Source organism: Promicromonospora sp. NPDC110617 (assembly GCF_055598465.1).
This window is the reverse complement of record NZ_JBVKBM010000001.1, coordinates 1537528-1595198: the sequence shown is the minus strand read 5'-3', so window position 1 is coordinate 1595198 and position 57671 is coordinate 1537528. Positions and strand designations below refer to the sequence as shown.

Here is a 57671-nt window from a genome sequence, read left to right as displayed (position 1 = left end):
CTCGTGCTCGAGGATCCGCGCCCCCTCATCGCCCATGAGCGGCAACGCTAGATCCAAACGTTCATCTTCGCAGGCCACCCTGTGGATAACTTTCCCCAGAAGCCGGAGTTATCCACCTAATCCACAGACTTGTCCACAAAGGTGCAGGTAAAGCGGGTTGTCGGAGATGCCCGGAGATGAACCCGCGGTGGACGAGCGGTGGATATCGTCTAGCCCATGAACGCCCATCCTTCATCCGGCCACGACCCCGAACGCGACTCCGAGCACGACTCCGCCCGCGGCACGGACCGCTGGCAGGCCACCGCGAGCGCCGCCGGGCTGCTGGCCGAGGACGGCAGCGTCGCCGTCACGATCTTCGCCGAGATGTCGGCGCTGGCCGTCCGGACAGGGGCGATCAACCTCGGCCAGGGGTTCCCCGACGTCGACGGCCCGGAGTACGTCAAGCAGGCGGCGATCCAGGCGATCGAGGCGGGCCGCAACCAGTACGCCCCCGGCGACGGCGTGCCGGAGCTGCGGCAGGCCGTCGCCGAGCATCAGAAGCGGCACTACGGGCTGGACGTCGATCCCGACACGGAGGTGCTGGTCACCACGGGTGCCACCGAGGCGCTGACGGCCTCCGTGCTGGCCCTGACCCGGCCGGGCGACGAGGTGCTGACGCTGGAGCCGTTCTACGACTCGCACGCGGCGGCGATCGGCATGTCGGGCGCCACGCACGTCACCGCCCCGCTGGTCCCAGGGCCGGACGGGTTCCGGCTCGACGTCGAGGCCCTGCGGGCCGCGGCGACCGACCGTCTGCGGATGATCCTGCTCAACTCCCCGCACAACCCGACCGGGACGGTGCTCACGCGCGACGAGCTGGAGGCGGTCGCGGCGGTCGCCCGGGAGCACGACGCGATCGTGGTGACCGACGAGGTCTACGAGCACCTGACGTTCGGCGCCGAGCACGTGCCGGTCGCGACGCTGCCGGGGATGGCCGAGCGCACGCTGACGATCTCGTCGTCGGGCAAGACGTTCTCGTTCACGGGCTGGAAGGTGGGCTGGGTGCACGGGCCGGCTGACCTGGTCACAGCCGTGCGGACGGTCAAGCAGTACCTGACGTACACGTCGGGCGCGCCGTTCCAGCCGGCGATCGCGCAGGCCCTGGCCGACGACGACACACCGCGCGCCCTGGCCGCCTCGCTGGCCGACCGCCGGGACCTCCTGTGCGCGGGCCTGGAGGCCGCCGGCTTCGTGGTCACGCGCCCAGCGGGCACGTACTTCGTGATGGCCGACACGTCGGCCGTGCTCGCGCGGCTCGGCCTGCGCGACGGCGTCGAGCTGTGCCGCCGCCTGCCCGAGCTGGCGGGGGTCGTGGCGATCCCCGCGTCGGCGTTCTGCCGCGCGGGCTCCCCGACGGCGCGAGCCCTGGCGAACCACGTGCGGTTCACCTTTGTGAAGAGCGAGAGCGTGCTGCGCGACGCCGCGACGCGTCTCGCGGGCCTGGGCGTGCCGTTGAGCTGACCGCGCGCACGACGCCGGCCCCCGGGACGGCCCGGCGTCAGCCCGTGACCAGCGAGATCGCCACGGCCAGCATGATCAGCGCGATCACGCCGTCGAGCACGCGCCACGCGTTCGGGCGCCGCAGCACGGGGGCGAGCAGCCGCGCGCCGTACCCGAGGGCGGCGAACCAGGCGACGCTGGACACCATCGCGCCCGCGGTGAACCACCAGCGGGTGTCGCCGTAGGTGGCGGCAACGGAGCCCTGCAGCACCACGGTGTCGAGGTACACGTGCGGGTTGAGCCACGTGAGCGCGAGCGCCGTCAGGACCACGGGGCGCAGGCGGCGGCCCGGGCTGTCGCCGAGGGCGCCGTCGTCGGCCGCGGCGAGCGTCGTGTCGCCCTTGACCGCCCGCCAGGCGGCCATGGCCCCGTAGCCGAGCACGACGGCGGCACCCAGCCAGCGCACCACCACCACGGCGTCCGGCCAGCGCTCGACCAGCGGCCCGAACCCGGCGGCGCCGGCCGCGTAGAGCGCGACGTCGGACGCCGCGCAGATCGCCGCCACGACGCCCACGTGCTCGCGGCGCAACCCCTGGCGCAGCACGAAGGCGTTCTGGGCTCCGATGGCGACGATGAGCGAGAGGCCGAATCCGAGTCCGGCGAGCAGTGCGAGCATGCCTCCACGCTAGGCAGTGGACCACCTGAAGACCAGTTCACGTTTCTCAGCCCGCGTAAGCAGAACTGAAGATGCGTCAGACTGGCCCCATGCGATGGGACTCCCGCCAGCTCGAGGCGCTGGCCGCCGTGGTCGCCGAGGGCTCGTTCGACGCCGCGGCACGCGCCCTGCACGTGACCCCGTCGGCGGTGAGCCAGCGCATCCGCGCGCTGGAGAACGCGGCGGGCAGCGTGCTCGTGCGGCGCGCCCGGCCGGTCGTCGCCACGCCGTCGGGCCAGGCGCTGCTGCGCCTCGCCCGGCAGACCGAGCTGCTCGGCGCGGAGGTCGCCGCGGAGCTGGGCGCACACGGTGCCGACGACCCGCCCGAGGAGGCGGACGACGGCACGCCCGGCCGCCTCGTCACGGTGCCCCTGGCCGTGAGCGCCGACTCCCTCGCGACGTGGGTGCTGCCCGCCCTCGCCCAGGTCGAGGGCATCACGTTCGACCTGCACCGGGCCGACGACAGCCGCACCGCCGACCTGCTGCGCGAGGGCGTGGTCATGGCGGCGGTCACCTCGCAGACCGCGCAGGTGCAGGGCTGCCGCAGCACCCCGCTCGGGATCATGCGCTACCGCCCGGCCTGCACGCGCGCCTTCGCGGAGCGCTGGTTCCCCCACGGCCCGACGCCGGAGGCCCTCGCCGTCGCGCCCGTCGTCGTCTTCGACCGGACCGACGACCTGCAGGACGTCTACCTGCGCGCCCGGGCGCCGCACGCTCGCCCGCCGCGGTTCCACGTGCCGAGCACCGTCGAGTACGAGGACACCATCCGTCTGGGCCTGGGCTGGGGCATGCTCCTGGAGCGGCCCGCCATCGGCGGTCTGCACGCCGGCACGGGCGGCGGCATCACGCTGCTGGAGCCCGGCTACGTGCTCGACATCCCGCTCCTCCTGCAGCAGTGGAAGCTCCGCTCCGCGGTGCTGGACCGGGTCACGGCAGCACTGCGAAAAGAAGCAACACGCAAGCTGCTGCCGGCGTGAAATCTGGACGTACCCCCATCATTAACCCTGTTCCAGTCCTACCGCACTTCCGAATCATGAACCGGACATCCCGTGTCCGACTTCCTACGGTTCACACATGCTCTCAGCGCTCGCCGGGATGGCCTTCGGCCTCTCCCTCATCGTCGCCGTCGGTGCGCAGAACATCTTCGTCCTCCGCCAGGGCCTGCGGCGGGAGCACGTGGGCCTCGTCGCGGGCATCTGCGCCGTCAGCGACTTCGTGCTCATCTCGGCCGGGGTCGGCGGGCTCGGCACCCTGATCCAGAGCGCACCCCTGGTGGTCGAGGTCGCGCGGTGGGCGGGCGCCGTCGTCGTGCTGGCCTACGGGGGCATGGCCGCCCGCCGCGCCTGGAAGGGCCAGCAGGTCGTCATGGGGCGGCACAGCATGACGTCGCGGACCATGGGCGCCGCCGTCGCCACCACCCTCGCGCTGACCTGGCTCAACCCGCACGTCTACCTCGACACCGTGGTGCTCGTGGGCGGCCTGGCGGCCACGCACGGCGACGACCGCTGGTGGTTCGGGCTCGGCGCCTGCCTGGCCAGCACGGCGTGGTTCGTCGCGCTGGGCTACGGCGCCCGCTACCTCGCGCCGCTGCTGGAGAAGCCGGGCGCCTGGCGCGTCCTGGACACCGTGGTCGCGGTGACCATGGTGGTCGTCGCGGCCACGCTGATCCTCGGCACCTGATCCCCCGTGTCAGATGTACAGGTCACCCGGGTGACCTGTACGTCTGACATGTCAGGCGCAGACGCCGTCGAGCAGCACCTCGGGGCTCGGGCTCGGCTTCGGGGTGGCCGGCTCGCTCGCGGTGCCGTCGGCCTCGCCCGTGTCACCGGTCTCGGCGTCGCCACCACCCTCGGTGTCGCCCGTGCCCGCATCCGCGCCCTCCTCGGTGTCGCCACCGGCGTCACCGGCCGTGTCGCCCTCCGCCGGCTCCCCGCTCGGGCTGCCCGAGGCGGCCGGCTCCGGGGCGTCCAGCACGGCCTCCTCCGGCGGCTGGTCGGCGGCGAGGCGGGCGAAGATCTCCGCGGCCTCCGGCCCCCAGCCCAGCCCGCCGACGCCGTTCTCCTCCGTGTCGTAGACCGGGATCTTGGTCATCACGATGTTGCGCTTCTCGATCTCGCGCAGCGACCACGCGAGACCGGCCACGCTGCCCGGGTTGGCGATCGCCGGGTCGGCGCTCAGCGAGCCGAGGGCCGCGTTGATCAGGCGGAACGTCTTGGTCGGGTCCGCGAGCGTCTCGGCGGACAGGATCTGCCGGAACGTCGCGTTGATGAACGCCTGCTGACGCTCGATGCGCGTCAGGTCGCTGCCCATCTCCAGGCCCATGCCCGTGCCCTTGCGCACGCGCAGGAACTGGATCGCCGTCTTGCCGTCGAGCAGGTTCTCGCCCGCGGGCAGGTCGATGCGGGCGGACTTCGGGTTGCCGTGCAGCGCCTCCGGCAGGCACATCTTGACGCCGCCGATCGCGTCGACGACGTCGATCACGCCGTTCATCTTCACCACGGCGTGGTTGGTCACCGTGACGCCGGTGATCGCGTTGACCGTGTTGATCGTGCACGCGGCCGCGTACTTCATGTCCGTGCCGCCGCTGCCGACGGTGAACGAGGCGTTGAACTTGTCCCGGTACGGCTGCGACTGGCTCCCGTCGGGCAGCTTGCAGGACGGGATGTCCACGAACGTGTCGCGGGGCAGCGACACGATCTCGATCCACTGCCGGTCCGCCGAGATGTGCACCAGCATCGTGGTGTCCGACCGCATGCCGGAGACCGTGCCGCCGATCGCGGCGTTCGTCCCGTCCCGGATGTCCGTGCCCATGAGGAGCAGGTTGACGGGCTGGTCCTTGAACGGGTCGGACGGGTCCTTCGGCTCGACCACCTCGGTCACCAGGCCGTCGAGGTCCTGGACCTCGATCTGCGAGATCGCGTTGTGGTACGCCGTCGCGGCGGCCGCGGAACCGAAGGCCATCACCCCGACCACGCCCATCGTGACGCTGCGGAACACGAGCGCCCTGCGCCAGCTGCGCACGTGGCGCGGCTGACGATCACCCGTGCGCGCATGTCGGGGAACCCCGGGAATTATCTCGCCGACAGGTCGGACTGCCGTCCAGAAGTCACTCGCCACGCATCGGAGACTAGGGCCTCAGTGCAACAATCGTGTAAATAAGTCGCGCCGTTCCCAGGCAGCATCCAGGCCGCGTCAGGGATCCGGCCCGCGGTCAGTCCGCGCAGACGCCCGGCAGCAGCGAGGGCGAGGGCGACGGGCTGGGGGTGTCCGACGGCGCGGTGGTGCCGTCGTCCGGCCCGGGCTCCGTGGTCGCGTCGGTGGACCCGTCCGAGGTGCCGCCCGACGGCTTGCCCGACGCCCCACCGGACCCCGGCGCCGCGCTCTCGTGGCCGGGCGGCGGCTCGTCGGCCGCGAGGCGCTCCCAGATCGCCGTGGCGTCCTCGGTCCAGACCACCCGGTTGGGGTCCGTCGGCGCAGCCACCACCGGCAGCTCGGTGAACACGATCTCGGCCGGGTCGATGTCCCGGATGCTGAACGCCAGGCCCGCGAGCGCGGCCGGGTCGGCCAGGCCGGGGTCGGCCGAGATGGCGCGCAGCACCGCCTCGATGGTGCGGTACAGCTTCGGCGAGTTGGTCACGATGTTCTGGGCCAGGATCTGGCGCACCAGCGCGTCGACGAACGCCTGCTGGCGGTCGATGCGGGTCAGGTCGCTGCCCTGCTCCAGGCCCAGGCCGGTGCCGTGCCGCGCCCGGAGGAACCCGATCGACTGGCGGCCGTCGAGGCTCTGCTCGCCGGCGGGCAGCTCGAACCGGCCGTACGCGGGGTTCTGGACGAGCGGCTCGGGCAGGCACATGCGCACCCCGCCGAGGGCGTCGACGACGTCGACCACGCCGTCCATCTTCACCACCATGTGGTTGGTGACGGGCACCCCCGTGAGGGTCTGCACGGTCGAGATGGTGCAGGCGGCGGCGTAGGTGAGGTCCTCGGCCGCACCGCCGCCGATCGTGAACGCGCTGTTGAACATGCCGTACGTCGCGCCGGACTCGCCGCCCTCGGGCAGCTTGCACGACGGGATGTCGACCAGCGAGTCGCGCGGGATCGAGACCACCTCGATACGGGACCGGTCGCCGGAGACGTGCACCAGCATGGTGGTGTCCGACCGCATGCCGCCGTCGCCCGCACCGGCGATCTCGGTGTTCTCGCCGCCGCGCAGGTCGGTGCCCAGCACGAGGATGTTCAGACTGCGTCCGGTGAACGGGTCGTCGGGGTCCACGGACGGCGTCGGGCCCTTGACGAGACCCGAGACGTCGCTGACGCCGATCTGCTGCTTGAAGTCGAGATAGGCGGCCGCACCGCCCGCGACCACGAGGGCGAGCGCGCCGACGACGACGAGCGCCGCGGCGCGCGCGACGCGATGACTGCGCTGGTGACGGAGGTGCCGGGGCACATGCGGAGCATAAGCACGTACCCCGGCACGGGGCCTGTTAAGTCACCCGGAGATCACCTGACCGCGGCGGCGCCGAGGTCCGGGTTGTCCGAGAAGAACCCGTCCAGACCGGCGTCCAGGAAGACGCGGATCTCGCCGACGAGGTCACCGATCCCGTTCGGGTCGGCCGACGAGCGGAACTCCGCCGGCAGGAACTGGTTCTCCCGGCGGAAGGTCCAGGTGTGCACCTCGAGGCCCGCGCGGTGGGCGTCGCGGATCACGCTGCTCGGCGCGCCGAGGGTGCCGTCGGCCGTGCGCGGGATCAGCACGTTCTTCTCGGCGCCGATGCCGTCGGCGTACGTCGCGATCTCGCGGAGCCCCTGGCGGGTGACGAGGTCCGCATAGGTGCGCGGGTCGCCGGCGGCCACGAGGTCGTAGGGCGCGCCGCTGCTGCTGACGAGCTGGCCCAGGGGGACGTCGGTGAGCTCGTCGAGCTCCTGCAGGTTGCCGACCTCGAAGGACTGCACGATCACCGGCGCGGCCTCGTAGTCGAACCCGTTGCGGCGCAGCTCGGCCACCAGCGGCTCCTCCAGGGACAGGCCCACCGAGTCGAAGTAGGTGGGGTGCTTGGTCTCCGGGTAGACGCCGACGGGCGCGCCGTCGCAGGTGCGGCTGTTGCGGGCCAGGTCGAGCACCTCGTCGAGCGTCGGGATCAGGTACAGCCCGTCGAAGGCGGTGTTCTGCGGCCGGACCTGCGGCAGGCGCTCCTTGGCGCGCAGGGTGCGCAGCTCGGCGAGCGTGAAGTCCTCGGTGAACCAGCCGGTGATGCGCGTGCCGTCGATCGTCTTGGTGGTGCGGCGGCCAGCGAACTCGGCGTGCGCGGCGACGTCGGTGGTGCCGCTGATCTCGTTCTCGTGCCGGGCGACGAGCACACCGTCCTTCGTGGAGACCACGTCGGGCTCGATGTAGTCGGCGCACTGGTTGATCGCGGTCTCGTAGGCGGCGAGCGTGTGCTCGGGCCGGTAGCCCGAAGCGCCACGGTGCCCGACGACGGTGACGCCGTCGTCCGTGACGCGCTTCGTCCGCAGGTCGACCAGGGCCATCTCGGTGTCGTCCGGGGTGCCGGTGACGCGCGCGTCGTTGCCCGGGTAGTTGTTGTCGTTGCCGATCAGGAGCGTGTCCTTGTCGACGAACAGGACGGTCTCGAAGGACTGCACGGGCAGCGCGAACGTGTCGCCCAGACCGTAGCCCTCCCCCGCGTCGATGCCGCGCGGGTTGTCGATCCGCAGGGCGTCCACCACGAGCTCCTTGCGGACGAACCCGTCGCGGCCCTTCGCGCCCAGGTCGATCTCGTAGACGCGCTTGGTGACCGCCTGGTCGCCCTCGAAGTCGTCGCGCTCGATGAGCAGCATCGTGTCGCGGCCCGTGGCGAAGGCGTCACCGATGACGTCGGCGGGCTGGTCGGTCTGGTAGGCCCAGCGCTTGCCCGTGTACTCGCCGCGGCGGGTGTCGAACTGGTAGATCCAGCGGCGGCGCGGGTCGGTGTCGTTCGCCAGGGCGCCCTCGACCACCGGGTAGAGGTAGCGGCCGATGCCCGCCATGGCCTCGAAGCCGCGGCTGCTGCCCACGTTGGGCGTCTCGCCGGGCTCCAGGTACGGGTTGCCGGGCGACTTGCCGTCGGGGAACGCGTACGGGGCCTCCAGCAGGGTGCCGTCGGCGTCGAAGTGCAGCAGGAACGGGCCGAACTCCTCGCCCACCCACAGCGTGCCGTCGGCGGCGCGCACGAGGGACTCGATGTCGAAGTCGGCACCCGTGAGCAGCCGCTCGTCGGTGTCCTCGTTGACGATGTCGAAGTCGAGCACGTCATTGCGGTCGTTGTACTCGATGAAGTCGAGCACCTCGATCTCGCCGTCGCCCGAACCGCGGCGGTTCGTGTCCCACTGGGGGCGCACCAGGTAGTTGCGCAGCAGGAAGTCGGCGGAGTTGCCCTTGGCGCCGAACCCGTTGTCGGGCTGGGCCCAGAAGGTGCCGTCGTGGTTGTCGACCATGGCGGAGAAGCCGGGGATCACCTGGCCGTCCCAGGGTCCCTGGCGCCCGTTGCCGGGGCTCGCGGCGGCGCCCGACGGCGGACCGTCGGCCAGGTAGTCGGCGGACAGCGTGGCGCGGCCCGCCAGGGACGCGGCGAGGTGGGTCCCGCCGTGGTGCTCGGACGCGGGTCCGGGACGAGGGCCGGCGACGGCGGAGGCCGCCGGCAGCAGCAACGATGCCGCCGCCGCGGCGGCCACCACGCGCGTGGCGCGGGTACGCAGGGGTGTGCTCATGCGGCCGAGCCAAGTGGGCGCACCCCACATCCCGGTGAACCTGGCGCTACCTCCTGGTGAACTCTCCCGGCGACCTCTCGGGCGGTGCTCAGACCGGCATGTGCCAGCCGCCGCGCCGGAAGGCCGGGGTGGCGATCGCCAGGACGCCGATCGCGAGCACCACCGCGGCGAGCATCACCAGGGCCATGGCCGCGGCGTCCCCGCCCAGGAACCCGCCGAGCGAGCTCACCGACCCGGCGATCAGGGACTGGACGGCGCCGATCATCGCCGCAGCGGTGCCGGCGATCTCGCCGTGCCGAGACAGCGCCAGCGCGGACGCGTTGGCCGGGACGAGTCCCTGGAACGCGAGGACGCACCACAGGGCCACCAGCAGGCCGATCAGCCCGCCCGCCCCGGTCAGGACCACCACGAGGAGGACGACGACGAGGATCGCCTGGGCGACCACGCCGAACCGGAGCAGCCGGACCGGCGCGACCTTGCGCACCAGAGCCGCGTTGACCTGCGCGGACAGCACGAGGCCCACGCCGTTGACGGCGAAGAGCAGGGCGAACTGCCCCTCGCTGAGCCCGTACTCCTGCTGGAAGATGATGGGCGACCCCACCACGTAGCTCATCAGGACGCCGAAGCCCAGGCCGGGGATCACCGCGAGGGCCATGAAGTGCCGGTCCCTGAGCAGCTTGCCGTAGCCGCCGGCGACCATGCGGACGCCGCCGGTGAGCCGCTTGACCGGCGGGTGGGTCTCGGGCATCACCCGGAGCACCACGAGGGCGAGCGCGGCGCCCATCACGGCCAGGACCACGAACACCCAGCGCCAGGGGCCGTGCGCCAGGACAAAGGTGCCCAGGGTGGGGGCGAACATCGGCGCGACGCCGATCACGAGCATGAGGCGCGACAGGATGCGGGCGGCCTCGGCACCCACGAAGCGGTCACGCACGATGGCGACCGAGGCCACGCCGGCCGCGGCGTTGAAGAAGCCCTGCGCGAGGCGAAGGCCGATCAGCAGCGGCATGCTCGTGACCACGGCGCACAGCAGCGAGATGACGACATGCAGCGCGAGGCCGACGAGCAACGGGGTGCGCCGGCCGAAGCGGTCCGAGAGCGGGCCGATGACGAGCTGGCCCACGCCGCCGCCGATGAGCATGCAGGACACCGTGAGCTGGGCCAGCGCCTCGCTCGAGCCCAGGTCCAGGGCGACCTGCGGCAGCGCGGGCAGGTACATGTCGACGGTGAAGGCAGGCAGGGCCGACAGGGCCCCGAGCATGAGGACCCACTTGACGGTGGACCGGGAGGACGCTCGGCGCGCGGGCACGACTGGGGAGACGCCCGACGGCGCAGAGGTTGGCATGGGTCCGATGCTATCGAATCGATACGACGATGAGAAGAGTGATCTCGCTCTCCGGTCATGTGTTCGCCGGCAGTTCACCACCAGGAGTCGTGCTCCCGCGAGTGTCAGTGGCTCGGGGCATGCTGGTCCCATGTGCGGACGCTTCGCCTCCTTCACCCAGACCCAGGACCTCGCCGACGAGCTCGCCATCGCCGAGATCGCCGAGGACGCGCGGCTGCTGCCGCCGTCCTGGAACGTGGCACCGACCGACCCGGTGCGGATCGTCGTCGAGCGGGCGGCCAAGGGCTCCGACGAGGTGACGCGCTCGGCGCGGCTCGCCCGCTGGGGGCTCGTGCCGTCCTGGTCCAAGGACCCGAGCGGCGGAGCGCGCATGATCAACGCGCGGTCCGAGTCGCTCCTGGACAAGCCGGCGTTCGCCAAGCCCTTCAAGGTGCGGCGCTGCATCGTGCTGGCCGACGGCTACTACGAATGGCGCAAGCTGGCGCTGCCCGCGACGGGCTCGAAGAAGGTCCCGAAGCAGCCCTACTGGATCCACCCGGCCGAGGCGGACGTCGCGGCGTTCGCCGGCCTGTACGAGTTCTGGCGCAACCCGGCGGCGAGCGAGTCCGACCCCGACCGGTGGTTGGTCTCCACCACCGTGATCACCCGGCCGGCGTCCGAGAGCATGGCCCCGATCCACGACCGCATGCCGTTCGTGCTGCCAGCCAGCGCCTGGGACCAGTGGCTCGACCCCACGGTCGGCGACGCGTCCGAGCTGCTGAAGCTGGACAACGCGCCGCTCACCACGCTGCCGGTGGGCGACGCGGTGGGTTCGGTGCAGAACGACGGGCCGTCGCTGATCGAGGAGGACCCGGAGCCGAGGGACCCGGAGCCGGTCCGGGTCTGACGCTCGGCCAAGACCGGTGGAGCCGGTGGTGTCCCGCTCGACAGCACGCGATCAGGTCGCGGCGAGGCCACGCACCGCGCGTTCGATCGCGGGACGCGGGTCAAGTGTCGGGTCGACCGTGAGCCGGTGCAGGAGCAGCCCGTCGCCGAGCGCCATGAGCGCCCGCGCCGCCGGTACGGGGTCGGGGATGCCGACGGCGGTCACGATCTGTTCCGTCCACCGCTCGAACTCGCGCCGTTCCCGCAGCAACGGCTCGCCGAGCTCAGGATCGCCCGAGAGTTCGAGGAAGAGGGCGTAGCGCGCGCGGGTGCGCGCGGCGAACGGCCCGGTCTGCACCTCGGCCATGCCGCACAGGCCCTCGATCAACTCGTCGACCCCTGAGATCGCGGGCGTCGTGTCCGCCTCGAAGTCGGCGCGCTCGCGCTGGGCGATCCAGTCGACCACACCGGCGAGCAGAGCCCGGCGAGTGCGGAACCAGTTCGAGGTCGATCCGGGCGGCAGGCCCGCTCGTTCATCGACCCGCGCATGGGTCAACGCTCGTACGCCGTCCGCGCCGAGCAGTGCCACGGCTGCATCGAGCGCGCGCTCACGGGTCGCTGCCGCCATGGACACCTCTCTCGGGACAGGTCTACTATGAACATAGTAATCCTCAGGGAAGGTGGTCGCCATGTCCACGCCCCCGCCCCGCATCACGTCCATCGACGACTCGGCGTGGTCGCCGCCGCTGCCGGACGCGGCCGGCTTCGACCACCTCGTCGTCGAGACGCCCGGCCTGCGCAGTCACGTCGCGACCATCGGCGAGGGCGAACCGGTTGTGCTGCTGCACGGGTTCCCTCAGCACTGGTGGCAGTGGCACGCCGTCGCTCCCGCCCTCGCCGCGGGCGGCTATCGCGTCTTCTGCCCCGACCTGCGCGGGGCCGGCTGGAGCGTGGCCGACGATCCGCGGGTCGAACGCGAGACCCGGCTGCACGACCTGCTCGCCCTCTTCGACGTCCTCCGCATCGGACGCGCCCATCTCGTCGCCCACGACATGGGCGCCATCACCGCGATGCAGCTGGCCTACGACCACCCTGAGCGAGTGCGGACGGCGGTACAGCTCTCCGTGCCGCCCGGCTTCATGACGTTCAGCCCGAAACTCCTCCCGGGCTTTCGGCACCTGCCCCGGTTCATCTGGCATCACCCGGGCGACTCACTGCGTGGCATCTTCTCCGAGGCCTACGTCGCCCACCCGATGTCGGAGGCGACCATCGAAGCCCACCTCGCCCCGATGCGCCGACCCGACATCGACGGCGCGGTACGCCCGCTCACCCGCGGCATGATCGTTCCCGAAGCCCTGCATCTGATGCGCGGCGACTACCGCCGCCGACGGCTCACCGTGCCGGCACTCTTCGTGTTCGGCCGCCGCGACCGCCCTTGGACCGAAGAGATCCTGCAACACGTCTGTCGCGACCCGGAACGGCACGCCGATCACGCCGAGCTCGCCTATGTCGACGATGCGGCGCACTTCATCACCGACGACGCACCCGCCGAGGTCGCAGCGCTCACGCTCGACTGGTTCGAACGAGCCGCGTGACGCCGCACGGGCCCGGTGACTCGTCCAGCACCTCGTCCAGCGTCCGGATGCGGTCCTCGACGTCCGGGTACCGGTCGTACCGGTCCAGCAGCACCGCGCCCAGCCCGGCGTCGAGCGGCCCCTGGTAGTCCTTCTCGACGTCGTTGCCCACCATCAGCACGTCGCCGGGCGCCACCCCGAGCACCTCGCACGTCGCGGCGTAGGCGCGCGGGTCCGGCTTGCCCGCGGGCAGGTCGTCCGAGGCGACGACGACGTCGACGTGCGCGGCCAGACCGGTGCGGTCGAGCTTGAGGCGCTGGTGGAGGGAGTCGCCGTTGGTGAGCAGCGCGGCGACGAGGCCGGCGTCCCGCACCCGGCGCAGGGCTGGGACGGCGTCGTCGAACGCCGTCCAGGCCTGTTCGTAGCGCGACAGGTAGCCGGAGAACAGCTCGTCGGCCTCGTCATCGGTGGCGTCCGCCCCCAGGAACTCGCGCACGCGCACGCGCCGCTGCTCCTGGAAGGTGATCTCGCGCCGCTGGTACCGGCCGTAGGCCTCCTCGGCGATGCCACCCCACGCCGTGACCAGCTCCTCGGGGTCGTCGTGGTCCAGACCCAGCTCGGGAAGCCAGTCCAGGAGCGCCGTCCGAGAGGCGCCCTCCTGGTCCACGAGTGTGTCGTCGAGATCGAAGAGAACGACTTTCAGCACGCTCGCATCGTGTCACACGCCGCTCCGCGCCCCGCCCGGCACCTCGACGACCGGACGCTCGCCGGGGTGCTCGCTCCTGAGCCGGCCTTGCACCGCAGGCCCTCTGACCTGCCCGGACAACTTCACCGGGTGAATTCGGCGCGCCCGCCAACGAACTGGGTCTCTCGTGCGTCCCTAGCGGTGACAGGTTCCTGTCCTCACCGATCTGGGGGATCCATGACCGCACTACGTTTGTCCCGGCCGTCGCCGCGCCTGCTCACCATGGGCGTCGCCGTCGTGCTGGCCCTGGGCCTGCTCGGCGAGGGCGGAGCGACCAACGCCGCCGCCTCCGCCGCACCGATCGCGACGGCACCGGCGGACGCCGCGCCCACCGCCGCGCAGCGCGGCCTGCGCTTCGCCCCGGCGGCGAGCACCGTCGAGGCCTACAACTACGACGGCTGGGTGTACTTCGACTCGGGCGTCTGGATGGCTGCCTACGGCGAGGGCTACGAGTTCTGGGCCAAGAAGGCCAAGCCCTCCGCCCGCGCGACGCTCACCAAGACGGTGATCCGCGGCGACGAGCGCACCACCACGAAGGCCCCCGCCGCGATCGTCGACGGGCTGAACGGCTTCAAGAAGGGCCTCACGGTCCAGGTCACGGACTCGACGGGCAAGGTGCTCGTCAAGAAGTCGCGCAGCCTGTGCCTCAGCGGCATGGAGCGCCAGCGCGTCGAGCCGACCGGCAACACCGAGCCGATCTACCCCATGTTCTGCGGCGGCGACTGGTTCACCAAGTCCACCGTCTCCGGGATCGAGCAGGGCTGGGCGACCAAGCTCGACACGTACTTCGAGCTCAAGACCACGCGCAAGAACCTCCGGATGACCGTGACCATCAGCGACCCCGTCGCAGACTTCCTGGGCCTCCCCGCCACGGGCCGCTCGGTGTCCCAGCGCGTCAAGGTGATCGACGAGTGCAGCGTCGTGGACTGCGGCGAGGTCGGGGACGCGCTCCTCGGGGCGCCCTCCGAGGGCTTCAGCACCCTGGCCGAGGGTGACGCCGCGTCCACCCACGCCGACCAGGTGCGGGCGATGGCCAGCGGCGCCCACGGGACCCACGGTGCCGGCGACGGCGCAGGTTCCTCGCACCGCGCGAACCTCTTCACCCTCCAGGGCGGGAGCCAGGAGCACGGCGGCGACCACCCCGCGCTCGGCCAGCCGGGGTCCAAGCCGTCGAACAAGGCCCCCGCCGAGGACACGCTCCCCGACCTGCTCTCCCTGCCGGCGTGGCAGATCGGCGTCGAGCGCGCTTCCGGCACCGACCGGCTCACCTTCAACGCCAACGAGTGGAACGCCGGCCCGGCGCCCCTCGTGGTCGAGGGCTACCGCAAGGGCGCCGCCGAGGTCATGGACGCCTACCAGTTCTTCTACCGGGACGGCAAGGAGGTGGGCAGCACCAAGACCGGCAAGATGAAGTACCACGCCGCCCCCGAGCACGACCACTGGCACTTCCTGGACTTCGCGAGCTACGAGCTGGTCAAGCCCGACGGCTCCCTGGTGACCACGAGCGGCAAGCAGTCGTGGTGCCTCGCGCCCACCAACGCCGTCGACCTGTCGGTGCCCGGCGCGACCTGGCGGCCGGAGGCGACCGGCCTCGACAGCACCTGCGGCGACCGGTCCGCGCTGTGGCTGCGCGAGGTCCTGCCCGTCGGCTGGGGCGACACCTACAACCAGACCCAGACGCAGGCGTTCAACCTGACGGGCGTCAAGAACGGGACCTACCAGATCAAGATCACCGTGAACCCGAACGGCGCCCTGCACGAGCTGACGACGGACAACAACGTCAGCTACCGGACCGTGGTGCTGGGCGGCAAGCCCGGCAAGCGCACCGTGACGGTGCCGCCGTACGAGGGCGTCGACACGGAGGTCGTGAACTAGCACGGAGGTCGTGCACGAGCACCAGGCTCGTGCGTCGAACCGTAGGCTGCGCGTCATGAACGCCAGCAGCACGACCGGCATCCCGTCCGGGAGCGGTGTCTCCTGCACCCTCTCGGACGGGATCGCCGACGTCCGCCTCGACCGGCCCGACAAGCTCAACGCACTGTCGCTGGGCATGCTGGGCGAGCTGAGGGCCACCGCACGCCGCCTGGGGCGCGAACCCGGGCTGCGTGCGGTCGTCGTCTCCGGCAACGGCCGCTCGTTCTGCGCGGGGCTCGACCTCGGCTCGGCGGCGCGGAACCCGGCGGCGGTCGCCCGGGCCTTCGTGCCGACGCCGCGGGGCACCAACCTGTTCCAGGAGGCCTGCTGGGCCTGGCGCCGCCTGCCGGTGCCGGTCGTCGCGGCCGTGCACGGGCACGTCATCGGGGCGGGCGTGCAGATCGCGCTGGCCGCCGACCTGCGCCTGACCACGCCCGACGCCCGCTGGTCCGTCAAGGAGGTCGAGCGCGGCCTGGTCCCCGACATGTCCGGGATCCGCGCGCTGACACAGCTCGTGGGCATCGAGACGGCGAAGCGCCTCACCTTCACCGCCGAGGAGTTCACGGGGGCCGACGCCGGGCGGCTCGGCCTGGCCGGCACCGTCACCGACACGCCCCTGGACGAGGCGTTCGCGCTCGCCGGCCGCATCGCGGAGCGGCGGCCCGAGGCCGTGGCGGCGGCCAAGCGGCTCTTCGACCGGCGCTGGTCGTCGGGCGACCGCCGCACGTTCGCGGCCGAACGCCGCGAGCAGCTCCGGCTGCTGCCCGGCGCGATGCGGGCGCTGCAGCGGATGAAGGGCGGCCGGGAGGGCTGACGCCGGCCGCGCGCCCGGCGGCCACACCCAGTGGCCACACACCCGGCGGCCGCGACCGGCGAACCGATTCCGCGTCAGCCCTGGTACGCCCGCTGCAGCCGCACCGGCGCCAGCGGGCCGATGCCCGGGACCTCACGCTCGGGCTGGGCGGTGAGCGCGTAGTGCGAACTCGTGGCGAGCAGCGCGGCGGTCTCCTTGTCGACCAGCACGGTCGACGGGTCGGACTGCTCGGTCAGGCGCGACGCGAGGTTCACCGTGGGACCGAAGATGTCGCCGAACCGCGACAGCACCCGCCCCCAGACGAACCCGACGCGCACGGGGATCTCGGGGTCGCCCGGCGCGGCGGTGCCGAGCTGCGCCCCGGAGGTCTCGGCCAGGCCGAGGGCCACCTCCGCCCCCGTGACCACGTCGTCGGTGACGAACAGGACGGCGTCGCCGATCGTCTTCACCACGCGGCCGCCTGCGTTCACGATGACGTCCCGCGCGCCGGCCTCGAACCGCTGCACGAACTCCGCCAGCTCCTCCGAACCGAGCCCCGCCGTCCGCTTGGTGAACGAGACGATGTCGGCGAACCCGACCGCCCGTAGCAGCGGGAGCTGGTGGCCGTCGTTGCTCTCGTCGCCGCGTGCCCCGGCGAACTCGATGGCGGTGCGCCCCGTGAGCGCCGCGAGCTGACGCCGCCAGGCGTGCTCGAGCTGGCGGCTCAGCATCTCGGACATCTCCGGGAGCTTGTCCAGCGCGAGCAGCCGGGCGGACGTCTCGTCCAGCTCGTACCGCCGGGCGAGGTGCTCGACGAGGGCCTCGACCTGCCACAGCGCGAGCCGCTCGGTCGTGTGGCCCACCGACCGGATGAAGGTCATCTGGGCGCGCTCGTCCATCTGCTCCGCCTCGAACAGCCCGGCGGCGTCCTTGAGCGCCTCGACGTCGGCGTCGGTGAACCAGGTCTCGGTGGGGTGCGTGACGGGCAGGCCGATCCAGCGCCAGTACCGGGTCACGAACTGCTTGTCGAGCCCGGTGAGCTCCACGACCTGCGACAGGGTGTAGCGGCGGGCGCCGCCCAGCAGGGTCTCGTCGAGCCGGGCCGCGGTGTCGGCGCCGGGGGTCTCGTGGTTCGTGGGGGACGTCTCGGAGTTGTGGAGCACGTCACCACTGTAGGCGGGCGTACCTCATGCACCCGCATACATCGGTGCCGCTCAGCTCCAGAACGTCAGCACGAGGGGGATCCCCGTGAGCACCAGGAGCATGCCGACCACGGTCACCACGTTCCACAGGCCCAGCCGCACGCCCGGGACGCCGTCGTCCCGGTAGAGCAGCACCCAGACCACCAGCAGCCAGGAGATCCCGGCCGCGACGAGGCCCGCCGTCGGCGTCCCCTCGCTCTGGACGATGCCACGGTCCAGCCGGACCGTGCTGATCAGGTAGACCGCGACCACCGCCGCGGCGCACACGATTCCCTTGGCCACCACGACCGTGGCTCGACCTGCCTCCATGGCGTCTCCTGACCGTCACCCGCCCGTGCTGTCCGTCGTCGCTTGTGGCGGAGATTACCGCAGGTCAGGGGCCCCGCGGCAGGGGCTGCCGTCGAGTTCACCCGGCGCCGCGCGCGAGTTCACCCGGGCCGGCCCGCGGCGCCGCTCCGGGTCGGGAGACGCCGCCGCGCGGGCCAGGAGACCGCGTTACCGCAGGTGCCAGACGTCGCCCGCGGTCACCGTGCGCTCCTCGCCCGCGTCCGTGCGGATCGTCAGCGCGCCCGTGCCGTCGAGGCCCACGGCCTCGCCCTCCAGCACGCCGGCGTCCCCGGCGAGCTCGGCCCGCACGCGGGTGCCCAGCGTCGCGGACACGGCCGTGTACTCCGCCAGCAGGCCGGCCGCCACCACGTCGCCGCGCGCCTCCTCCCAGCGCCGGACGACGGCGTGCACCTCGCCGAGCATCCGCACCAGCACGTCGGTACGGTCGGGCCGGGGATGGCCCGCGAGCGCCAGCGACGTCGCCGTCGGGACGGGGAGCTCCTCGGCGGACTGGGACACGTTGAGGCCGATCCCGAGCACGACGGCGGGCGCGGCGTCCGGGGCATCCCGGACGGCGCGGGCGGCGTCCGGCCCCTCCGGCACCACCTCGGCGAGGATCCCGGCGACCTTGCGGTACCGGCCCAGCCCGGCGACGGTGTCGACGGCGGGCAGCAGCACGTCGTTGGGCCACTTCACGGCGGCGGTGACCCCGCCGTCGGACACCGCGCGGACCACCGCGAGGCCCGCGAGCAGCGGGAGCCAGCCCAGGCTCGCCGCGGGGACGCGGGGCCGGAGCAGCACGGAGACGGTCAGGCTCGCGCGCGGCGGCGTCTCCCAGGACCGCCCGGCGCGCCCCCGGCCGGCAGTCTGCTCCTCGGCGACCAGGGCCGACGGCGCGGGCCAGGCGGCCGGGTCGTCCCGGACGGCGGCGACGAGCTCGGCGTTGGTGGAGGGCGAGGTCTCGACCACCTCGACCCGGGCGAACCCGGGGACGGTGAGGCGGTCGCGGTACAGGGAGGCGCGCACCTCTTCATCCTCTCTCCTGGGCCGCGCGACCGCCCTTGGAGGAAACCCACAAGTCGGCGGCGCGACCCGCTGGACCCTCCCGCATCGAGCGGGAGGCATCCGACAACTACGCTCGGAGATGTGAACGACTCCACGACGACCCTCGCCGGCACGCGCGCCAAGCTCGACGACCTCGACGCACGCCGGGCAGCCGCCATCGACGAGCCGGAGGTGACGGCCCAGGAGAAGCAGCACAAGCGGGGCAAGAAGACCGCCCGGGAGCGCATCGAGGCGCTCCTCGACGAGGGGAGCTTCACCGAGCTGGACGCGCTGGCCAAGCACCGCAGCCGCAACTTCGGCCTGGACAGGAAGCGCATCGCGGGCGACGGCGTCGTGACCGGCTACGGCACGATCGACGGCCGCCAGGTGTGCATCTACTCCCAGGACTTCACGGTGTTCGGCGGGAGCCTCGGCGAGGTGCACGGCCAGAAGATCACCAAGGTGCAGGACCTCGCGCTGCGCACGGGCGTGCCGCTGATCGGCATCAGCGACGGCGGCGGCGCGCGCATCCAGGAGGGTGTCGCGGCCCTGACGCAGTTCGCGGAGATGTTCCGGCGCAACGTCGCGGCGTCGGGCGTGATCCCGCAGATCTCCCTGATCCTCGGCCCGAGCGCGGGCGGTGCGGTGTACTCCCCCGCCCTGACCGACTTCATCGTCATGGCCGACCAGACCTCCAACATGTTCATCACCGGCCCGGACGTGATCCGCACGGTGACGGGCGAGGACGTCGACTTCGAGACGCTGGGCGGCGCCCGCACGCACAACTCGAAGTCGGGCGTGGCGCACTACATGGGCAGCGACGAGGACGACGCGCTCGACTACGTGCGCCACCTCGTGAGCTACCTGCCGCAGAACAACCTCTCGGACGCGCCGGCGTTCCCGCCCGAGGACGAGACGGTCCTGGAGGTCACGGCCGAGGACGAGGCGCTCGACACGCTGATCCCGGACAGCGACAACCAGCCGTACGACATGCGCGACGCCGTCGAGGCGGTGCTGGACCCGGAGTCGTTCCTAGAGGTCCAGCCGATGTTCGCGACCAACGTCCTGATCGGGTTCGGGCACGTGGAGGGCCAGTCGGTCGGCATCATCGCCAACCAGCCGCAGTCCATGGCGGGCACGCTCGACATCGACGCCGCCGAGAAGGCCGCGCGGTTCGTGCGCACCTGCGACGCGTTCAACATCCCCGTGCTGACGTTCGTGGACGTGCCGGGCTTCCTCCCCGGCGTCGGCCAGGAGCACCAGGGCATCATCCGCCGCGGCGCCAAGCTGATCTACGCGTACGCCGAGGCCACGGTGCCGCTGGTCACGATCATCACCCGCAAGGCGTACGGCGGCGCGTACATCGTCATGGGCTCCAAGCAGCTCGGGGCCGACGTGAACCTGGCCTGGCCGACCGCCCAGATCGCCGTGATGGGCGCGAGCGGCGCCGTGAACATCCTGCAGCGCGGCGCGCTGAAGACGGTCCAGGAGGCGGGCGGCGACGTCGAGGCCGAGCGCGCCCGGCTGACCGCCGAGTACGAGGACGCCATCGTCAACCCGTGGGACGCCGCCGAGCGCGGGTACGTGGACGCGGTCATCCGCCCGTCCGAGACCCGCGTGCAGGTCGTGCGTGCCCTGCGCGCGCTGCGCACCAAGCGATCTACGCTTCCTCCGAAGAAGCACGGCAACATCCCGCTCTGAGCGGGATGTCGAGCCGGTCCAGACCTGGAGGAGACCGCATGAGCCACGAAGACGCCACCCACGGCCCGGCGCCGATGGGCCGCGTCGACACGGAGCCGATGCACCGCGCCGTCGACGCCCTGGCGGCCGCGCTGCACGACTACGTGGGGACCGCCGTGGGCGTACGCGCCGAGTTCGGCGCCGCCGAGGCCGACGAGGACCCGCGCGTGCTGGCCCTCGAGTCGAAGGTGGGGCACCTGAACGCCGCGCTGTTCGACGTGCTGCACGGCGCGCTGGGCATGCACCCCGACCTCACCTCGTCGGTGTGGGAGCCGGAGCACGAGGGCGAGGAGGACGAGATCCTCGAGTCCGAGACGCCGGAGGAGGGCGAGTCGTTCTACCTCGGCTTCGTCGTGGGCGCGCGCGGCGGGGACGCCTCGCTGGACGGTGTGATCGACCTGCTCGACGCCGCGGGCGAGTCCGTCGCCACGCAGCTCACCGAGGGCGGCTACGACATCGCCGAGTGGGCCGCCTCGCGCGGCGAGGCCCCCGGCTTCGGCTTCTACGAGGAGGACGACGAGTGAGCGCCCAGGTCCGGGTGGTCCGCGGCGAGCCGGACGACGTCGAGGTGGCCGCCCTGGTCGCCGGCCTCGCCGCGGTCGCGGCGGCCGGCGCGGAGCCCGACGACGCCGCGCCGCTCGACGAGTGGACCAACCACGCGCGCTCGCTGCGCGGGAACGGTGCCGCGACCGCCAAGAACTTCGGCGGACGCTCGGGGCGGCACAACGCCGACGCCTGGCGCTGGAGCCTCCGCTCATGAGCAAGGCTCCCCGCCCCGGGGACACCGATGTCGTCCTGTTCGTCCGTTCGCTCGGCCAGCGCATCGCGGGCGGCACCCGCGCCGTCCTGGCCCGCGCCAACCTCTACGCCGGCCTCGGGTACCGCACCACCCTCGTGGTGACGGGCCTGCTGGACGACGACGGCGCCTGGGTCCGCGAGCACGGTCTCCTGCGGTCCGACGTGCGCCTGCTGGTCCTGTGGCGCGACGGGCCCGACGCCGTCGACCACGCGCGCGCCCGGGAGGTGGAGCCCGTCACGGTGCCGCGGATCGCCGACGGGCCGGGCGTGAAGCGCCGTCGGCGGACCGTGGGCGACGCGCTCCAGGTGCGCACCCTGGTGGACGACAAGCTGCGCACCATCGAGCTGCTCGACCAGGACACCGAGGCCACGCGCCAGCTCGTCGTGCTGCGCGAGGACGGCACGCGGGAGTCGCTGTGGCACTTCGCGCACGACGCGCTCGTCGCGATCGACCACCTCCCGCCGGGCGGCGGACGCCGGCGCGAGCTCGTGGTCGACGGGCGCGCCGTCTGGCTGGAGGCCGAGGTCGACGGACACGTCGGCGCCGGCGAGGCGCACCTGCGCCTGCGCGAGGACGAGGTCGGGGACTATGCGGGGGCGATCGCCCGCTGGCTCGACACCACCTTCGCCGCCTCCGAGCACCTCGTGGTCTTCGCCGACGGCGAGAACGTCTGGCAGCGCAGCCTGCGCCTCATGCGCCACCCGCACCTGCGGGGCGTGTCGGTGCTGCACAACTCGCACCTCGCGGCGCCCTACGACGCCGCGGCGCCCACCAAGCCGCACTGGGCCGGCTTCTTCTCGGACACGACCAACGTGGACGCCATGGTCTGCCTCACCGAACGGCAGCGCACCGACCTCCTGCAGCGGTACCCGGGGCTGCCGCTGCACGTGCTGCGGCACGCCGCGCCCAAACCCAAGGTCCGCGGCGTGCGGCGGGACGGCGACTCCGTGGTCTTCGTGGGCCGGCTCGCGCCGCAGAAGCAGCTCGACCACCTGCTGCGGGCGTTCGTGCTGGTGCACGAGCGCGTCCCGGGCGCGCACCTCGACGTGTACGGGCACGGCGTCGAGGAGGAGTCCCTCAAGAAGCTCACCACCGAGCTCGGCCTGGACCTCGGCACCACCGTACGGTTCCACGGCGCGACGTCGCAGGCCCTGCACGCGTTCGCCGGCTCCCGGGTCGCGGCCATGACGTCCTTCCACGAGGGGCTGCCGCTCACCCTCACCGAGGCCATGTCGGTGGGCACGCCCTTCGTGGCGTACGACTGCAACTACGGCCCGGCCGAGGTGATCCGGGACGGCGAGAACGGGTTCCTGGTGGCCCGGGACGACGTGTCGGCGCTGGCCGACCGGCTGGTTCAGGTGCTCCAGGACGACCGGCTGGCCCGCCGGCTCGGCCGGGAGGCGAAGCGCGTCACCACGAGCTTCTCGCCGCGCCGGTACAGGGACGCCTGGCGGGACCTGCTCGGCCAGGTGGCGAGCCGTGAGTCGAGCAGCTCGCACACCGTCGCCAGCAGCTGACGCCGGTCGATCCGGAGGTTGTCCAGGTGGGGGCGGGCGTCGTCGTGCCGACGGCGCTCGCCCTCACCGACGGGCTCGCCCAGCAGGGTCACGGGTACCGGCCGCCCCTCCGCCTCGCGCGCGCCCGGCCGCAGCTCCGGCAGGACGTCGCCCAGGCTGGGCGGCGCGTAGACCACGCCCGGGGCGTCGCTGAACCAGCCCACCTTGTGCTGGCTGGTGCCGTTCGGCGCGACGTACACGTCGGTGGCCTCGGCCCACAGCACGGCCTCCCGCAGCGTGCTGCCGACCAGGTCGACCACCTGGTCCGGGCGCCGGACGTCGGCCCTGATCGCGCGCGCCACCGCGTGCAGCTCCTCGATGCTGGCGCGCCACCGGTCCGAGACGAGGTCGGTGCCGACCGGGTACGAGTAGCCGTCCAGGAGCACCAGCGCCCGCGGGTAGCGCCGGTGCAGCGCGTCGACGAACCGGGCGGCCTCGCGCTCCTGGTCCGCCCACGCGCGGCTGCGCACGCGCAGCCCGATCCAGACCACCGGGGCGTCCCTGGCCGGCGGCGGCTGCGGGTACCCGGGCGCCGGCTCGGCCTGGACCATCCGGTGCCGGATCCGGTCCACGAGGGAACGCCGGATGAAGTACCCGCCGACCGAGAGCACCAGGTGCTCGCGGGAAAAGGGGTAGGGGTCACGGAGCAGCCGGCGCGGCTCGTCGACGACGCGCGCCGCCGAGAACTCCGGGAACAGCTCCTCGAACGCCCCGAAGAACCCGGTCCCTGCCGTGCGCACCTCGGCCACGTTGCCGGCCAGCCCGTGGTCGATCAGCCGCTCGACGCCGGGGTAGAAGTTCCAGACGTGGTGCGCGAAGTTCTCCGCGACCGTCATCTGGAGCACCACCCGGCGCCGCGCGCGCGGGTCCGGGCGGGTGGCGACCGCCCGGGCGTACTGGTCGCGCCGGGCCACGACCCGGCGGAGTAGGTCCGCCGACAGGTTGGTGATCTTGCGCGGCGCGAGCACCGCCCCGGTGAACGCGCCGAGGTTCAGCACGAGCCCCCGGGCGGGGAGGAACAGGTAGGCGGCCTTGAAGCCGCCCAGGACGCTCACGAGCATGGTGTGCTCGGCATCCCCGAAGGAGTAGACGGCCTTGCCGACCGTCACCACCGCGTCGAACGGCGCGCACTCGGCGCCGGTCACCGGGTCGCGGAGCACCAGCCGCCGGTCGCGCACCGCCCGCGACTGGTGGCCCAGGTACGGGTCCGCGGTCTCGTGGATCCGCCGCTGGGCCGGCGTGACGAACTCGCGGTCGTGCGCCCGCGGCACGTCCGGGCTGAGGAACTCCTCCTGCCACCACGCGACCGCGTCGGCGGACAACGGCTCCCCCGCCTCGGCCGCCTCCTCGAACGTCAGCACCCGGGGCCGTGTGGCGGCGAAGTAGAGCTTGATCACGGCGGGCTGCAGCGTGCCGACGTGCGCGGCGTCGGCCTCGGGCAGCGGGCCGAGGGCGGAGTAGGCGGCCCAGACGCGGGCGCACGCGGCGGCGTCATCGGACGCGAGGAACGCCGCGAGGTGCTCGGCATGCTCGCGCCGCGCGGTGTCCGCCGCGGGCCCGCCGAGGAGGGCGAGCAGCACCACGGGGAGCGGCCGCGGCGAGCGCGCCTGGAGCGCGGAGAGCCGGTCGGGGAGCGGCACGTCGTCCGCCCCGCGGGGCGCGTCCCGCCACTCGGCCCATGCCTGGGCGCTCGTCGGGTCGAGGAGCAGCACCTGGCCGAAGGCGTCGTCCACCTCGGGCGCGGGCGCGCCCGCCGCCACGAGATCGCGCGCCCGGCGCTTCGCCGCCCGCAGTTCGGCGTCGCCGCCGGGAGCGCGAAAGGCCCGGACGGGGTGCCGCACCTCGCGGTGCGGTACCCCGTCCGGGCCCCTGGTCATCAGGTCAGGCCGCGGCGCGCCGCGACTCGACGAATGCGCTGCCCTTGTCCCAGAGCTCGCGGTACTTGACGTACAGCTCCTGGTTCCAGGGCTTGAGCCAGCCCGCCCAGTGGACGATGCTCGGGTCGGTCACCGTCTCCTGCGTCGGCCAGTTGTTCCAGGCCGGCGCGATCTTGCGGTACCGGGAGCCGGCGTAGCAGTTCAGGATCTCCTGGTCGTTGAGACCGTAGGTCTCCACGTACGCCACGTAGTCGGCGGTGAAGCCCTCCGACCGCATCTGCGCGAGGTCCATGAGCAGGATGCCCGCGTTGAAGCCGTCGAAGTCGTTCGGGTGCCGCTGGTACATCGCACGGAAGAACTCGTTGGCGACCACGGGCTCCTCCGTCAGACGGCGGCCCTGCTTCAGGATGTTGCCGAGGCCGCTGCGCACCCCGTGCCCGACGGACGGACGGGCGGCGAGCGGGGCGCCGCCGAGGTCGACGTCGTGCAGCGTCGCGATGTCCTTGACGGTCAGCGCGTCGATGTCGTGGTAGACCACGCGGTCGAGGTCCGGGAGCAGCTCCGGCAGCAGCAGGCGGTCCATCGTGGAGACCGTGATGTGCTTGAGCATGCCGAGCACGGGCCCGTAGTCGATGTCGTCGCAGGCGATCCACTCGAAGCTGACCTCGGGGAACAGGCCGGCGAGCCGGTCGTGGTCCGCGGTGGTGTGGTCACGCGTGAGGGCGACGACGTGCAGCGGCCGGTCCGAGTGCTGGACCAGACCGCCGATGACGATCTCCATCTCCTGCTTGAGGTTGCCGTCCAGCGCGACCGCCACGTTGACGACCTCGCCGGTGCGCGGCGCGGTGGCCGGCGCCAGCACGCGCGACGCGCGCGCCGTCCGGCACGCCTCGTCGACGTCGAAGGACGCCGTCAGCTTCATGATCGGGGCGGCGAACCGCTCCTCGGCCAGGGCGACCTCCGGCGCGACGGTCTTGCGCCACTCGGCGTAGACCTCCTCGCGCGACTTGCCCTGGAGCACGAGGGCCATCGACGGCGCGAGCAGACGACGGATGCGCTCGCGCATCGCGTTCAGGTCGTTCTCGTCGGCGTCGAGCAGGCCGGCGAACCGCACGTCGGCCCGGTTCTTCGGGGTGAACTGCACGTTCGCGCCGATCGACCACGACGGCAGGTAGCAGTGCAGGCGCGAGGTGACGACCTGGCCGAACTCCGAGCGGTAGCTCTCCAGGAGCCCCAGCGCCTCACGGACGTTCGGGCCCATCGACGTCCAGCGGACGTCCTCGTGCACCTGCGTGATCTGGATGGCGTCGTCCGTCGGCGCCGGGGTGTCCACGTAGGCCGTGGGGCCACCGACCGGGACCGGCGCGGCGGCGTCCGGGAACACCGTGCTGATGGTCGTGGTGAGGCAGCCCGAGAAGAAGGCCGGCACGCCGCGGGCGAGCAGCAGGTAGACCGTGTTCCAGTCGCGGCAGCCGATCGGGCCGTGCGCCTTGAGGTACTCGATCGCCTCGGGCGTGAGCATGTTCGGACGGTTCACGTGGAACGAGATGAACAGCGGGTTCACGTTCGGGTTGAACGGGAAGTCGTAGGCCAGCCCGAAGATGTCCTGCATGTACCAGCCGAAGGCGATGGCCCACGTGTTCTCCGGGACGGCGTCGAAGGTCGACGAGTCGCGGTTGAGGGCCATGAGCTGGACGTCGGCACCCGGGCCGTCGATCGCCAGCTCGGGGCGCACCCGGCCCTGGAGCTCGGAGACCACCTCGACGAGCTCGTCGTCGCCGTGCAGGCGCAGGTTCGCGTGGCGGACCAGGTGGCCGAGGCTCGCGATGGTCTGGACGTAGTCGCCCACGTTGGACGACGTCGTGCCCTCGTCCGGCTGCTTGTAGTCGATGACGCCGAACGACACGTGCCCCTGCGGGACGGTGGCGGTCCGCGGCGTGATGGCGCGCGCCGTGAAGTCGGCAAGCAGCTCGATACGCCGGGTCAGCGCCTCGTCGGCGTCACCGGCCTCGCGGGCCGCGTCGATCGCGCGGGACGCGGCCGTGTACTCCTTCACGGCGAAGAAGATGGACGCCATGTTGTAGAGGGGCTTGGCGCCCTGCACCACGCCCTGGTCGATCCACTTGACGACCTCGTCCACCACGCCGAGCTGGCCCACCTGGGCGGCGGTGCGGAGGAACTCGACCGGCGCATTCCGGGCCACGGCGTCGCGCGGCACCTCGGAGAACAGGTCCCAGGCGAGGTCGTAGGTGCCGGCGTGGCGGGCGACGAGCGCCCCACCGAGCGCGCCGGCGACGCGGGTCTCGGGCTGGCTGTGCAGCGAGTGGCACAGCGCGCGGGCGCCCACGAGGACCTCGGCGTTCAGCTTGCGTGTGAACCGGCCGCGGATCAGCTTGACCACGGCGTCCGTCAGCGGGACGCCGGACCGCAGGCTGCGCGTGAGCTCGGCGTCGGCGGCCAGGCGCTTGGCGGCGTGGACGTACTGGCGCTTCGCCCGCACCTCCTCCTCGGGCAGGCTGCCGGGCTCGAGGCCGAGCACGACCTCGGTCATCTGGCGGTACGAGCCGCGCAGGCGCGCGGCGGCCTTCTCGTTGACCGTCGGCTTGACCGACGACCCCGAGGACGGTGCCTTCGCAGCTGCCTCGGCGGACTTCTTGGGTTGCGGCGCGCTGGTGCCGGCCCAGCGATCAGCCGTCCTGGCGATTTTGCGAAGTGCGCGACGGCGCAGGCTCCGGCCTCGAACGTTCATCCATATACCTTTCTCGGGGTCGGCGAGCTGGGCGCTCAAGCCGGGGACGATCGTACCGTCCAGGCCGATCCAGGGGCCCCACGAGCGCCACATAGCACGTTAACTTCTCGTTTGTCACCGGCGAGGCACGTAGGCTCGGCCGACATGACCAGCCCTGTGCGCACGTCCACGCAGATCGACGTCATCGCCGATGACTACGTCAAGCGTCTCACTGAACTCGCCCCTTTGTCCGCCACAGCCATGGGCCTGCCCGGACACGACCACGAGATCGGCGATCTCTCGCCCGCCGGCCACGAGGAGCTGGCCCGGGCCGGACGGGACGTCCTGGCCCGGCTCGACGGCGTGCAGCCCGCCGACGACGTCGACCGCGTCACGCTGTCCGCCATGCGCGAGCGGGTCGGGCTCGACCTGGAGCTCCACGAGGCCGGCGAGGGACTGCGCAACCTGAACAACATCGAGTCCCCCGTGCAGGGCCTGCGCGACGTCTTCGACATCATGGCCACGGACTCGGTCGAGGCCTGGGAAAACATCGCCTCCCGCCTCAACGGCCTGCCGGACGCCGTCGACGGCTACATCGAGTCGCTGACGGCGGCGGCCGCACAGGGGAACGTCGCCGCGATCCGGCAGGTGCGCGAGTGTGTCGACCAGGCGCGCGAGCTGGCCGGGGACGACTCGTTCTTCACGTCGTTCACGCGCGGCGCCGCCGTCGACGCGGTGCTGGACGAGTCAGCCGCGTGCAGCCTGGTCCGCAAGGAGCTGGAGCACGGCGCGACCGCCGCCCGCGAGGCCTACGGGAAGCTCGCCGAGTTCCTGGAGCGCCACCTCGCGCCGCAGGCCCCCGAGGCGGACGCCGTCGGCCGCGAGCGCTACACCCTGTTCTCGCGGTACTTCCTGGGCGCGAAGGTGGACCTCGACGAGACCTATCAGTGGGGCCTCGACGAGCTGGCTCGCGTCGTCGCGGAGCAGGAGCAGGTCGCCGCGCAGATCGCCGGGCCGGGCGCCACGGTCGAGCAGGCGGTGGCGGCGCTCGACGCCGACCCCGCCCGCAAGCTCCTCGGCACCGACGCCCTCAAGGCCTGGATGCAGGAGACGTCGGACGCCGCGATCACCGCGCTGAACGGCACCCACTTCGACGTCCCGGAGCCCGTGCTCGACCTGGAGTGCATGATCGCGCCGACCCAGTCGGGCGGCATCTACTACACCCCGCCGAGCGACGACTGGTCCCGGCCCGGCCGCATGTGGTGGGCCGTGCCGGCCGGCGTCACGGAGTTCAACACCTGGCGCGAGAAGACGACCGTCTACCACGAGGGCGTCCCGGGTCACCACCTCCAGTGCGGCCAGGCCGTGTTCGCGCGCGAGACGCTGAACACCTGGCGTCGGCTGGCCTGCTGGGTCTCCGGCCACGGCGAGGGCTGGGCCCTGTACGCGGAGCGCCTCATGGCCGACCTCGGCTACATGGACGACCCGGGCGACCGCCTCGGCATGCTCGACGCGCAGCGCCTGCGCGCGGCCCGCGTGGTGTTCGACATCGGCGTCCACCTCGGCCTGCCGGCTCCCGAGCAGTGGGGCGGTGGCACCTGGACCGCCGAGAAGGGCTGGCCGTTCCTGCTGGCCAACGTGAACATGCCCGAGCAGTTCGTCCGGTTCGAGTTCAACCGGTACCTCGGCTGGCCGGGGCAGGCGCCGTCGTACAAGGTGGGGCAGCGCCTCTGGGAGCAGACGCGCGACGCCGCCCGCGCGGCCGTGCCGGCGGGCCAGGAGTTCGACGCCAAGGCCTTCCACGCCCGGGCGCTCAACCTTGGTTCCGTCGGCCTGGACACCCTCCGCGAGGCGCTGGCCTGAGCCTCTCGTGCCCCCGCCGTGTCAGACGTACAGGTCCCTCGGGTGACCTGTGCGTCTGACACGTGACGGGGGTCACTTTCGACAGATCTCGTATTTGCTGTTTCGTCCGCCCGCATTCTCGTTACTGTGTCGCGCGTGCCACGCCTGGTCCTCGCCTCCCAGTCCCCCGCCCGACTCGCGACGCTGAAGTCCGCCGGAGTCACGCCGGAAGTCGTCGTGTCCGGCGTGGACGAGGACAAGGTCCTTGCCGACGCCACGGAACGGTTCGGCGAGCTCGATCCCGCCGACGCCGTGCTCGTCCTGGCCCAGGCCAAGGCCGAGGAGGTGGCGTCCCGGCTGGAGGAGTCCTGGGCCGACGCCGAGGCCCCGGCCGACGGTGCGCCCGCCGCCGAGGCCAGCTCCGCCGCTGACGACGCCGGCTCCACCGCTGACGAGGCGCCCGCCGACGTGATCGTCGTCGGCTGCGACTCCATGCTGGAGATCGACGGCACCATCGTGGGCAAGCCCGCGGACGCCGCCACCGCGCGCGAGCGCTGGCGCGCCATGCGCGGCACCAAGGGTGTGCTGCACACGGGCCACTGGGTGGTCGACCTGCGGGACGACGCCATGGGCGGCACCGGCGGCACCCTCGGCTCGACCAGCTCGACCACGGTCTGGTTCGCCGACATCGACGACGACGAGATCGACGCCTACGTGGCGACCGACGAGCCGCTGCACGTGGCCGGCGCGTTCACCATCGACGGCCTCGGCGGCCCGTACGTCGAGCGCATCGAGGGCGACCACCACGGTGTGGTCGGCATCAGCCTCCCGCTCCTCCGCGAGCTCCTGGGCGAGCTCAACGTCCCCTGGCGAGCACTCCGCACCGCCTGACCGACCGCTCCGCGGCCGGTGTTCGGTCGAACGTAGGGATCGTCGGTCACTGAGCGCTCAGAGTGCGACGATGCCTACGTTCGACAGCCCCGGCGCGGGCCGCCAGCCGAGCCCTCGCAGGCGGCAGGCCAGCTCCGCGCCGACCGTGGGCGTTTCGCCGGCCAACGCCCTGGCGGCCGGGAACCTCATGACGATCACCTGGCCGGTCGCGACCAGCCGGTTCTGCCGCTCGGAGTCGTCGGCGAGCATCGTCTCCCCGGAGTGGAAGGCGCGCCCGTCGATCTCGGCCACGACGTACCGGCCGTCCGGCAGCCGCCACACGAAGTCGACCCGGGCCAGGAAGACGCCGTCCAGCGTGAACATCACCTGCTGACCGTCCGGGGGAACGCCCGAGTCGACGAAGGACAGGCGCGCGAACGACTCTGCTGTCGATCCGTCCAGTGCCTCGGCCAGGTCGAGCAGCCCCCGTGCCCGCTCAACCCCTCGGCGCCCGCGCAGCATCGCGCGCACGTCGTCGAGGCCGCTCTCGCCGATCCGTCCCTCGCGCAGGGCACCGCCGAGCACCGCCACGACCTCGCCGCGCGTCAGGTACGGGAGCGCCTGCGCCAGCGCCGGAACGACCGACGCGATCCGCCTCCCTCGGTACTCCTCGTCGGCGAAGTCCCGGTAGCGCCGCAACGTCACGCCGTCGACCGCCGCATACATCCCGCCTGCTCGCGCCGCCTCGGGCAGCACGGGGGCGACGAGACCGTCGACGCCGAGCAACGCGAGCGCACAGGCGCCGGTCGCGATCCCGTTCGCAACGGCCAGCATCGCCGTCCAGGCGGCCCGACGCCGGAGGTGGTCGTGGCGCCCGTCGCGGCGGCGCTGCCCGGCCGACGTCGGATCCGTGTCGTAGACACCCCGGACGACACGGCACCACCGACCCTGCCCGACGAGCAGGGCCACGGCGTCCTTGTCGAGGCCAGCCGCCGCACACTGGGCCTTGCTCACCAGTCCCTCCTGCGCGGCGGCGACCGACAGCAGCGGCTGGGGCAGGGTGCGCCGAGGTCTCATGCGTCGATCCCACCCCGGCGAGCCCTCACGACGACGCCCCGGGCAGCGCCGCTGTGGACGAACCATCCGAGACGCCCCCTGTGGTCGCGCTCGCTTCCAGCAATCGCCGTCCGGCGTGCCGGTCGCCCACGCCGACAACTCTCCGCGCCCACGCCCCCGGCAGGCGAACGTAGGCTTCGTCGGCGCATGAGCGCTGATGAGCCGACGAAGCCTACGTTCGCCGCCGCCGGCACCCGCCAGCACGCGCCGGCCCGCCGGCGGCAGCAGCCCTCGTTTCCCTGATACCCACAAGGAGCAGCGGCTCAGTGGACTGCACAGTGCCGACGCCATGTCTGAACCCCACAAACGGCCCGCTCCGGGGTTGGTCTGGTCTCCAGACTTTCTCCCGGGTGCCCGGAGCCGGTACATAGGTCCTGGATACCCGGGTTACGGTGAGCCGTGCCTAGTTCCAGCCTGCCCCGAACCATCTCGAAGGTGCTCATCGCCAACCGTGGTGAGATCGCCGTCCGCGTGGCCCGCGGATGCGCCGATGCGGGGCTGGCGTCCGTCGCCGTCTACGCCGACCAGGACCGCGAGGCCATGCACGTGCGGATCGCCGACGAGGCGTTCGCCCTCGGCGGCGCCCGCGCCGCGGACACCTACCTCGACCCCGCCAAGCTGCTCGACGTCGCCCGCCGGTCCGGCGCCGACGCCGTGCACCCGGGCTACGGCTTCCTGTCGGAGAACGCCGAGTTCGCCCAGGCGGTCATCGACGCGGGGCTGGTCTGGATCGGCCCGCCGCCGTCGGCCATCGACGCGCTGGGCGACAAGGTGAGCGCGCGGCACATCGCGCAGCGCGCCGGCGCCCCGCTGGTCCCCGGCACGCCCGACCCGGTCAAGGACAGCAGCGAGGTGCGGGCCTTCGCCGAGGAGTTCGGCCTGCCCATCGCCATCAAGGCGGCGTTCGGCGGCGGCGGCCGTGGCCTCAAGGTCGCCCGCACCTTCGACGAGATCGACGAGCTCTTCGACTCGGCGGTCCGCGAGGCGACGGCGGCGTTCGGCCGGGGCGAGTGCTTCGTGGAGCGCTACCTGGACAAGCCGCGCCATGTGGAGACCCAGTGCCTCGCGGACACCCACGGCAACGTCGTCGTGGTGTCCACGCGTGACTGCTCCCTGCAGCGCCGTCACCAGAAGCTGGTCGAGGAGGCGCCCGCGCCGTTCCTCACGCCGGAGCAGGAGAAGTCCCTCTACATGGCCTCCGAGGCCATCCTGCGCGAGGCCGGGTACGTCGGCGCCGGTACCTGCGAGTTCCTGGTGGGCCTCGACGGCACCATCTCGTTCCTCGAGGTGAACACCCGCCTCCAGGTCGAGCACCCGGTGACCGAGGAGGTCACGGGGATCGACCTGGTCCGCGAGCAGCTGCGCATCGCCGCCGGCGAGCCGCTCGGCTACGACTCCCCCGCGATCCGCGGGCACTCCCTCGAGTTCCGCATCAACGGCGAGGACCCGGCGGCAGGCTTCCTGCCGGCGCCGGGCCGCCTGAACACGATCACGTGGCCGTCTGGCCCGGGCGTGCGCGTCGACACGGGTGTCGTCGCGGGCGACACGGTCTCCGGCGCGTTCGACTCCATGATCGCCAAGCTCATCGTCACGGGCGCCACGCGCACCCAGGCGGTCGAGCGCGCCCGCCGCGCCCTGCGCGAGCTCGTGGTCGAGGGCATCCCCACGGTGGTCCCGTTCCACAAGGCGGTGCTCGACGCCGAGGCGTTCGTCCCGACGGACGGCTCGCCGTTCCGCGTGCACACCCGCTGGATCGAGACGGAGTTCGCCGACGAGCTCAAGGCCCTCGCCCCGGCGCCCGCGCCGGCCCCCGAGGACGAGGTCGAGGAGGTCACGGCCGAGCGCGTCGTCGTCGAGGTGGGCGGACGCCGCCTCGAGGTCGTGCTGCCCGCGGGCCTCGGCGTCGCGGCCGGCCGCGCACGCACCGCCAACGCGGCCCGCCGCCCCGCCCGGCGCGCCGGCGGTGGCAAGGCGTCGAGCGGCTCGACGGGCAACACGCTCGCCTCGCCCATGCAGGGCACCATCGTCAAGGTCGCGGTCGAGGACGGCGCTCAGGTGGCCGAGGGCGATCTCGTCGTCGTGCTGGAGGCCATGAAGATGGAGCAGCCGATCCTGGCCCACCGCGCGGGGACCGTGCGCTCCCTGTCGGCGACGCCGGGGGCGGGCGTGACGGCGGGCGCCCCGCTGTGCGAGATCGTCGACTGACCTGGGCCGTCACCGGAACTCATCGGGTGATTTCCGGCATCAAACCGGGTGAAAAGCGGCCCACGAGGCCTGATAGGCGCCACCCGCGCCCATCAGGCCTCGTGTGATCGGCTAGGTTCTGCGACGTGACACGCGTCGTAGTTCTCAGCCCCGAAGAGGCCATCGCCCTCGTCCGTCCTCGCAAGAGCCTTCCGTCGTTCGTCAGCGAGCTGACCTGCGAGGACGGCGTCATCGCCGTCACCGCGGACCTGCGACGCCTGACGTATGCCCCGCTGCCCGTCAAGATCGCGGCCAAGGCCGTCCCGGTCATGCACGCGTCGGCGCGGATCACGTCGGTGTGGCAGAACATCGCGGTGCTCCAGGTCGAGGCGGACGCCGCCGGCCTGCCCGCCACCAAGCTGCTCCCCCTCGCCTCCGGCACCATCGAGAAGATGGCCCGCAAGAGCGGCCTGCCGGAGCACGCCGTGCAGCTCCGCAAGGACGGCACGGTCTCGCTCGACCTGCGCGCGCTGATGCGCGGCCAGTTCACCGAGGTGACGGGCTTCCGGTTCGAGGGCGGCAAGGTCGTCGTCGAGGGTGTCCCCGCGGAGGACTGACCGCGCCGGTCGCTGACAGCCCGCGTCCGGACCTGAGAGACTGACGCCGTGCCGAACCCGACAGTCCCACCCGCAGACCTCCACCGGCACGACGGCGACGGCTGGGTGACCTGCGGGGACCATCGGCACTGGGGTCTGTTCGGCGCGGCGGGGCTGTTCCTCGTGCGCCGGGACGTCGCGGGGGCGCCGTCCGCCATGGTGCTCCAGCACCGCGCCCTGTGGTCGCACATGGGCGGCACCTGGGGCATCCCCGGCGGCGCCCTCGCCCCGGACGAGAAGCCGGAGGACGGCGCCCTGCGCGAGGCCGCCGAGGAGGCGGCGATCGAGCCCGCCGCGGTGCACGTGGTGGGCACGCACGTGCTGGAGCACCCGGCGTGGACGTACACGACCGTCGTGGCCGACGTCGCCCCCGGCCACGCCGTCGAGCCGCGCGCCGCCGATCCCGAGAGCCTCGAGGTGCGCTGGGTCGGGCTCGACGAGCTGGACGGGCTGACCCTGCTGCCCGCGTTCGGTCACGCCCTGCCTCGCCTGCTCGCCTTGCTGGGTTAGGGTCGAATCGTGCATATCCGGATCGCTCCCGAAGAGGCTCTCGGCCTGGCGAGGATCGCCAAGCAGGCCCCGCCCGTCATCAGCTCTGTCGTCGGCGACGGGGACGTGATCCGGGTGGTCGCGGACCTGCGCCGCCTCGAGACCCTGCCCGGCCCGCTCAAGCTGGCCGTCAAGATCGCGCCGATCGTGCGGGGCGACGTCAAGCTGGCCTCGTTCGAGCGCGGGGTCGCCACGCTCGCCGTCGAGGTGAACGCGGCGGGCCTCCCGGCGCACCGGCTGCTCAGCCTGGCAGCGGCGCCGATCGAGCAGGAGGTGGCCAAGCAGGGCCTGCCGCCGGGCGTCGTGGACGTGCAGCCCGACGCCCGGATCGCGGTCGACGTCGAGCGCCTGCTGGAGGCCAAGTTCCCGGGCGTCACCGTCACGGGGGCAAAGGTCGAGGGCGGCCAGATCGTCCTGGACGCCTCCATCTCCTAGGAGCCGGAGCGGAGCCACAGGCTCAGGCGACCGACAGGCAGAGCCTGACCTCTACCCGGCACCGGGCAGACACCACGAATTCGGGGTCGGTTGCTCTGCGTAGACATTGTCTACGCAGAGCAACCGACCCCGAATTCGTACGGTCGCCCCGAGGCCCTCAGCGGCCGAGGTACGGCCGGCGCCTCGGCCCTACTTGCCGACGCGGGCGTCCAGCACCCGCGCGCCCTCCGCGATCGAGCCCGAGAGCGACGGGTAGATGGTGAAGGCGGAGGCCACGTTGTCGACCGTGAGCCGGTGCTGCACCGCCAGCGTGATCGGGAAGATCAGCTCGGACGCCCGCGGCGCCACGACCACGCCGCCGAGCACCACCCCGGCCTCGGGGTGCGCGAAGAGCTTCACGAACCCGTCCTTGACGCCGAGCATCTTGGCGCGCGGGTTGCGCGCGAGCGGCAGCGTGGTGGTGATGTAGCGGGAGTTCTGCGCGCGCAGCTTCTCCTCGCTGTAGCCCACGGTCGCGATCTCCGGGGCCGTGAAGATGTTGGACGCGACCGTGCGCAGCGCCAGCGGCTGGACGGCATCGCCCAGGGCGTGCGCCATCGCGATCCGGCCCTGCATGGCGGCCACCGAGGCGAGCGGGAGCACGCCGGTGCAGTCGCCGGACGCGTAGACGCCGCGCACCGAGGTCCGCGAGACCCGGTCGACCACGACGTGGCCGCCGTCCGACAGCCGGACGCCCGCCTCCTCCAGCCCGATGCCCGACGTCGCCGGCACGCCGCCGACCGCGACGAGCACGTGCGAGCCGTGCACCACGCGCCCGTCGGACAGTGTGACCTCGACGCCGGCGTCGGTACGCACCGCGGACGCCGCGCGCGAGCGGGACAGGACGGTCATGCCGCGGGAGCGGAACACGCCCTCCAGCAGCTCGGCGGCGTCCTCGTCCTCGCCCGGCAGCACCCGGTCGCGGCTGGAGACGAGCACCACGTCCGAGCCCAGCGCGTTGTACGCGCCCGCGAACTCGGCGCCCGTGACGCCCGAGCCGACCACGATCAGCCGCTCGGGGAGCTCCCGCAGGTTGTACATCTGCGTCCAGGTGAGGATGCGCTCGCCGTCCGGCACCGCGGTGGGCAGCGTGCGCGGGGTGGCGCCGAGCGCGAGGAGCACCGAGTCGGCCTCGAGCACCTCGGTCGCGCCGTCCGCGAGCTCCGCGACCACGCGGGTGGGACCGTCCAGCCGGCCCTTGCCCGCGACGATCCGGATGCCCTCGCGCTCCAGGCGGCCGCGGATGTCGGAGCTCTGCGCGCGCGCCAGCGCCAGCACGCGCTTGTTCACGGCCTGCAGGTCCACGAAGTGCTTGCGCTTCTCCGCCGTCCCGGCCGCGGACGCCGCCGCCTGCACACCGGCGCCGCTCAGCGCGGGGGCGGCGTAGGCGGCGACGACGGGGATGCCGCCGGTGGCGAGCGAGACGTCGACGTCGGACAGCGGGTCCACGACGTCGTCGGGCATGCGGATGCCGAGCTCGGGGGCGCGGTCGGCGATGGTCATCCACTCGGCGGTCGCGATGAGCGTCTTCGAGGGGACGACGTCGGTCAGAACCGCCGCGCCGCCCAGACCCTGCTGCTCCACGACCGTGACCTGTGCGCCCAGGCTGCGGGCCACGAGCGCCGCCTCGTAACCACCGGGGCCACCTCCCACGACGACGACACGGTGCGGGACTGCTGCGGGATCGAGGGGGGTCACGGGGTCCATTCTCGCATCGCCGGGAAGTGCGCCGGATCCGCCGCCCCCGTGGGCGCGTGCCCGGGGGAAAGTGGCGATAACCTCGGACCATGAGTACGGAGCCAGATCTGGACGACCCCACGACCGACCCGTTCGACGTCGCCGCCGCCGCCGCCGAGTACATCGCGGCCAAGACCGGGGTGCCGGGGCATGACATCGCCCTCGTGCTCGGGTCCGGGTGGGGTGGCGCGGCCGAGCTGATCGGTGACGTCGTCGCGGAGATCCCCACCGCGGAGATCCCCGGCTTCGTCAAGCCCGCCGTCGAGGGCCACCGGTCCACCACGCGCTCCATCCGCATCGAGCGGCCCGACGGCGCCGTCCGGCACGCGCTCGTGCTCGGCTCGCGCACGCACCTCTACGAGGGCCTCGGCCCCCGCCGCGTGGTGCACGGCGTCCGCACCGCCGCGGCCGCCGGCTGCGAGACGGTCATCCTCACCAACGGCTGCGGCAGCGTGCACATCGGCTGGCGTCCCGGACAGCCGGTCCTGATCAAGGACCACCTGAACCTCACGGGGCAGACGCCGCTCGAGGGCGCCAAGTTCGCCGACATGACGGACGTGTACACGCTGCGCCTGCGCGACGTCGCCCGAACCGTCGACCCGGACCTGCCCGAGGGCGTCTACGCGCAGTTCCACGGCCCCCAGTACGAGACGCCGGCCGAGGTGAAGATGGCCTCGCTGATGGGTGCCGACCTGGTCGGCATGTCCACCGCGCTGGAGGCCATCGCCGCCCGGCACTGCCGGATGGGCGTGCTCGGCATCTCCCTGGCCACCAACCTGGCCGCGGGGATCAGCCCCCACCCGCTCTCGCACGAGGAGGTGCTGGAGGCGGGCAAGGAGGCAGGGCCGCGCATCAGCGACCTGCTCGCCCGAGTGATCAAGCAGATCTGACGCCCGTGGCCACCGACCTGCCGACCGCCACCGGGGCCCCCTCGGCCCCCGATCTCGTCGCGCGCGCCGAGGCCTGGATGGCCGCCGACGTCGACGAGTCCGACGTCGAGGAGCTGCGTGCCCTCGTCGCCCGGACCGGCGACGAGAACATGGGCCACCTGGCCGTCGCCGAGCTCGCCGACCGGTTCTCGGGCCCCCTCCAGTTCGGGACGGCGGGCCTGCGCGGCGCGATGGCCGCCGGGCCGAACCGCATGAACCGCGCCGTGGTGATCGCCGCCGCGGCGGGGCTCGGCGCGTTCCTCCTGGCGGAGGCGGCCGGCGTGCCGCCACGCGTCGTGGTGGGCTACGACGCGCGGCACCGCTCCGCCGACTTCGCCCGCGACACCGCCGCCGTGCTGGTCGCCGCCGGGGCCGAGGTGCTGCTCATGCCCGCGCCCGGGCCCACGCCGGTGCTCGCGTTCGCGGTGCGCCACCTGGCCGCCGACGCCGGCGTCATGGTCACCGCGAGCCACAACCCCGCCGCCGACAACGGCTACAAGGTGTACCTGGGCGGACGGGTCGTCGCGGGGCCCGGGCAGGGCGCCCAGATCGTCCCGCCGTACGACGCCCGGATCGCGGGCGAGATCGCCCGCGTGGGCGCCGCCAAGGACGTGCCGCGCGCCGAGTCCGGCTGGACCGTGCTCGGCCCGGAGATCACCGACGAGTACCACCGGGCGGTGGCCACGCTGCACGACGGCGAGCCGCGCACCAAGCTCCGCATCGTCACCACCTCGCTGCACGGCGTGGGCGGCGTCGCCGTCGCCCGCGTGCTCGCGGAGGCGGGCTTCGACGACGTCGTGCCCGTGGAGGAACAGGTCGCGCCCGACCCGGACTTCCCCACCGTCGCCTTCCCCAACCCGGAGGAGCCGGGCGCGATCGACATGGCGCTGGCCCTGGCCCAGGACGCCCACGCGAACCTCGTCATCGCCAACGACCCGGACGCCGACCGCTGCGCCGTCGCCGTGTTCGACCCGCAGTACGGCACCTACCAGGGCGCCGAGACGGCGGGGTCGCAGGGCTGGCGCATGCTGCACGGCGACGAGGTCGGCATGCTGCTGGGCTGGGACGCGGGCGAGCGGGCCGCGCGTGCCGGGACCGGCGGCACGCTGGCCTGCTCGATCGTGTCGTCGCGGGCGCTGGCCGCCATCGCGAACCACCACGGCCTGCAGCACGCCACGACGCTCACCGGGTTCAAGTGGATCTCGCGCAGCCCGGGCCTCGTGTTCGGGTACGAGGAGGCGCTGGGCTACTGCGTCGACCCCGTGCACGTGCGGGACAAGGACGGGCTGTCCACGGCGGTCGCCGTCGCCCAGCTGGCGAACCGGCTGAAGAACGAGGGCCGCACGCTCCTGGACCAGCTCGACGACGTCGCGCGGGCCTGCGGGCTGCACGTCACGGGACAGGTGTCGGCGCGGTTCGAGGACCTCGCCCGGATCGAGACGACCATGACGTGGCTGCGCAACGCGCCGCCGTCGGAGCTGGCGGGCTCACCCGTGAACTCCGTCCGGGACCTCGCCGAGGGCCTGAACGGCCTGCCGCCCACGGACGGCGTCGTGCTGCTCACCGTCGACGACACCCGGGTGATCGTGCGCCCCAGCGGCACCGAGCCCAAGATCAAGTGCTACATCGAGGTGGTCGCGCCGATCGACCCCGCGGCGTCCGCCGAGGAGCTGTCCACGGCGCGCGTGGCCGCCCGGGAACGCCTCGCCCTGGTGCAGGCGGACCTGCGCTCGATCCTGGGCCTCTGAGGGGCTACTTCACGACGGCGGGCAGCACGTCCATGGTGCCCTCGTTGGCGGCCATGTAGTCGGGCAGCTCGTCCGCGGCCACGGCCTGCATGAGCGGGTCGAACGAAGCGCGGTCGAGCACCACGATCGACTGCCCGTCGGCGCTGCGCCCCGTGCCCGAGTAGGGGGCGGTCATGAACGTGATGTCGTTCGTCGAGATGTCCTGCGCGCTGTTGAACAGCTCCTGCATCCGGTCGAAGGTGAACCCCTCGTCCACGGCCACGGAGCTGGTGACGGCCCCGAGGAACGAGGCCATCTTCAGCGGGTCGCTCCGGTTGTTGTTGGCCTTGGCCACGATGGCCCGCATCCAGGCCTGCTGGCGCTGCACGCGGCCGAAGTCGCCGTTGGCCAGGGCGTGGCGCTCACGGGCGAAGGCGAGCGCCTCCTCGCCCGTCATGGCCTGACGCACGGAGCCGCCCGCGCCGTCGGGCACGGTGATCTCGACGCCGTCGAGCGAGTCGGTCAGCGTGGTGAAGGACTCGAAGTCGGTCACCGCGAAGTGGTCGATGCGCACGCCCGTGAGGTCCTCGACGGTCTGGATCATCAGGCTCGGGCCGCCGTAGGAGAACGCGGCGTTGATCTTGGCCTCGCCGTAGCCGGGGATGGGCACCCAGGAGTCGCGCGGGATGGAGATGGCCGCTGCGCTCTGCCGGTCGGCCGACAGGTGCACGAGCATGATCGCGTCGGTGCGCTGGGCGCCGGCCTCCCAGGCGGAGGGGTCGCCGGCGGAGATCCGACTGTCGGAGCCGAGCACCAGGATGTTCACGGGGGCGGTGGGCCCCTCCACGGGGGCCGCGCTGGGCCGGGTCGAGGGGTCGATGCCCTCGAACGCGTCGAGCCGCTCCACGTTGCCGTCGAGCGAGGCCCGGTAGCCGAACCAGGCGGCGGTCGCGCCGCCGCCCACGAGCAGCAGGGCGCCGACGACGATCCCGGCCACGAAACCCTTGCCCCGCCGGCCGCGCCGCGCGTGACGCAGCCCGCCGTCCACCGGGTTGGGTGCGGAGAGATAGTCGTTCATTCGATCGGGAGCGGCCATGGCCGATGATCTTAGTATCGATTTCGGCTACTACGCTTATGCGTGCACCGCAACCGGAGAAAGCGTTTGCGGGTGAATTCCCATAAAGCCCGGCCAACCGCCGCAGAGAGAGGAGAGCCCGCGTGGTCGCACGCGCCCGACGCCCGCAGAACCGCGCGATTCTCCTCGTCACACACCACTACGCACCCGAGTCGGGAGCCCCGCAGAGGCGCTGGGGTGCCCTGGCCGGGCACCTCGTCCCGGCGGGTTATCCGGTGACGGTTCTGACGCCCCCGCCGCACTACCCCTCGGGAAAGATCACCCATTATTCACCCGCTTTCCTCCCCGGGGCGGTGGCCCGGGGCGACAATGACGAAAAGATCATCCGGGTGAATTTCCGGGAGCATTCCCACGGGCTCGGTTCGCGGGTGGCGGACCAGGTCGTCGCCGCCGTCAGCTCGGTGCTGCGCGGTGTGCGGCCGTCCGCGGGCCGGCCCGCCGTCGTGATCGCCACCGTCCCGGGCATCCCGAGCGTCGTCGCCGGCTGGGCCCTCGCCCGCTGGTACCGGGCCCGCCTGATCGTGGAGATGCGCGACGCCTGGCCCGACCTGATCGAGCCCAGCGGCATCCTGCTGCGCCGGGGCCGGACGGGCGACCTGCGCCGCGTGGTCCGCGACCTCGCGGCGCGCGTGGTGCACCGCACCGTCACGCGGCTGCAGGCCCGGGCGGACCTCGTGGTGACGACGACCGCCGCGTTCGCCGAGGTGCTGCGCTCCCGCGGCGTCCGGAACGTCGCGGTGGTGCGCAACGGCACGGCGTTCGAGCCGGTCCGGGAGCACGCCCCCGTCGTCCTCGGCGACCGGCCCCTGCGTGTCATGTACGCGGGCACCGTCGGCCGGTCGCAGGGCCTGGACGTCGCGGTCCGCGCCGCCGCCCTGGTCCAGGAGCGCGGGTACGCGCTGGACGTGCGGATCGTGGGGCACGGCAACGAGCTGGAGCCGCTGCGCCGGCTGGCCGCCGAGCTCGGCGCGCCCGTGCGCGTGGAGCCCTCCGTGCCGTCCACCCAGGTGCGCGAGCTGTACGCCTGGGCCGACACCACGGTCGTCTCCCTGCGCGACTGGGCCCCGTTCGAGTGGACCGTCCCGTCCAAGCTGTACGAGGTCATGGCCTCGGGCGTCATCGCCTCCGCGTGCCTCGCGGGCGAGGCGGCGAGCCTCGTCTCGGCGAACGGCGCGGGCGCCGTCGTGCGTCCCGGCGACGTCGAGGGCCTCGCCGACCTGTGGTGCGGCTGGCTGTCCGACGGCGTGGTGCCGGCCGCCTCGCCCGACGCCGCCGCGTGGGTCGCCGAGCACGCGAGCGACGAGGTGCTGGGCCACCGCTACGCGGAGCTGCTCGACGAGCTGCTCCCCCACCCGCTGCGGCTCGAGCCCGCCGACCGAGGGGCCCGGTACTGATGGCACGACCGTTCCGGCGCGCGGGCGAGCTCGCGCGCAACCTGCGCTTCACCACGTCCTTCGTGGCCCGCACCGTGGTCGAGGACCCGCTGTGGCTCGCCGTCCAGGCCGCCCGGCGGGCGCCCGAGCGGATGCGTCGCCCGCTGGTGGGCGCCCTGCGCCTGGCGGCGGCGCCGTCCGCGCGGCACGCCCTCGGGAGCATGCTCGCGGGCGACGCCGCGGGCGCCGCCCGCGAGGCGGAGGCGCTGCTGGCACGCCCCGCGGGCCGGAGCCGCCGCATCGCGGCGGAGGTCGCGGTGGCGGTGGGCCGCCCCGAGCTGGTGGACGGGGTCGCCGCGGCAGGCCCCGCGCGCTACCGCGCGGCCTGGCTGCTGGGCGACGTCGAATCGATCGGGCCCGACGCGCCGGCCGGGCTGCGCGCGCAGGTGGCCGAGCTGCGGCCGGGTCTGCGGGACTCCCGGGCGGCCGAGCCGGCGACCGCCGGGACCGCCCGCGGCGAGCGCCCCGTCACCGTGCTGCACCACCTGACCAACTCCCTGCCGCACACCCAGAGCGGCTACACCCTGCGCTCGCACGCGATCCTCGTGGCGCAGCAGGCCCACGGGCTCGCGGCGTCGGCGACGACGCGGCCGGGCTATCCCCTGACCATCGGCTCGCTCGCCGCGCGCGGGACCGACGTCGTGGACGGCGTCTCCTACCGCCGGCTGGTCCCGGCGCGCGCGGAGCCCGACGCCGGGCGTCGTGCCGCGCAGGAGACGGACCTGCTGGTCGCGGCCGTGCGCGAGGTCGGGGCGGACGTGCTGCACACGACCACGCCGTCCGCCGTCGGGTCGCTGGCCCGCGCCGCGGCGCGCCGCGCCGGGATCCCGTGGGTCTACGAGGTGCGTGGGCTGCCCGAGGAGACGTGGGTGGCCGCGCACGGGACGGCGGAGGCCCGGGCGCGGGCGGCGGCGTCCCGCCGTCGGGCGCTGATGCAGGCGAAGGAGACCGAGCTGGCGCTGGCCGCGGACGCGGTCGTGACGCTCAGCGGCACGATGCGCGACGCGCTCGTGGCGCGGGGTGTGCCCGCCGGGCACATCACGGTGGTGCCGAACGCGGTGCCGGACGTGCTGCTCACCGCGCACCACCCGACGCCGGAGGCGGCGCGCGCGGCCCTGGGCCTGCCCGCCGGTCCCGCCATCGGGACCGTGAGCAGCCTGGTCGACTACGAAGGCCTGGAGACCGTGGTCCGCACGGTCGCGACACTCCGTGCGCGGGGCCACGACGTGACGGGCCTGCTGGTCGGCGACGGCGTCTCGCGGCCCGGCCTGGCGCGGCTGGCACGCGAGCTCGGCGTGGCCGACCACGTGGTGCTGCCCGGCCGGGTACCGCCCGCGGTCGCGCTGACGTGGCTGGCGGCGCTCGACGTCGTGCTGGTGCCCCGGCGCGACCACGAGGTGACGCGCCTTGTGACGCCGCTCAAGCCGGTCGAGGCCATGGCGGTGGGCCGGCCGGTGGTGGCGAGCGCGCTGCCCGCGCTCGTCGAGGCCGTGGGGGGCGCAGGACTGCACGTCGACGCCGACGACCTGGAGGGCTGGGCCGACGCCGTCGGCTCGCTCCTGGACGACGCCGGACGGCGGGCCGAGCTGGTGGAGCTGGGCCACGGGGTGGCTACGGAGAGGACATGGGTGCGCAACGCGGAGACCTACCTGGGCGTCTACCGGCAGTGCCTGGGGGTGACGGCATGAGCGCGGGTCCCGAGACCGGGTCGTACGCGGCCCTGTTCGACGCCTCACCGACGACGACGAAGCTGGTGACGCTCGGCAACCTGTCGCGCGTGGGAGCGCGACCGCCGCTCGGGCAGTACGTGGCGCTCCTGTGGGCACGCCGGCACTTCCTGTGGGCGGACGCGCGCGCGAAGGTCGCCAGCGGGACCCGGCAGAGCCTGCTGGGCAAGGCCTGGCTGGTGCTGAACCCGCTGATCGACGGCACGGTCTACTACCTGGTGTTCGGCGTGCTGATGAAGAGCTCGCACGGCATCGACAACTTCATCGGCTACCTGCTGATCGGCGTGTTCCTCTTCCAGTTCACCACCCAGTCGATCAACGGTGGCGCGCGGTCGGTGCAGACCGGCAAGAACCTGATCCGAGCGTTCACGTTCCCGCGCGCGGCGCTGCCGATCTCCGTGGTGCTGCGCAATCTGCTCAACCTCGGGCCCACGCTGGTCACCCTCGCCGTGCTGATCTACCTGACGGCGCCGGCCGAGGAGTACACCTGGCGCCTCGCGCTGGTTCCCGCCGCCCTGGCGCTCCAGGTCATGTTCACCACGGGCCTGTCGCTCCTGGTGGCCCGGTGGGCGGCCGCGCTGCCGGACATCACCAACCTCATCGGCATGGTGATGCGCGTCTGGCTGTACGCCTCGGCGGTGTTCTTCTCGTTCGACAACCTCATCGACGACCCCGTCCAGCGGATGTGGCTGGAGGCGAACCCCATGTTCATCGTGCTCGACATCGTGCGGGACTGCGTCCTGTACGCCACGACGCCCGACCTGATGCGCTGGGTCTGGCTCGGCGGCTGGAGCGTGGGTCTGCTCGTGGTCGGGTTCGTCGTCTTCTGGCGGGCGGAGGAGAGCTATGGCCGCTGACCTCGACTACCCGATGCCCCCGCCGCTGGGCCAGAACGGCCCGGCGTCCATGCCGCTGCCCGCCCAGGCGGCCCAGCGGCCGCTCACCGGCGCCATCCCGATGTCGGTCCAGGCGCCGCCCCACACCGGGCAGTTCGCCGCCGTCGGGCCGAAGTCCGGGAGCACGCCCGTCCTGTGGCCCACGGTGGCCGTGCAGGGCCTGCGGATGTTCTACCGGACGCCGTCCACGGACACGACGCACGGCCGGCGTGCCAAGGTGAAGCGCGCGGTGCTCAACGTGCTGGGCCAGGAGCCCAAGGTGACGGTGCGCGCCCTGACGGACATCTCGTTCGTCGCGAACTCCGGCGAGCAGATCGGCCTCGTGGGGCAGAACGGCTCCGGCAAGAGCACGCTGCTGCGGATCATCGCCGGCCTGGAGAAGCCCACCAAGGGTCAGGTGCTCGCCGAGAGCACGCCCGTGCTCATCGGCGTGAACGCCGCCCTGGTGCCCGACCTGCCCGGCGAGGAGAACGTGCGCCTCGGCTGCCTGGCCATGGGCCTCTCCCCGGCCGAGGCCGAGGCCGCGATCCCGGACGTCATCGAGCTGGCCGGACTGGGCAAGTCCATCTACCTGCCCATGCGCACGTACTCCTCGGGCATGGCGGCGCGCCTGCGCTTCGCCATCGCGACGGCGGCGCGCCCGCACATCCTGCTCATCGACGAGGCCCTGGCCACCGGCGACGCCGCGTTCAAGGAGCGCAGCGAGGCCCGGATGACCAGGCTCCGCGAGCAGGCCGGAACGGTGTTCCTGGTGAGCCACGCGGCGCAGACCATCGAGGAGTCCTGCACCCGCGCCATCTGGCTGCACCACGGCCGCCTGGTGCTCGACGGCGAGGCGCAGGACGTCGCCGTCCGCTACCGCAAGTGGGCCTGGGCCTTCGCCAAGGACCAGCCCGAGGAGGCCAGGCGGATCCTCGAGGAGGCGTTCGCCGAACGCCGCGAGACGCAGGTTCGGATCGACGCGCCGGAACCGCCCAAGGGGCGGGTGCGGGAACGGCACGCGCGGCCGACCGGCAAGGAACTGAAGGCTCTGGAACGAGCCGCACGCACGAGAAGCACTGCTCAGGAGGACATGTGACCACCCGCCCGCTCATCATGACGGTCTACGGCACGCGGCCGGAGGCGATCAAGGTCGCCCCTGTGATCAAGGCGCTCGAAGCCAGCGAGGAGTTCGAGTCGGTCACGGTCGTGACCGGGCAGCACCGCGAGATGCTGGACCAGGTCAACGAGATCTTCGGCATCGTGCCGGACCACGACCTCGACATCATGAGCCACGGTCAGACGCTCGCCCAGATCTTCGCGCGCGTCATGGAGCGGCTCGACCCGATCCTCGCCGAGCTGAAGCCGGACGCCGTGGTCGTCCAGGGTGACACGTCCACGTCGACCGCCGCGGCCCTCGCGGCGTTCTACCGGCAGATCCCCGTGGTGCACCTGGAGGCGGGCCTGCGCAGCGGCGACATCATGTCGCCGTTCCCCGAGGAGGCGAACCGGAAGATCACGTCCCAGATCGCCACCCTGCACCTCGCGCCGACCCTGCGCAGCCTGGCCAACCTCGTGGCGGAGGGCGTCCGGCTCGAGGACATCGCCGTGACCGGCAACACCGTCATCGACGCCCTGTACATGGCGGTGGAGCGTCGTACGGCCTTCACCGACCCGGCGGTCGAGCGGGTGGCGGCGTCGGACCGTCGGATCGTCCTGGTGACCACGCACCGCCGGGAGAACTGGGGCGACGCGATGGCGGGCGTCGGCCGCGCCCTGGCGCGCATCGCCCGGAGGTTCCCCGACGTCGAGGTGGTGCTGCCGGTGCACCGCAACCCCGTGGTCCGCGAGGCCGTGCTGCCCCACCTCGACGGGCTCGCGAACGTCACGGTGACCGAACCGCTCGCGTACGGCGAGTTCACGCACCTGCTGTCGCTGTCCACGCTGGTGCTCACCGACTCGGGCGGGCTCCAGGAGGAGGCGCCGAGCCTCGGCAAGCCGGTGCTCGTCATGCGCGACAACACGGAGCGTCCCGAGGCGGTCGAGGCCGGTACCGCGCGGCTCATCGGCACCGACGAGGACCGGATCGTCGCCGAGGCGGCCCGGCTCCTGACGAGTGAGACCGCCTACGCCGCCATGGCCCAGGCCGTGAACCCGTACGGCGACGGCCAGAGCGCCGCGCGCACCCTCGAAGCCACAGCCCGCATGCTCACGCCCGTGCTCCCCGACCTGCTGCCCGACTTCGACCTGAGCGGGGAGCTGACCACAGCGAGCGCAGAGGGCGGGGCATGAGCGCCACCAGGGTCTTCATCTTCGGCTCGTGCGTGTCGCGGGACACGTTCGAGCACCTCGACCCCGAACAGTTCGAGCTGGTCCAGTACGTTGCCCGGCAGTCGGTCCTGAGCGCGACCACGCGCCCGGTCGAGCTGATGGCGCCGCCCACGATGGCGTCGCGGTTTCAGCAGCGGATGATCGAGGGCGACTACCGGTCCAGCCTGCGCCCGCTGCTGAAGCAGTTCGCGAACGAGACCGACGTGCTCCTCGTCGACCTGACCGACGAGCGGCTCGGGGTCTATCTGCTTCCCGACGGCACGGTCGTGACGCGGTCCGTCGAGCTGATCGAGTCGGGCGCGGAGCAGTCGCTCCCGCCCGGAACCCACTACGTGCAGTTCGGCACGCAGCAGCACTTCGAGTACTGGTCCGGGGCAGTCCGTGCCCTGGGGGACGCTATTCGCCAGACGATGCCGCACGCCTCCGTAGCCGTCCTGAACGTGCCGTGGGCGGAGTGGTCCGAGTCCGGCACGCAGACGCCCGACTCGTTCGGGGTCACGGCCGCCCAGGCGAATCCCGTGTTCGCCTCCTACGTCGAGGTGGCCGAGCAGGCGCTCGGTGCGCACGTGATCTCGCTCGATCCGGCCGACGTCATGTCCGGCTCCCACCACCCGTGGGGCGACGCACCGTTCCACTACGCGGAGCACGTCTATCTCGACATCGTCCGGCGCCTGACGGGCACCGAGGGACGCGTCGTCTGGGACGCGCCTTCCGCGCCTGTGTCGGCGCCGCAGCCGGTGGCCGCCACGCCCAGCCGGAGTGGCGTGCAGCCGCGAGGGCCGCTGCAGGGCGGCCCGAACCTCGTGCTCGCGGGGACGCAGCGCGGCGGCGTCGAGTGGCTCAAGAAGCGGCTGGCCCACCTGCCCGACTTCTTCGTGGCGCCCGACTCTGCATCGAACTTCTTGAACCGACCCGAGCGATACCAGGATCCGGCCAAGGTCACCGAGTACCTGAGCGCGTTCGAGGCCGCGGGCGGTGCTCGGTGGCGGACCGAGGTCTCGCCCAACTACTTCTGGCGCAGCGACGGCAGCCCGTTCTCCTCGGGTACCACCGCCCACGACGCCGCGGCTGCGTTCGCAGAGCTCGCTCCGCCGGACGCCCGGGTGCTGCTCTCCCTGCGCAACCCTGTCGAACGAGCGGTCTCCGCCTACTGGATCCACTTCTCCGTCGCGAAGTTCGACCTGCCGTCGAGCATCCTCACGATCCCACCGGGGCTCGGTACGCTCGACCTGGGGTTCTACCGCCGTCACTACGCCCATTGGGCAGGCGCGATCGACCCCGACCGGATCTCGGTGGTCCTGTACGACGACCTCGTGGACGACCCTGCGCGATACCTCAAGCAGGTGCTGATGCTCCTCGGCTCACGTTCCGGCGTCGATCAGGTTCCCGCGGCCGAGCTGGTTCCGCCCAGCGACCATGCGCCCTGGCTCAAGCCCTTCAAGAAGCGGCACCCCGTATCGCGGCAGGAGATCGCCGCACTGGTCACTCTCTTCGAGCCGGACATCCGGTTCGTCGAGGAGATCATGCAGCGCGACCTGCCGGGATGGCGCGACATCGACACGATGGTCGAGACCCTGTCCAGGTGACTGGCACCGACCGACAAGGAGCCCTGTGAACCTGCACACCCGTCATGAGGTCTTCGTCGTCGACGGCATCGGGAACGGCGAGCTGGGGGCGTCCGAGGCCCGCATCAGTGGAATGCGGGCCGCCGGGCTCTCCGGATGGATCACCGCCCCCGAGCACGTCGGCCCCACCGATGCGTTCGAGGGCACGGACGATCTGCAGCTGACCCAGGCGTTCCGCCTGGCCGGCGAATGGGTCGGTCGCTTCGTCTCGGCCGACGGCTCCACGGCAATCGCCACGGACTACTTCGGGTACGCGCAGCTCTTCTACACGCTGGTGCCGGACGCGAACCGTCGGGGCCGACGCACGCTCTTGGCCTCTCGATCCCTGCGTGGTGTCCTCTCCGCGCTCCGGCAGATGGGCGGGCGGACTGCTCTTCGCACCGACATCCTCTTTCCGAGCGTCGCTTCCCACAACAACCTCTTCGCCACGCGCTGGTCGTCCGAAACACTCGCCGACGGTGTACACGTGCTCCCGTACGGTGCCTACCTGGTGATGAACCGCCACGGCTTCGCCGTCGCCCGGCGCCCCGAGCCGACCGGCGCGGTGCCCGACATCAGTGCGGCGACGGAGTGGTCCATCGACGTCCTGGAACGTGCGGTGGGAGGTCCGTACCCGGTCCAGCTCAGCCTCTCGGGAGGCAAGGACTCCCGTGCGGTGCTGGCTCTGCTGCTCGCCGGCGACCTGCACAAGAAGGTCGCCGTGCACACGAGCAAGCCGACGGGGACGCTCAGCGCGGCGTCGCGGGAGATCCTTGAGCGCGACGCCGCGGTGTCCGCGCGCCTTGTCGCGCGCTACGGCATGACATGGCAGGACCGGGGTGAGCTGGAGGAGGTCGTCGTGGGCCGCGACGCCTACTTCGACTACTGGCAGGACCTTCGGGCGGGCCTGAACTTCGAGTACAAGGGCTATCAGTCGGTCATCACGTCTCCGCCGACCGTGGAGATCACCGGCCTGGGCGGTGAGCTGTACCGCAGCTACATCGGGTCGCCGTACCGGACGAACTACCCGGGCTGGTGGGCGAACGCCGGCAAGTCCTCATCCTCGGTCCGCGGTGACCTCGCCACGCTCTTCTCCGCGGTGTGCAACGCCGACATCGTGGACCCCGAGCTCTACGAAGCGGCGAGAGGTTCCTTCGTCGAGGCACTCGACCTGGGGCGCGACGGCGACGTCCTGGCGCAGATCGACTACTCCTACCTGGAGTACCGCAACCGTGCCCACGGGTCGATCGTGGCGTTCCGCAGCGTGCAGGGCCAGTTCCCGGCGCACCCCCTCGCCTCACCCGACCTGTACGAATTCGGCGTCGACTACCCCGCCGACGCGGCGAAGGACGGCCGGCTCCTCTTCGACCTCATCGAGGCGCACGCACCGGAGCTGAACGCCCTCGAGTTCGCCTCGCCCCCGTGGCCTGCGGCCTTCCAGCCGTCACAGACGTTCGACTGGGCGGCCGTCGACGCAACGTCAGCGACGGATCAGCTGCTGGGTTCGGCCGCACCGCGCAGGGCCGTGCCCGCGGACGGGCCGAGCGCCGACACCCTGGCGGAGCGTGTCTTCGACACCGCCGGTGTGCTGGAGGCGTGCGGCGTCGAGCCCGGCCTGCTCCGGCGCGCGGCCCGGCTCGCCCAGCGTTCGCAACGCCTGCGCTGGATCGTTCTGAGCGCCCTGGAGTCGGCCCGGGACGTGGTCGCAGGCACGGCAGTGCCGGTCGAGCTCCTCCGGACATCCGTCGACCCACAGCGCGAGAGGACACAGCCGCAAGCTGACGCGACGGTGTTCGCCCGAGAATGGGCCGCGAGCGACCTCTCGCAAGTCTCCGTGTCCGTCGCCCTGGACCCGGCGGAGGCCTCGACGGTGTTCGTCGAGGTCTCCGACATGCCGGACGACTGCCAGGCTGCCTGCTACCTCTACGTCGACGGGGAGCGAGTCGCGATCCAGTGGTACCAGGTGGAGGGGCGGTTCACCTTCGCTGACGTCGCCGCCGGCAATCGCGTGTGGGCGCAGGTGTTTCTCCGCTGGGACTCCATGCACGAGGCGCACCGCGTCGTCGACACGGTGCTCACGACGACCGCAGCCGGCGCGACGCCGCTCGGGTGAGCCCGGTCCGGGGCGAGCGGGTCACCGCCCGCTCGCCCCGGAGGGCTATCGGGCCACGTGCTTGGCCACGATCTCCTCGAGCACACGGCACGCCGCGCTCGAGTCACCGACCGGGCTGGTGTGGTCGGTCGGCAGCTGCGAGAGCGGCGAGCCAGGTTCGACGAGCGCCCAGACCGGGGTGCCCGAACCCTTGTAGTCCGAGTACTTCGAGGGCAGGAAGGGGTTCACCGCGAACTGCCCTGCGGTCTCGGCGTCCTTGACCACCAGCGTGTCGAAACGGGTCGCGGCGTTCAAGAACTCCATGTAGTCGAGGTACCCGCTGGTACGGACGTACTGCTCCAGACCGAAGGACCGCACGACCTTCTCGAACTCCTGCGGCTTGTTCGTGAACACATGGAGCCGGAGTGCCGCTCTGGCCTGTGCCCGGAGATTGACCATCGCGACGAGAATCTCGTCGAGGGTGCGGTTCCCGTAGAAGCTGCCGAAGTAGCCGACGTTGACGAGGCCCGGGTCGAGCTCGTAGGTGGTGGTCCTGGCGCGATACGCACCGGGGGTCGGAGCGGGGTGCGGCCGGACCACGGCCTTGAGCGCCGCTGTCTGACCGAGCCGCTCTCCGGGCAGCCCCAGCATGTAGTCCCGCTGGTTCTCGTTCGTGAAGATGATCTCGTCCGCAAGAAGGTAGGTCACGTGCTCGACGAGCTCGAACAGGGTGAGCCCGTCCAGGGAGGCGTCGAACCCGCGTGCCCGCAGCGCGCGACAGAGCTCGGCCGTGACCTCGTTCTCGACGAGCCGCCCGGGCCTCCGCGACGCGTCCACCCCTCGTCCGAGCGGATCCGAGAACTCCGCCGTCCAGGACACCTCAGGGTGACGGAGCTTGAAGAGCGCGCTGGCCACATGGCTGCCCACCCACAGTGCCCTGCTGTACAGGGTGCGATACCGCTTCTTCGCATGCAGCTCCTCGGCGGCCCGGACCGCGCTCCGCGCGAAGTCCGAGATGAGGGCCCAGTCGTTGAAGGAGGGTCGCCCGGGGACGATGACCTGCTCGTCGATCAGCGGGGCCGCGAGCGCCCCGACGGCATCGTCCCGCTTCCGAATTCCCGACATGTCTGCGCTGATCACGTCGACGATACGCCCACGCTCGGCGATGACCTTGCCCGCGATGACACCGGCGGAGTCGAGGAAGGGTGCGAAGCAGTAGGAGATCGCGAGGTCACGGGCCTGGCCGGCGTTGACGACGTGCCACGGGAAGGCGCCCACGTCGGCGGCGCCGGCAGCTGCCCGCACCTGGTCCCGGTGCTCGGCGTTGGCGCCGAGATACTGCGTGATGAATCCGCCCTGCGCCTGGACGAGGGCGGTGATCGCGCCCTTGGCCTCCGGGAGCGCCGGCACGTCGGAGAGCCGTCCCATCACCGCGAGCCGCTGGTTCACGGCGAAGTCGAAGTCCTGCACCTGGCGTGAGACGGAGTCGTCGCGCAGGACCCGCACGTAAGCACTCGGGCCGGACTGGTCGACCGACACCGCGGTGAGGTCGCGGGCCAGCAGGTGCGCCATGTAGACGACGTCCTCGCCGGAACGCAGCGTGGACTCGTAGCGGATCTCGCGTGCCACCGCGGTGGGGATGAGCTTGCAGGCGTTGAACCCGAGCAGCCACGGCACCGTACGGACGGGGACACCGTCCGCACGATCGGCCAGGCTCCGGATCCGGAGGGCGAGCGTCGACTCGGTTCGTGGCATCCCTTCGGGGCCGACGTCCCGGATCGGTGCGACCACGATCCGGTCCTCCGCCGCTTGCGCGAGCAGCGAGCTGAGATACGCCACCTCCACGCGGTCGTCGTCGTCCACGAAGGTCGTGTACGCCATGGTGGCCGCCGCGAGCCCGAGGTTGCGGGCGGCTCCCGCGTTCGCCACGGGGCAGCTGAGGACACGGAGGCTGACCGGTGTGGTCCGGGCGATCTCGGCGACGACGTCCGCGGTCCCGTCCGCGGGCCCGTTGAGCACGACGACGACCTCGAACCGACTGGGGTCGAGGTCCTGGACGACGAGGCTCTCCAGGGACGTGCGGATCCGATCCCGGCCGAGGTAGGTCGGCATGATGACGGAGATGCCGTGCGTGGCCCTCTCGGACGTGGCGGCCAGGAAGGACCGCTGCTGCTCGAGCCGGCCGATCACCGCGTCCCGGAACGACGGGTCCGTGAGGATCCGGCTGCCGAACTCGGTCGTGTTGTCAGTTGTCACGCTGTCGCCCCTTGTTCCGGAACTGCCACCATGCGAGCGTCAGCCGCCCCAGCTTCGAGCCCGACAGGGCGTCGTAGCGCCGGGTGAGCACCTCGATGCGACGATCGCGAGCCGTCACGGCTCCGCGCAGCGCCGCGTCCGAGACCTGCTCCACCGGGACGGGGACGACTGGTGTGGTCCGGACGCCTTCCACCGCGCGGATCAGCTGGACGAGGCCGGTCACGGCTTCTGCGTTTCCGTGCGCCAGCTCCATCGCCCGTGCCCGTTCGTCGAGCCAGCTCTCGAGCATCCGGCCGAGGGGTACCGATGTCACGCCGGCCGTCTCGACCGTGAGGTGGACCAACGGCCCGTCGAGAGTGACGGCGCTCACGGCCAGACCGTTCGCGGGACTGGCTTCGAGGCACTGCCGCCACGCTCCGCCGAGGACGGGCGTGACCAGGCCGAGTGCCGAGCCGGGAGCGGGCCGGGCCCGGAGGAGCTCACGGACATCGGTCTCCCCCGCTGTCACCAGCACCAGCGGGCGGTCGCTCGTCGCAGCCGGGAGCTCGTCGACGACCTCGACGTTCGTCCCGACGAACCGCAGCCCGACGGCCTCGATGTCCTGGGGCCGCGCGAGGACGATCGCGTCGTCGACCCGGATGGTGCCGACCGAGACGATGACATCGGCGCTGACGGCTCCTGCCGTGGCCGTGATGCTCACGCCGGTCAGGCCCACACGCCGCGCGTGTCGACCAGCGGCGTCGTGCCCAGCCCCAGCGCCTCCGTGTCCGCGTGCTTGAACGCGGAGTGGTCCACGAGCAGCACCACCACGTCGGCCTTCGGCACGGCGTCCTCCAGCGTGGTGAGCAGCACGTTGCGCCGGTTGGCGAGCTCCTTGGGCAGCTCCTCGATGTGCGGCTCGACGACCAGCACGTCCGACCCGGCGAACTCGTCGGCGAGCCGGCCGGCGATCCGGCGGGCGGGCGACTCGCGCAGGTCGTCGATGTCGGGCTTGAACGCCAGCCCGAGCACGGCGATGGTCGGTTCGGTCACGTCCTGCGCGGCGGCGCGCACCTTGTCGAGGACCCACTCCGGCTTCGCGTCGTTGACCTCGCGCGCCGCGCGGATCAGGCGTGCCTCCTCGGGTGCGGCGTCGACGATGAACCACGGGTCCACCGCGATGCAGTGCCCGCCCACGCCGGGACCGGGCTGGAGGATGTTGACCCGCGGGTGGTGGTTGGCGAGCCGGATGAGCTCCCAGACGTCGACGTCGAGCCGGTCGGCGATCACCGAGAGCTCGTTGGCGAAGGCGATGTTCACGTCGCGGAACGAGTTCTCCACGAGCTTGGCGAGCTCGGCGGTGACCGCGTCGGTCAGCAGGATCTCGCCCTGGCAGAAGACCCGGTACAGGTCGCGGGCGCGCTGCGCCGCCTCCGGCGTCAGGCCGCCGACGATCCGGTCGTTCGTGACGAGCTCGACCATGACGCGGCCCGGCAGCACGCGCTCCGGGCAGTGCGCCACGTGGATCACCGGCCGTGAACCGGAGCCGTCGAGGCTGAGGTCCGGGCGCGCGTCGAGGATCCACTGCGCCATCTGGGCCGTGGCCCCGGGCGGCGAGGTCGACTCCAGCACCACGAGCTCACCGCCGCGGAGCTTGGGCGCGAGCGCCTCCGCCGCGGCCCTGATGTAGGTGAGGTCGGGCTCGTGGTCGCCGGTGAACGGCGTGGGCACGGCCACGACGAACGCGTCGGCCTCCTCCGGTGTGGACACCGCCCGGAGCCGCTCACCGGTCACCGCCGCCGAGACGTACCCGGCCAGGTCGGGTTCGACGAACGGCACCTGCCCGCGGTTCACGGCGTCCACCGTCGCCTGGTTGACGTCCACGCCGATGACGCCGACACCGTTGGCAGCCAGGATCGCGGCCGTCGGCAGTCCGATGTAACCGAGGCCGATCACGGCGACGGTGCTGATACCCATTTGATTTCTCTCTTTCGTACGTTCAGAACATGACGTGCGTCGCCGCGCGCCCGTAGTGCTGGAGCTCGCCGCTCGCGAGCAGCTCGGCCTCCGTCACGGACCACGAGTGCCCGCCCGGGGCCGATCGCACCTGGATGAAGTTGAACCGGTCGGCCGAGTAGACGGTCCCGCCCGCCTCGACGACGTCGGCAAGAAAAGCCGTGTCCTCACCGCGCTCCAGCGCCCGGAACCGCACCGTGGAAGCGGTCTCACGCGCGGCGACGATCGTCGGCCCCATGACGCGGTCGGTGTACCGGTGCTCCCGCTCCGCGAACCGCAGGATCGTCGCGTCGGCGCCCTGGAGGTACATGTAGTGCGCCTGCTTGCCCACCACGGCCGCGCCCGAGTACGCGAGCGCGTACAGCTGGTCGGACAGGTACTGCGGCCCGTACAGGTCGTCGTCGTCGATCTTGGCCACGACGTCGCCGTCGGCCGCGTCCAGCAGCAGGTTCAGGCACGTGCCCAGGGGCACGTCCGCCGTCGCCGACAGCAGCTCCAACGAGCCGACGCCGGCCTCCTTGGCGCGGGCGCGCAGGTCGGCGTCGTCCGCCTCGAAGCCGTGCGTGAGCAGCGCGACCTGCAGGTCCACGCCCTCCTGGGCGCCCAGGACACCCAGGACGTGGTCGAGCTGGTGCGGGCGGTTCGTGGAGACCAGAGCGGTCACGGTCGGCCGCGCGACGACGGACGAGGTCGCCAGGCCCACGTCGGCCAGCACCTTCTGCGACCGGGCGGCGTACGTGTGCTCGCGCCAGATGCGGCGCTGGCCCTTGTGCACCGCACGGTCGCGCAGCTCGGGCGAGCGCACGAGCGCTCGGATCGCGTGCGCGCCGGCCTCGCGGGTCCCGGCGACGAAGACCTCGTCGGCCGGGAAGTACTCCCCCACGGCCGCGCTCGGCGTCGAGACGACGGGCGTGCCGGAGGCAGTGATCTCGAAGATCCGCCGTGCGCACATCGACGGCGAGCCCACCACCGAGTTCACGTTGAGGAACACCTTGTACTCGCGGTAGGCCGTCAGCATCCGGTCGTAGTCGAGCGAGCCGACGACGCGCCCGTCCAGCGGCGCAGGGAACTGGTACTTCTCGTCCTCGCCGCGGAACCGGCTGAAGATCTCCAGGCCGTGCTCCATCCGCGGCGACACGTCCAGGGCCGCCCCGAGCAGCAGGTCCATCTGCTCGCGTCGCTCCGGGTACTTGTGCGCGAAGTACATGCCGGCGAACGCGACGTCCCGCTCCGGGCCGCGGCCGTGCAGCCGCACCGGGTTGTGGACGGCGGGCTGCGCCGCGAACTCCAGCACACCCACCCGGTCGTGGCCCAGGGCCTCGACGTAGGCGGGCACGCGGTCGACGTCGGTGGTGTAGACCCGGTCGAACAGGCGGGCGGCGTCGAGGAAGTCCGCGAAGTGGACCGGGTCCTCCTTGTTCCAGAACACCGTCGGCACGCCCGCCGCACGGCAGGCAGCGACGAGCTCGACGAAGGCCGGACGCGGGGCCGACGTTCCGGTCAGGTGGTACTGCCACGCGCCGGCGTTGCCGTTCCACGCGGATTCCACGAAGAGCAGGTCCAGGCCGCTCGCCAGCTCGTCGCGCCAGGTCGTGGGGGTCAGCGCCACCTGGTCCCACTCGGGCGCGAACGCGAGGCGGGAGAAGTCGTCGAGGATGACGCCGACCCGCAGGTCGCGCGGCCCGCCGACCGGGTGACGCCCCGCCGCAGCGCCGTCGGCCGCGGCAGTGCTCGCCGCCAGGCCCGACGTCGGACGGGCCGGCCACGGGTCGAACGTGAGGCCGTCCTTCGTCAGGCGCGAGCCACCGACCTGCCCGGCCAGCGGCACCCGCTGCCTGCGCAGATGCGTCCGAAGCTGGCCGACGCCGCCGTGGCGCAGGTGCCAGAGCGCACGACGGAGCTTACGCACCGCGCCGCCCGGCGCACGATCCTTCACGGCAAGAATGTCCTTGTCTGCCCGAGGGCATTCAGCGATCAGGGCACCCCGCCAGGCGCGAAAAAGAAGGTGCCGGAGGTCCAGGATGCGCCATTGGTGAACTGATGCTACAAGCGACCCATGTCCCCCTCATTGCGATAGGGGGTGAAAGGGGCAGAGATTCACCCGGGCAATATTTCGGTCGGTCAACTTTCCGCGGCGCGGTGGCCGCGCCTACTCCACGACCGTGGGCAGCGTGTCGATCCCACCGGGCGACTCCGCCAGATAGATCGGCAGCTCGTCGCGCGCCACGGCCGCCATGAGCGGGTCGAGCGCATCCCGGTCGAGCAGCACGATCGACTGCCCGTCGTCGCTGCGGCCGGTACCCGAGTAGGGCGCGGTCAGGAAGGTGATGTCGCTGGTCGAGAGGTCCTTGGCGCTGACGGCCAGCTCCAGCATCCGGTCGATCGTGAGGTCCGGGTCGACGGCCACGGCCCGGACCGCCGCCTCCAGGAACTTGGACATCTTCAGCAGGTCGCTCTTGTTGTCGGTGGCCTTCGAGGCGATCGCCCGCATCCAGGCCTGCTGCCGCTGCACGCGGCCGAAGTCGCCGTTCGCCAGCGCGTACCGCTCGCGCGTGAACTCCAGCGCTTCCTGGCCGGTCATCGCCTGCTCCACCGAGCCGCCCGCACCGTCGGGCACCGTGATCTCCACGCCGCCGAGGGTGTCGGTGAGCGTCGTGAAGGACTCGAAGTCGCTCACCGCGAAGTGGTCG

Annotated in this window: 46 protein-coding genes (2 of these 46 only partly in view); 26 read left to right on the top strand and 20 right to left on the bottom strand. The window is 72.3% G+C overall.

Features of this window, described 5'->3' with window-relative positions:
* Nucleotides 1–36, bottom strand: partial view of a CpaF family protein gene (locus ACZ7LE_RS06955; RefSeq protein ID WP_470402573.1) — the 5' portion only. Its footprint begins 1344 nt before the window's first position; only the first 36 of its 1380 coding nucleotides appear in the window; its start codon is at nucleotides 34–36; the stop codon falls past the left edge of the window.
* Nucleotides 37–216: 180 nt separating this feature from the next.
* Here ACZ7LE_RS06955 and ACZ7LE_RS06950 point away from each other — a divergent pair, with 180 nt between their 5' ends.
* Nucleotides 217–1500: an aminotransferase class I/II-fold pyridoxal phosphate-dependent enzyme gene (locus tag ACZ7LE_RS06950; protein WP_470402572.1), complete on the top strand. Its 1284-nt coding sequence runs from the start codon at nucleotides 217–219 to the stop codon at nucleotides 1498–1500.
* Between the two features lie 37 nt (nucleotides 1501–1537).
* Here the strand turns inward: ACZ7LE_RS06950 and ACZ7LE_RS06945 are convergent, their stop codons facing one another.
* Entirely contained in the window at nucleotides 1538–2155 is a 618-nt protein-coding gene (locus tag ACZ7LE_RS06945; RefSeq protein ID WP_470402571.1) for a LysE/ArgO family amino acid transporter, read from the bottom strand.
* An 89-nt stretch (nucleotides 2156–2244) separates the two neighbouring features.
* Here ACZ7LE_RS06945 and ACZ7LE_RS06940 point away from each other — a divergent pair, with 89 nt between their 5' ends.
* Nucleotides 2245–3171, top strand: a complete 927-nt coding sequence (locus ACZ7LE_RS06940; RefSeq protein ID WP_470402570.1) for a LysR family transcriptional regulator ArgP — start codon at nucleotides 2245–2247, stop codon at nucleotides 3169–3171.
* A gap of 97 nt (nucleotides 3172–3268) precedes the next feature.
* Nucleotides 3269–3874: a LysE/ArgO family amino acid transporter gene (locus ACZ7LE_RS06935; protein WP_470402569.1), complete on the top strand. Its 606-nt coding sequence runs from the start codon at nucleotides 3269–3271 to the stop codon at nucleotides 3872–3874.
* A gap of 51 nt (nucleotides 3875–3925) precedes the next feature.
* Here ACZ7LE_RS06935 and ACZ7LE_RS06930 read toward each other — a convergent pair whose 3' ends face one another.
* The 4 genes from ACZ7LE_RS06930 to ACZ7LE_RS06915 form a co-directional block, all read right to left on the bottom strand.
* Nucleotides 3926–5215, bottom strand: coding sequence for an LCP family protein (locus tag ACZ7LE_RS06930; protein WP_470402568.1), 1290 nt, complete (start codon nucleotides 5213–5215; stop codon nucleotides 3926–3928).
* A gap of 190 nt (nucleotides 5216–5405) precedes the next feature.
* The gene (locus tag ACZ7LE_RS06925) at nucleotides 5406–6641 is read right to left on the bottom strand and encodes an LCP family protein (protein ID WP_470402567.1); all 1236 of its coding nucleotides are present in this window, start codon (nucleotides 6639–6641) and stop codon (nucleotides 5406–5408) included.
* Between the two features lie 53 nt (nucleotides 6642–6694).
* The gene (locus tag ACZ7LE_RS06920) at nucleotides 6695–8941 is read right to left on the bottom strand and encodes an esterase-like activity of phytase family protein (protein WP_470402566.1); all 2247 of its coding nucleotides are present in this window, start codon (nucleotides 8939–8941) and stop codon (nucleotides 6695–6697) included.
* Nucleotides 8942–9029: 88 nt separating this feature from the next.
* The gene (locus ACZ7LE_RS06915) at nucleotides 9030–10286 is read right to left on the bottom strand and encodes a multidrug effflux MFS transporter (protein ID WP_470402565.1); all 1257 of its coding nucleotides are present in this window, start codon (nucleotides 10284–10286) and stop codon (nucleotides 9030–9032) included.
* 130 nt (nucleotides 10287–10416) lie between these two features.
* Between ACZ7LE_RS06915 and ACZ7LE_RS06910 the strand changes: the two genes are divergently transcribed.
* Nucleotides 10417–11172, top strand: coding sequence for an SOS response-associated peptidase (locus ACZ7LE_RS06910; protein ID WP_470402564.1), 756 nt, complete (start codon nucleotides 10417–10419; stop codon nucleotides 11170–11172).
* A gap of 51 nt (nucleotides 11173–11223) precedes the next feature.
* Here ACZ7LE_RS06910 and ACZ7LE_RS06905 read toward each other — a convergent pair whose 3' ends face one another.
* A complete protein-coding gene (locus tag ACZ7LE_RS06905) occupies nucleotides 11224–11841 on the bottom strand; it encodes a TetR/AcrR family transcriptional regulator (protein ID WP_470402563.1) in 618 nt (205 codons plus the stop codon).
* Here ACZ7LE_RS06905 and ACZ7LE_RS06900 point away from each other — a divergent pair.
* Entirely contained in the window at nucleotides 11840–12745 is a 906-nt protein-coding gene (locus tag ACZ7LE_RS06900; protein ID WP_470402562.1) for an alpha/beta fold hydrolase, read from the top strand. The genes ACZ7LE_RS06905 and ACZ7LE_RS06900 overlap by 2 nt on opposite strands.
* Here the strand turns inward: ACZ7LE_RS06900 and ACZ7LE_RS06895 are convergent.
* Nucleotides 12714–13430 carry an HAD family hydrolase gene (locus ACZ7LE_RS06895; RefSeq protein ID WP_470402561.1) on the bottom strand — a complete coding sequence of 239 codons (717 nt, stop codon included), beginning with the start codon at nucleotides 13428–13430 and terminating at the stop codon, nucleotides 12714–12716. The genes ACZ7LE_RS06900 and ACZ7LE_RS06895 overlap by 32 nt on opposite strands.
* Before the next feature lie 216 nt (nucleotides 13431–13646).
* On the opposite strand from ACZ7LE_RS06895, the gene ACZ7LE_RS06890 reads away from it, so the two are divergent.
* Both ACZ7LE_RS06890 and ACZ7LE_RS06885 read left to right on the top strand, forming a co-directional pair.
* Nucleotides 13647–15344, top strand: coding sequence for a lysyl oxidase family protein (locus tag ACZ7LE_RS06890; protein ID WP_470402560.1), 1698 nt, complete (start codon nucleotides 13647–13649; stop codon nucleotides 15342–15344).
* Nucleotides 15345–15399: 55 nt separating this feature from the next.
* Nucleotides 15400–16197 (top strand): crotonase/enoyl-CoA hydratase family protein, encoded by a 798-nt coding sequence (locus tag ACZ7LE_RS06885; RefSeq protein WP_470402559.1) that lies wholly within the window; start codon nucleotides 15400–15402, stop codon nucleotides 16195–16197.
* Nucleotides 16198–16271: 74 nt separating this feature from the next.
* Here the strand turns inward: ACZ7LE_RS06885 and ACZ7LE_RS06880 are convergent, their stop codons facing one another.
* The 3 genes from ACZ7LE_RS06880 to ACZ7LE_RS06870 all read right to left on the bottom strand — a co-directional run bounded on the left by ACZ7LE_RS06880 (nucleotide 16272) and on the right by ACZ7LE_RS06870 (nucleotide 18731).
* The gene (locus tag ACZ7LE_RS06880; RefSeq protein ID WP_470402558.1) at nucleotides 16272–17339 is read right to left on the bottom strand and encodes an adenylate/guanylate cyclase domain-containing protein; all 1068 of its coding nucleotides are present in this window, start codon (nucleotides 17337–17339) and stop codon (nucleotides 16272–16274) included.
* Nucleotides 17340–17390: 51 nt separating this feature from the next.
* Complete coding sequence (locus tag ACZ7LE_RS06875; protein WP_470402557.1) at nucleotides 17391–17687, bottom strand: hypothetical protein; 297 nt, start codon at nucleotides 17685–17687, stop codon at nucleotides 17391–17393.
* A 186-nt stretch (nucleotides 17688–17873) separates the two neighbouring features.
* Nucleotides 17874–18731 carry a biotin--[acetyl-CoA-carboxylase] ligase gene (locus ACZ7LE_RS06870; protein ID WP_470402556.1) on the bottom strand — a complete coding sequence of 286 codons (858 nt, stop codon included), beginning with the start codon at nucleotides 18729–18731 and terminating at the stop codon, nucleotides 17874–17876.
* Between the two features lie 120 nt (nucleotides 18732–18851).
* Between ACZ7LE_RS06870 and ACZ7LE_RS06865 the strand changes: the two genes are divergently transcribed.
* Genes ACZ7LE_RS06865 through ACZ7LE_RS06850 form a run of 4 tightly spaced genes read left to right on the top strand, consistent with a single transcriptional unit; the run spans nucleotide 18852 to nucleotide 22805 of the window.
* Nucleotides 18852–20450 (top strand): acyl-CoA carboxylase subunit beta, encoded by a 1599-nt coding sequence (locus tag ACZ7LE_RS06865; RefSeq protein WP_470402555.1) that lies wholly within the window; start codon nucleotides 18852–18854, stop codon nucleotides 20448–20450.
* A gap of 38 nt (nucleotides 20451–20488) precedes the next feature.
* Nucleotides 20489–21013 carry a hypothetical protein gene (locus tag ACZ7LE_RS06860; protein ID WP_470402554.1) on the top strand — a complete coding sequence of 175 codons (525 nt, stop codon included), beginning with the start codon at nucleotides 20489–20491 and terminating at the stop codon, nucleotides 21011–21013.
* Nucleotides 21010–21249 carry an acyl-CoA carboxylase epsilon subunit gene (locus tag ACZ7LE_RS06855; protein ID WP_470402553.1) on the top strand — a complete coding sequence of 80 codons (240 nt, stop codon included), beginning with the start codon at nucleotides 21010–21012 and terminating at the stop codon, nucleotides 21247–21249. Before ACZ7LE_RS06860 ends, ACZ7LE_RS06855 begins: the two co-directional genes overlap by 4 nt.
* Nucleotides 21246–22805 (top strand): glycosyltransferase, encoded by a 1560-nt coding sequence (locus ACZ7LE_RS06850; protein ID WP_470402552.1) that lies wholly within the window; start codon nucleotides 21246–21248, stop codon nucleotides 22803–22805. Before ACZ7LE_RS06855 ends, ACZ7LE_RS06850 begins: the two co-directional genes overlap by 4 nt.
* A 1920-nt stretch (nucleotides 22806–24725) precedes the next feature.
* Here ACZ7LE_RS06850 and ACZ7LE_RS06845 read toward each other — a convergent pair.
* On the bottom strand, nucleotides 24726–27470 hold the full coding sequence (locus tag ACZ7LE_RS06845; protein ID WP_470402551.1) for a glycosyltransferase family 8 protein: 2745 nt from the start codon (nucleotides 27468–27470) through the stop codon (nucleotides 24726–24728).
* Between the two features lie 144 nt (nucleotides 27471–27614).
* Between ACZ7LE_RS06845 and ACZ7LE_RS06840 the strand changes: the two genes are divergently transcribed.
* Entirely contained in the window at nucleotides 27615–29312 is a 1698-nt protein-coding gene (locus ACZ7LE_RS06840; protein ID WP_470402550.1) for a DUF885 domain-containing protein, read from the top strand.
* 135 nt (nucleotides 29313–29447) lie between these two features.
* Nucleotides 29448–30182, top strand: coding sequence for a Maf family protein (locus ACZ7LE_RS06835; RefSeq protein WP_470402549.1), 735 nt, complete (start codon nucleotides 29448–29450; stop codon nucleotides 30180–30182).
* Between the two features lie 57 nt (nucleotides 30183–30239).
* Here ACZ7LE_RS06835 and ACZ7LE_RS06830 read toward each other — a convergent pair whose 3' ends face one another.
* Complete coding sequence (locus tag ACZ7LE_RS06830) at nucleotides 30240–31238, bottom strand: hypothetical protein (protein ID WP_470402548.1); 999 nt, start codon at nucleotides 31236–31238, stop codon at nucleotides 30240–30242.
* Between the two features lie 438 nt (nucleotides 31239–31676).
* On the opposite strand from ACZ7LE_RS06830, the gene ACZ7LE_RS06825 reads away from it, so the two are divergent.
* From ACZ7LE_RS06825 to ACZ7LE_RS06810, 4 genes are all read left to right on the top strand, one after another.
* Nucleotides 31677–33482 carry an acetyl/propionyl/methylcrotonyl-CoA carboxylase subunit alpha gene (locus ACZ7LE_RS06825; protein ID WP_470402547.1) on the top strand — a complete coding sequence of 602 codons (1806 nt, stop codon included), beginning with the start codon at nucleotides 31677–31679 and terminating at the stop codon, nucleotides 33480–33482.
* 125 nt (nucleotides 33483–33607) lie between these two features.
* On the top strand, nucleotides 33608–34078 hold the full coding sequence (locus ACZ7LE_RS06820) for a hypothetical protein (protein WP_470402546.1): 471 nt from the start codon (nucleotides 33608–33610) through the stop codon (nucleotides 34076–34078).
* 48 nt (nucleotides 34079–34126) lie between these two features.
* On the top strand, nucleotides 34127–34627 hold the full coding sequence (locus ACZ7LE_RS06815) for an NUDIX domain-containing protein (RefSeq protein WP_470402545.1): 501 nt from the start codon (nucleotides 34127–34129) through the stop codon (nucleotides 34625–34627).
* A gap of 9 nt (nucleotides 34628–34636) precedes the next feature.
* Entirely contained in the window at nucleotides 34637–35101 is a 465-nt protein-coding gene (locus tag ACZ7LE_RS06810; RefSeq protein WP_470402544.1) for a hypothetical protein, read from the top strand.
* Nucleotides 35102–35290: 189 nt separating this feature from the next.
* Here the strand turns inward: ACZ7LE_RS06810 and ACZ7LE_RS06805 are convergent, their stop codons facing one another.
* On the bottom strand, nucleotides 35291–36847 hold the full coding sequence (locus tag ACZ7LE_RS06805) for an NAD(P)H-quinone dehydrogenase (protein WP_470402543.1): 1557 nt from the start codon (nucleotides 36845–36847) through the stop codon (nucleotides 35291–35293).
* Nucleotides 36848–36927: 80 nt separating this feature from the next.
* On the opposite strand from ACZ7LE_RS06805, the gene ACZ7LE_RS06800 reads away from it, so the two are divergent.
* Both ACZ7LE_RS06800 and ACZ7LE_RS06795 read left to right on the top strand, forming a co-directional pair.
* Nucleotides 36928–37767: a purine-nucleoside phosphorylase gene (locus ACZ7LE_RS06800; RefSeq protein WP_470402542.1), complete on the top strand. Its 840-nt coding sequence runs from the start codon at nucleotides 36928–36930 to the stop codon at nucleotides 37765–37767.
* A 77-nt stretch (nucleotides 37768–37844) separates the two neighbouring features.
* Nucleotides 37845–39554, top strand: coding sequence for a phospho-sugar mutase (locus ACZ7LE_RS06795; RefSeq protein ID WP_470403287.1), 1710 nt, complete (start codon nucleotides 37845–37847; stop codon nucleotides 39552–39554).
* A 4-nt stretch (nucleotides 39555–39558) separates the two neighbouring features.
* Here the strand turns inward: ACZ7LE_RS06795 and ACZ7LE_RS06790 are convergent, their stop codons facing one another.
* The gene (locus ACZ7LE_RS06790) at nucleotides 39559–40629 is read right to left on the bottom strand and encodes an LCP family protein (protein WP_470402541.1); all 1071 of its coding nucleotides are present in this window, start codon (nucleotides 40627–40629) and stop codon (nucleotides 39559–39561) included.
* Between the two features lie 122 nt (nucleotides 40630–40751).
* Here ACZ7LE_RS06790 and ACZ7LE_RS06785 point away from each other — a divergent pair, with 122 nt between their 5' ends.
* From ACZ7LE_RS06785 to ACZ7LE_RS06755, 7 genes are read left to right on the top strand one after another with little or no spacing between them, the layout of a single operon-like run.
* Nucleotides 40752–42062 (top strand): glycosyltransferase family 4 protein, encoded by a 1311-nt coding sequence (locus tag ACZ7LE_RS06785; protein WP_470402540.1) that lies wholly within the window; start codon nucleotides 40752–40754, stop codon nucleotides 42060–42062.
* A complete protein-coding gene (locus tag ACZ7LE_RS06780; RefSeq protein WP_470402539.1) occupies nucleotides 42062–43789 on the top strand; it encodes a glycosyltransferase in 1728 nt (575 codons plus the stop codon). Before ACZ7LE_RS06785 ends, ACZ7LE_RS06780 begins: the two co-directional genes overlap by 1 nt.
* Nucleotides 43786–44685, top strand: a complete 900-nt coding sequence (locus ACZ7LE_RS06775) for an ABC transporter permease (protein WP_470402538.1) — start codon at nucleotides 43786–43788, stop codon at nucleotides 44683–44685. The genes ACZ7LE_RS06780 and ACZ7LE_RS06775 overlap by 4 nt, the downstream gene beginning before the upstream one ends.
* On the top strand, nucleotides 44675–45802 hold the full coding sequence (locus tag ACZ7LE_RS06770; RefSeq protein ID WP_470402537.1) for an ABC transporter ATP-binding protein: 1128 nt from the start codon (nucleotides 44675–44677) through the stop codon (nucleotides 45800–45802). Before ACZ7LE_RS06775 ends, ACZ7LE_RS06770 begins: the two co-directional genes overlap by 11 nt.
* Nucleotides 45803–45819: 17 nt before the next feature.
* Entirely contained in the window at nucleotides 45820–46995 is a 1176-nt protein-coding gene (wecB, locus tag ACZ7LE_RS06765; RefSeq protein WP_470403286.1) for a non-hydrolyzing UDP-N-acetylglucosamine 2-epimerase, read from the top strand.
* Nucleotides 46992–48620, top strand: a complete 1629-nt coding sequence (locus ACZ7LE_RS06760; RefSeq protein ID WP_470402536.1) for a DUF6270 domain-containing protein — start codon at nucleotides 46992–46994, stop codon at nucleotides 48618–48620. Before wecB ends, ACZ7LE_RS06760 begins: the two co-directional genes overlap by 4 nt.
* A gap of 25 nt (nucleotides 48621–48645) precedes the next feature.
* Nucleotides 48646–50751 carry a hypothetical protein gene (locus ACZ7LE_RS06755; RefSeq protein ID WP_470402535.1) on the top strand — a complete coding sequence of 702 codons (2106 nt, stop codon included), beginning with the start codon at nucleotides 48646–48648 and terminating at the stop codon, nucleotides 50749–50751.
* Between the two features lie 45 nt (nucleotides 50752–50796).
* On the opposite strand, the gene ACZ7LE_RS06750 is transcribed toward ACZ7LE_RS06755, so the two are convergent.
* The 5 genes from ACZ7LE_RS06750 to ACZ7LE_RS06730 form a co-directional block, all read right to left on the bottom strand.
* Nucleotides 50797–52986, bottom strand: a complete 2190-nt coding sequence (locus tag ACZ7LE_RS06750) for a glycosyltransferase (RefSeq protein WP_470402534.1) — start codon at nucleotides 52984–52986, stop codon at nucleotides 50797–50799.
* Nucleotides 52976–53686, bottom strand: a complete 711-nt coding sequence (locus ACZ7LE_RS06745; RefSeq protein ID WP_470402533.1) for a hypothetical protein — start codon at nucleotides 53684–53686, stop codon at nucleotides 52976–52978. The genes ACZ7LE_RS06750 and ACZ7LE_RS06745 overlap by 11 nt, the downstream gene beginning before the upstream one ends.
* 5 nt (nucleotides 53687–53691) lie before the next feature.
* Nucleotides 53692–54942 carry a UDP-N-acetyl-D-mannosamine dehydrogenase gene (gene wecC, locus ACZ7LE_RS06740; RefSeq protein ID WP_470402532.1) on the bottom strand — a complete coding sequence of 417 codons (1251 nt, stop codon included), beginning with the start codon at nucleotides 54940–54942 and terminating at the stop codon, nucleotides 53692–53694.
* 22 nt (nucleotides 54943–54964) lie between these two features.
* Nucleotides 54965–56917: a glycosyltransferase family protein gene (locus ACZ7LE_RS06735; protein ID WP_470402531.1), complete on the bottom strand. Its 1953-nt coding sequence runs from the start codon at nucleotides 56915–56917 to the stop codon at nucleotides 54965–54967.
* Between the two features lie 213 nt (nucleotides 56918–57130).
* A protein-coding gene (locus ACZ7LE_RS06730; RefSeq protein ID WP_470402530.1) for an LCP family protein crosses the window boundary here: on the bottom strand, nucleotides 57131–57671 show its 3' portion. The gene runs 425 nt beyond the window's last position; the window shows 541 of its 966 coding nt (coding positions 426–966); the start codon falls outside the window, past its right edge — the gene reads right to left on this strand; the stop codon is at nucleotides 57131–57133.

Bases quoted from the DNA above. Each gene is read 5' to 3' on its own strand.
- ACZ7LE_RS06950 (WP_470402572.1), top strand. From the start codon at position 217: ATGAACGCCCATCCTTCATCCGGCCACGACCCCGAACGCGACTCCGAG.
- ACZ7LE_RS06945 (WP_470402571.1), bottom strand. From the start codon at position 2,155: ATGCTCGCACTGCTCGCCGGACTCGGATTCGGCCTCTCGCTCATCGTC.
- ACZ7LE_RS06940 (WP_470402570.1), top strand. From the start codon at position 2,245: ATGCGATGGGACTCCCGCCAGCTCGAGGCGCTGGCCGCCGTGGTCGCC.
- ACZ7LE_RS06935 (WP_470402569.1), top strand. From the start codon at position 3,269: ATGCTCTCAGCGCTCGCCGGGATGGCCTTCGGCCTCTCCCTCATCGTC.
- ACZ7LE_RS06920 (WP_470402566.1), bottom strand. From the start codon at position 8,941: ATGAGCACACCCCTGCGTACCCGCGCCACGCGCGTGGTGGCCGCCGCG.
- ACZ7LE_RS06915 (WP_470402565.1), bottom strand. From the start codon at position 10,286: ATGCCAACCTCTGCGCCGTCGGGCGTCTCCCCAGTCGTGCCCGCGCGC.
- ACZ7LE_RS06910 (WP_470402564.1), top strand. From the start codon at position 10,417: ATGTGCGGACGCTTCGCCTCCTTCACCCAGACCCAGGACCTCGCCGAC.
- ACZ7LE_RS06900 (WP_470402562.1), top strand. From the start codon at position 11,840: ATGTCCACGCCCCCGCCCCGCATCACGTCCATCGACGACTCGGCGTGG.
- ACZ7LE_RS06905 (WP_470402563.1), bottom strand. From the start codon at position 11,841: ATGGCGACCACCTTCCCTGAGGATTACTATGTTCATAGTAGACCTGTC.
- ACZ7LE_RS06890 (WP_470402560.1), top strand. From the start codon at position 13,647: ATGACCGCACTACGTTTGTCCCGGCCGTCGCCGCGCCTGCTCACCATG.
- ACZ7LE_RS06885 (WP_470402559.1), top strand. From the start codon at position 15,400: ATGAACGCCAGCAGCACGACCGGCATCCCGTCCGGGAGCGGTGTCTCC.
- ACZ7LE_RS06875 (WP_470402557.1), bottom strand. From the start codon at position 17,687: ATGGAGGCAGGTCGAGCCACGGTCGTGGTGGCCAAGGGAATCGTGTGC.
- ACZ7LE_RS06860 (WP_470402554.1), top strand. From the start codon at position 20,489: ATGAGCCACGAAGACGCCACCCACGGCCCGGCGCCGATGGGCCGCGTC.
- ACZ7LE_RS06850 (WP_470402552.1), top strand. From the start codon at position 21,246: ATGAGCAAGGCTCCCCGCCCCGGGGACACCGATGTCGTCCTGTTCGTC.
- ACZ7LE_RS06845 (WP_470402551.1), bottom strand. From the start codon at position 27,470: ATGAACGTTCGAGGCCGGAGCCTGCGCCGTCGCGCACTTCGCAAAATC.
- ACZ7LE_RS06840 (WP_470402550.1), top strand. From the start codon at position 27,615: ATGACCAGCCCTGTGCGCACGTCCACGCAGATCGACGTCATCGCCGAT.
- ACZ7LE_RS06830 (WP_470402548.1), bottom strand. From the start codon at position 31,238: ATGAGACCTCGGCGCACCCTGCCCCAGCCGCTGCTGTCGGTCGCCGCC.
- ACZ7LE_RS06805 (WP_470402543.1), bottom strand. From the start codon at position 36,847: ATGGACCCCGTGACCCCCCTCGATCCCGCAGCAGTCCCGCACCGTGTC.
- ACZ7LE_RS06800 (WP_470402542.1), top strand. From the start codon at position 36,928: ATGAGTACGGAGCCAGATCTGGACGACCCCACGACCGACCCGTTCGAC.
- ACZ7LE_RS06795 (WP_470403287.1), top strand. From the start codon at position 37,845: ATGGCCGCCGACGTCGACGAGTCCGACGTCGAGGAGCTGCGTGCCCTC.
- ACZ7LE_RS06790 (WP_470402541.1), bottom strand. From the start codon at position 40,629: ATGGCCGCTCCCGATCGAATGAACGACTATCTCTCCGCACCCAACCCG.
- ACZ7LE_RS06780 (WP_470402539.1), top strand. From the start codon at position 42,062: ATGGCACGACCGTTCCGGCGCGCGGGCGAGCTCGCGCGCAACCTGCGC.
- ACZ7LE_RS06775 (WP_470402538.1), top strand. From the start codon at position 43,786: ATGAGCGCGGGTCCCGAGACCGGGTCGTACGCGGCCCTGTTCGACGCC.
- ACZ7LE_RS06770 (WP_470402537.1), top strand. From the start codon at position 44,675: ATGGCCGCTGACCTCGACTACCCGATGCCCCCGCCGCTGGGCCAGAAC.
- wecB (WP_470403286.1), top strand. From the start codon at position 45,820: ATGACGGTCTACGGCACGCGGCCGGAGGCGATCAAGGTCGCCCCTGTG.
- ACZ7LE_RS06760 (WP_470402536.1), top strand. From the start codon at position 46,992: ATGAGCGCCACCAGGGTCTTCATCTTCGGCTCGTGCGTGTCGCGGGAC.
- wecC (WP_470402532.1), bottom strand. From the start codon at position 54,942: ATGGGTATCAGCACCGTCGCCGTGATCGGCCTCGGTTACATCGGACTG.